This window comes from Mesorhizobium sp. M7A.F.Ca.US.006.01.1.1 (genome assembly GCF_003997935.1).
GTDB lineage: Bacteria > Pseudomonadota > Alphaproteobacteria > Rhizobiales > Rhizobiaceae > Mesorhizobium.
The window spans coordinates 1-55,161 of sequence record NZ_RZQL01000005.1 but is presented as its reverse complement, the minus strand read 5'-3'; the positions used below and the strand labels follow the sequence as shown (position 1 = coordinate 55,161).

Genomic DNA, 55,161 nt, shown 5'->3' with positions numbered 1-55,161 from the left:
AAGCCGGTCGACCTTCACACCCGCCGGGCGGGGCCAGTCGTTTCCCGCGACCTCGTCGAGAAACCGCGCCGCGGCGGTCATCGGCCCCATCGTGTGCGAACTCGAGGGGCCTATGCCGATCTTGAACAGGTCGAAAACCGAAAGGAACACGCGGCGTTGTCTCCTGGAGTCGGGTCGAGGACTACATATAGGAATTCCCACGATGTTTCCGCTCTTTTGGAAATCGCGGCGCTGCACCCGCCGACCTTGTTTGCTCCGGCAGCGACATTGGTGCGATCGCTGTATGCGGACATCGAAGCGATCGCGCTGAATGTGATAAATTCAGGCCATGGGCGATTCCCTCGATCTTTCGACAGCCGATCTCGCGGCGCTGGCCTTCTTCCTCGTCGCGTGGCTGCTGCACACGTTTGCCTCCGATGGCAAGCTGGTCAGCCGCGTGTCGCTGACGACGGCGATGAATGCACAGCGGCAAGCCTGGATGCGGACCATGGCCGAGCGCGAGATCCGCATCGTCGACACCGCCATCATGAGCGGCCTGCAGCAAGGCACCGCCTTCTTCGCCTCCAGCTCGTTGATTGCAATCGGCGGCTGTTTTGCCCTGCTCGGCGCGTCCGACCGGGTTCTTGAAGTGCTCAGCGACCTGCCCCTGGGTGGCGCCCCGTCGCGCGCGGCCTTCCAGATAAAGGTGTTCGGGCTGGTGCTGATCCTGGCGTTTTCGTTCTTCAAATTCGGCTGGGCGTACCGGCTGTTCAACTATTGCACGATCCTGATCGGCGCCGTGCCGATCCCGCATGGCGAAGCCTCGCGCAATCCGGTCACCGAAACGGCGGTGTGGCGTGCGGCGCAAATGAACATGCTGGCCGGAAAGCACTTCAACTCCGGCCTGCGCGGCGTGTTCTTCTCGATCGGTTATCTCGGCTGGTTCGTCGACCCGATGGTGTTCGTGTTGTCGACGCTGTTGCTGCTGGCCGTTCTGGTGCGGCGCCAGTTCTTCTCGGCCGCCAGGCAGGCGGTGATCGGTCAGCCGCCCGGAAAAGGCTGATCGATCCGGCCTGACAGCCAGTAGGCAAAAAGCCCGATCCATTCGCGGATGGCCATGGTGGTGGCTTGCAGCGAATCGGCTGGATTGTCGCGGAACAGGCCGATGCCTTCTTTGCCCGAGGTGCGATAGTCGGCCGGCCAGGGAACGGTTGCAAAGCCGGCCTTGTCGAACAGCGCCTTGGCGCGCGGCATATGGAAGGCCGAGGTCACCAGCAGCCAGGTCTCGCCGGGCTTCGGCGTTACCAACTCCTTGGTGAAGACCGCGTTCTCATAGGTGTTGCGGGACTTGTTCTCCAGGATCAGACGATCGGCGGGCACCCCAAGCGCGGTGAGCAGGCGCGGCGCGGTTGCGGCATCACCCTCGCCATCAAGAAACAACGCGCCGGTGCCGCCGGACACGACCACCTTGGCGGTGGGAAAGCGCCGGGCGAGAATCGCGGTCTCGACCATCCGATCGCCGCTGCTGTTCAGCTCATAGCCGGCGCGCGCCAGATTGATGGCGCCCTCGAAGCCGCCGCCGAGCACGACGATGCCGTCGACCTTTTCCGGCAGCGGCGGGCGCGCGAAGCGCTCTTCCAGCGGATTGAGCATCATGGCGCCGAGCGACGTCCACGCTGACAGCGCAAGGACCAGAAATGCCAGCACGCTGCCGGTGGCCGCCAGCCGCCGGCGCCCGATCATGGCCGCGAGCAGTCCCGCCAGCAGCAGGAAGATCGCCAGGTTGAGCGGCTGGATGAAGAACCAGAAGATCTTGGAAAGGTAGAAGAACATCGCTCACCCCATTGCAGCGCCGCGGGGGCGTGGGCGCTCAAAGGACGCTAACACTTTGATTTTGCGCAGGATCCTTCCGAAAATCGATTCCGACTTTCAGGGCATGCGCTAGACGAGCGACGTCCCTACCACCACTTCTCCGGCTGGAACGTGCCTGCGGCCTGCTCGATGACGGCAGCGGTCTGAAACAGGGTTTCCTCATCGAACGGCCGGCCGATCAGTTGCAGGCCGAGCGGCAGGCCCTTGGCGTCGAGCCCGGCAGGTACGGCGATGCCCGGCAGGCCGGCCATGTTCACGGTGACCGTGAAGATGTCGTTGAGGTACATCTTGACCGGGTCGGCAGCCATGTCCTCGTCGGCGACGCCGAAGGCGGCGGACGGCGTTGCCGGGGTCAGGATGACATCGACACCGGCGGCGAAGACAGTCTCGAAATCCCGCTTGATCAGATTGCGCACCTTCTGCGCCTGCAGATAGTAGGCGTCGTAGTAGCCGGCCGACAGCACATAGGTGCCGATCATGATACGGCGTTTGACCTCGCGGCCGAAACCGGCGGCACGGGTCTTCTCATACATGTCGACGATATCCTTGCCCGGCACGCGCAAGCCGTAGCGGACGCCATCATAGCGGGCGAGGTTGGACGAAGCCTCGGCCGGCGCCACGATGTAATAGGCGGGCAGAGCGTATTTCGTATGCGGCAGGGAAATGTCGACGATCTCGGCGCCGGCGTCCTTCAGCCAGGCAATGCCCTTCTGCCACAGCGCTTCGATCTCTTCGGGCATGCCGTCAACGCGGTACTCCCGGGGAATGCCCACCTTCATGCCCTTGATGGGCTTGCCGATCACCGCCTCATAATCCGGCACCGGCCGGTCGACCGACGTCGTGTCCTTCGGATCGACTGATGCCATCGACTTCAACAGGATCGCGGCATCGCGTACGTCGCGCGCGATCGGTCCGGCCTGGTCGAGCGACGAGGCGAAGGCGACGATGCCCCAACGCGAGCAGCGGCCATAGGTCGGCTTGATGCCCACCGTACCGGTGAAGGCGGCCGGCTGGCGGATCGAACCGCCAGTGTCCGTCGCGGTCGCGCCGGCACACAGGAAGGCGGAGACTGCGGTTGCCGAACCGCCTGAAGAACCGCCCGGCACCAGCTGCGCATTGTCCAGGCTGCGCGCGGTCCTGGTGCCACCGGCCGAGACGAAGCCGCCGTCGCCCTGATGCGTCGTCGGCATCACCACCGTGTCGAGGCGCGAACGCCGCCACGGATTGATGACCGGGCCATAGTAGGACGTCTCGTTGGAAGAGCCCATGGCGAACTCGTCCATGTTGAGCTTACCCAGCATGACGGCGCCGTCGGCCCACAAATTTGACGTAACGGTCGATTCGTAGCGCGGCTTGAACCCGTCGAGAACATGACTGCAGGCCTGCGTATGGACGCCTTCGGTGCCGAACAGGTCCTTGATCCCGAGCGGGATGCCTTCCAGCGCACCGCTCTCGCCCTTGGCCAGCCTTGCGTCGGACGCCTTGGCCATGTCGCGCGCCTTGTCTCCGGTCACCGCGACATAGGCATTGAGCGCAGGATTGGCGCGATCGATGGCCGAGAGATAGGCCTCGGTGATCTCGGTCGCGGTGATTTCCTTGCCGCGCAGCTTGGCGCGGGCCTGTGAAATCGTCAGTTGGGTCAGGTCGCTCATCAAAAGCTCTTTTCGTAAAACACCGACCACTCGGAATCGGGATAATCCAGCACCGGGCCGCAGCGCGAAAACCCGGCGCGTTCGTAGACTGTCCACGCCGCGGGATGACGATCGCCCGTCTCCAGCACCAGGCGCTTCAGCCCCTCATTGCGCGCCAGCGCCTCGACTCGCTCGACGATTTTCGCGCCGATCTTCTGCCCGCGATGCGAAGGCCTGATATACATGCGCTTGACCTCGCCGATGGCGCAGTCATGGCGTTTCAGCGCGCCGCAGCCGATGGCCAGGCCGCTGTCGCGGGCGATGAAGACGGTCGTATCCACACCGGCCATCTGCTCGACCGTCAAATGGTAGCAATGCTCCGGCGGCGTCAGTTCGAGCAAGGTCTCGTTGAGTTCCTCGACCAGACCGCGCACATCGTCCTGCAGTGGCGTTTCAATGGCGATGTCGATTGCCATCGGCCGGTTTACTCCACGACCTTCGGCACGAGGAAGAAATTCTCTTCGGTCGCCGGCGCGTTGGCGACGATGTCGTCTGCCTTGCCGCCGTCGGTGACGACATCGCTGCGCTTCTTCATCTCCATCGGCGTCACCGAGGTCATTGGTTCGACGCCGGAAACATCGACCTCGTTCAGCTGTTCGACGAAGCCAAGGATGGCGTTCAGCTCGCCGGTCATGCGTTCGGCATCTTCTTCGCTCACCGCGATGCGGGCGAGATGCGCGACGCGCTTCACTGTCTGAAGATCTACGGACATGTTTCTGCCTCGGGGAAAACCAGTTCGGGCTATAGCGGCGCCGCGCGCGCTGCGCAACATGCATCGTGCGGCAGACCAGGCTGTGGTGGCGGCCCGTCCGTCGTCGGTCCACAGAATGCGTCTATGGCAGGGCAACGCCCTCGCACAGATAGTAGCTGCCGCTGTTGCCGCTTGCTTCGCTCTCGTCGCCAGCCGGCCGGACCGAAACGAGATCGACTTGTTTGGCGTTCATTTGCGTCACCGAGAGGACGTCCGGGAAGACATAGCCCGGTTCCTGGCAGATGGCCGTCACCGCCCAGCTCGGCGAAGCGGTCGCCTTGCTGATCTGCAGGAACTCGCAATTGTATTCGACGCTCTGCAGGCCGTGCGCCGAAAGCACGATGTTGCCGGCGTCGATCAGTGCTTGCAGCGTGTCCTTTTTGGCCTGCGTGCAAAGCTCTTCGGACTGAAGGTAGACACCTTCGATGAAATCATCCGCGGCGAGCGCGGGCGACGCCGCGACAAACATCGAAACGCAAAGAGATCGCCCCAACACCATGGATTTGTTTCCACTTTAGCTGCGTCTAGATCGTAATCGTCTCACCGATTTTCGGCAACGCCACCCTTACACCGGATCCTTCCAGGCCGGCCTCGAACTTGTCGGCGGTCGGGTCGATCATCGGAAACGTGCCGAAGTGACAGGGAACCACGGTGTCGAATTTGAAGAAGCGCCGACAGGCAAGTGCCGCCACCGCACCGCCCATGGTGAAGCGGTCGCCGATCGGCACGATGCCGATCTTCGGTTCGTGCAACTCGTTGATCAGCGCCATGTCGGAAAAGATGTCGGTGTCGCCCATGTGGTAGAGCGTCTTGTCTTCCGGGAAATGCAGGACGAGGCCGCCGGGGTTGCCGAGATAGGTGTTCTGGCCGCCCTCGCCCGGGAACGAGGATGAGTGCAGCGCCTGGACGAAAGTGGTGGTGAAGCTGCCGCAATCGACGGTGCCGCCGATGTTGCCGGGATTGATCTTCTTGTCGCTGACGCCCTTGCCGACGAGATACATGCAGATCTCGAAATTGGCGACCAGTTGGGCGCCACTTTTGCCGAGCACTTCCACCGCGCCGCTGATGTGGTCGCTGTGGCCATGCGTCAGCAGAACATGCGTGATCCCCTCGGCCGGGCCCTCCCAGCCACCCGTCCAGGACGGATTGCCGATCAGGTAGGGATCGATGAGGATCTTGGCATCAGCAGTTTCGATACGAAAGGCCGAGTGGCCGTACCAGGTCAGTTTCATGAATGCATTCCTCGATTTTTGGCTTGCCAAAGGATAGAACGCCGATGGCCCCGAGATCAAAGGGTTACTTGTCCGCCACGCGTTTGACAAAACACCTGGTGGTGAAAGGCGAAGGACGGCCGGTGGGCATTATCACGATCGAAGAATTGCCGGCGCGGCTGACCGGCGGCAAGACGCTGGCGGGGCTTGACCTCGGCGACAAGACGATCGGCGTCGCGGTCTCGGACCAGAGGTTTTCCTTCGCCCATCCGCGCCCGGTCATCATGCGAAGGAAATTCTCGCTCGATGCGGCGGTGCTGCTCGCCTTGTTGCAGAAGGAGAACGCCGGCGCGGTGGTGATTGGGCTGCCGATCAACATGGACGGCTCGGAAGGTCCGCGTGCGCAGAAATCGCGCGCCTTCGTCCGTAACATGGCACAGATGAGCGACCTGCCCTTCGTGCTCTGGGATGAAAGGCTATCGACGGTCGCAGCCGAAAGGACGCTGATCGAGATGGATTTCTCGCGCCGCAAGCGCGCCGGCAAGATCGATTCGGCGGCAGCCGCGTTTATTCTGCAGGGAGTTTTGGACCGGCTTCAGTCGCTCCACGCATCCGCTCGAAGGGAACCGGACCCGCCCAGCGCTGTCTGACCCAGCCGGCGATTTCGCGGCGACGGCGGAAGGCCCAAAGCGCCATCAGCAGCAACCCGTCGAAGACGCACGTCTTCGCCACCATGCCGGGGATGATCGCCGGATCGATGCCGAGCATCTGACCATAGAGCTGGAAGAAGAAGTCGTGCATCTGTCGGCTGAGCATCGTGTAGCCGAAATTGATGTCATTGGCCGACAGATAGAACCAGCCCCAGAAAATCGCCATCGGCGCCGCCCAGAATCCGAAGATGTAGCGCATCAGCGGCCTCCCCTGGGATGGGAGCCGGTCTTGGACACCGTTCGGCCTGATATGAGTGAAAGCAGTGAATTGTGGGCCGCGGCTTTTGCCATGCCGTGCGCGATGGCATGGATCTCGCCTTCGCCCGGAGCCGCTGCCGCAACCACGGACCGCCGTTCGGCAAGCATGGCGACATAGGACGCCAGAAGTGCTGCCAGTTGCACGGCGACAGCCATGAACAGCCCGTTGATGCCTTGCGCAGCACCTCCGATGACAATCAGCGACAACACGCCGGAGGCGCAGATGAAGGCGATGCGGGCAACGCTGTCGGCGCCCGCGCTGGTCGCGCCGTTGACCAGGGCTTCGACAAAGGCCCAGAAAAACAGAACCGCGACGAAAAGCAATGCGGTGGCTAGCGGCGCCACGACAACGAAATTGTCGAGGTTGACGAAGCGGGTACCCTCGATTGTGGCACCCAGCACGCCGAGCGCCGCCGCCACACCACGGTTTCCGTCGATGCAGACGAGCGCAAGCAGGGCGAAAACAATTGCCCAGTGCAAGGCCAGAAAAGAGGTCAGTACCTGTCGCATCGGTGTTCCTGCTTCGCAAAGCAGAGACGGCCACTCCGAACCATGCCTGCTTGCGCCGGAACAGTGGGCCTTGCCGCTCACCATCGCAACGGAAACCATTTGTTAAGGTTAACAGCAATTAGCAATACGCGTGAGGATACCCACCAACGCCTCAAAACTGTGGATTTGCGATGGTCGCGGGTCAGTTTACCGGCGGATAGAGCGTGTCGATGATCATGCGTGCATCGTGGCGCGAATCGAGCATGCCATAGGTGTTGCGCCATTGGCCGGCCAAACGCGTCTCGACGAAAGCGTCGGCGATCCGCCCTGCCCCCAGACGGCGCAATTCCGCCGCCGCAGCCGACAGTGCCAGCTGCTCGGTCAGCAGCCGGGCCGAACCTTCGTCGGTTGAAGCGACCTGCATCGCCGCCTTCAGCACGCCGATCGTGCCGCGTCCGCCGGCGCCGAGATCACGGTCGATGCCGGCCAGCACATCCTCGAACAGGCCGGGCGCACGGCCAAGAACGCGCAGCACGTCGAGCGCCATGACATTGCCCGAGCCTTCCCAGATCGCGTTGACCGGCGCCTCGCGATAGTAGCGGGCGAGTGGCGCCTCCTCGACATAGCCATTGCCGCCGAGGCACTCCATCGCCTCATAGAGCAGCGGCGGTGCGATCTTGCAGACCCAGTATTTGACGACCGGCGTCATGGCGCGGGCAAACGCCGCCTCGCCGCGGTCGCTCGCCGCCTCGTCGAAGGACCGCGCCAGCCGGAACGACAGCGCGGTGGCGGCGGCGACATCGAGCGCCATGTCGGCCAGCACGCGCTGCATCAACGGCTGCTCGATCAACGTCGAGCCGAACACCTGACGATGGCGCGCGTGATGAACGGCCTCGGCGAGGCCCGCGCGCATGATCGCCGACGATGCGATGGCACAATCGAGCCGGGTCAGGGTGACCATGTCCATGATCGTCTTCACGCCGGCACCCGGTTCGCCGACCATCTCGCCGATGGCATTGACGAATTCGACTTCGGAGGATGCGTTGGAACGGTTGCCGAGCTTGTCCTTCAGTCGCTGGAAGCGGAAGCCGTTGCCCGAGCCGTCACCGAGGACGCGCGGCACGAGGAAGCACGACAGCCCCTCCGGCGCCTGCGCCAGCACCAGGAACGCATCCGACATCGGCGCCGACATGAACCATTTGTGTCCGGTCAGGCGATAAAACCCGCTGCCGGCGCGTTCCGCCCTCGTCACATTGGCACGCACATCGGTGCCGCCCTGTTTCTCGGTCATGCCCATGCCGAGCGTCAGCCCGGTCTTCTCGACCGGCGGCTTCTGGCTCTGGTCATATTTGCGCGTCGTCACGCGCGGCGCCCATTCGCGAAACAGTTTTGGGCTGGCCATCAAGGCCGCCAGCGACGCGTTGGTCATGGTGATGGGGCACAGATGCCCGGTCTCCAGCTCCGCCGTCAGATAAAACCGGGCGGCACGGACCTGATGGCGGCGGCCGATCTCGGTGTCGCCGTTCTCCCACACCGAGGAATGCAGCCCGTTGGCCACCGAGCGTCGCATCAAGGCGTGATAGGCGGGATGGAACTCGACCACGTCGATGCGCCGTCCCTGGCGATCATGCGTCCTGAGCTTCGGCGTCTCGACATTGGCGAGGCGCGCCAGTTCCTGCGCCTCCTGTGTCAGCACGAAACGGCCGAGACCGTCGAGATCCTTGCGCACCGGATCGGAAAAACGCTCCGCGAGCTGGATCAGCAACGGATCGCCCCGCCAGGCGTTGCCGCCTGTCAGCGGCGGCGGCTGGTTCGTCACGTCGTCGGTCACGCCCAATCCTTCTATCGTCAGAAAGCCACGAATCCGAGGCTGTCGGCTAGATATAGCCAAGCCATGCAGCGCGCGCGATGAAAATACCGGCCGACACAATCGGCCATCTACACGAAAAAATTGAGGAGAACGGCTCCAATGCAAAGCTGACGCTTGCAGCCGCAAAGTCTCCACCCTATAGCAGCGCCTTGAGATGACCGACGCTTCGTCCCCCTATCCTCATCGCCATCTTCTGGGCATCCGCGACCTTTCCCCCGCCGACATCGAGCTGTTGCTCGACAGGGCGGACCGGGCGGTCGCGATCTCGCGGCAGTCCGAGAAGAAAACCTCGACGTTGCGCGGCCGCACACAGATCAACCTCTTCTATGAAGCCTCGACGCGCACACAGTCGTCGTTCGAACTGGCCGGAAAGCGACTCGGCGCCGATGTCATGAACATGTCGGTGGCAAGCTCTTCGGTGAAGAAGGGCGAAACGCTCATCGACACGGCGATGACGCTGAATGCGATGCGGCCCGACATATTGATCATCCGCCACCAATCGGCCGGTGCGGCCGCCCTTCTGGCGCAGAAGGTCGGCTGCTCGGTAGTCAACGCCGGCGACGGTGCGCATGAGCACCCGACACAGGCGCTGCTCGACGCGCTGACCATCCGTCGCGCCAAAGGTCCGCTGTCGAAGCTCATCGTCGCCATCTGTGGCGACATCCTGCATTCGCGCGTGGCGCGTTCCAACATCATGCTGCTCAACGCGCTCGGCGCGCAGGTGCGCGTCGTCGCACCGTCGACGCTGCTGCCCACCGGCATCGAGAAGATGGGCGTCATCGTCACCCGTTCGATGGCCGAGGGCCTCAAGGGCGCCGATGTGGTGATGATGCTGCGCCTGCAGCGCGAGCGCATGGAAGGCGCCTTCGTGCCTTCGGTGCGCGAATATTTCCGCTATTTCGGCCTCGATGCGGAGAAACTGAAGGCGGCCAAGGACGACGCGCTGGTGATGCATCCCGGGCCGATGAACCGCGGCGTCGAGATCGCCTCGGAAATCGCCGATGGCCCGCAAAGCGTCATCCAGGAACAGGTCGAGATGGGCGTTGCCGTGCGTATGGCGGTCATGGAAGCGCTGCTTGACCCGCGCCGTAATCAAGAGGGCCGCGGCGCATGAGCATAGCGGTCTTTGAGCGCGCCCGCATCGTCGACCCGTCGCGCGGCATCGACGAAGTCGGCGCCGTCATCGTCGATGGCCGCAAGATCGTTGCCGCCGGCAAGGCGGCGCTTAACCAGGGCGCGCCCGAGGGCGCAACCGTCATCGACTGCGCCGGCAAGGCGATCATTCCAGGCCTGATCGACGGCCGCGTCTTCATCGGCGAGCCGGGCGGCGAGCATCGCGAAACCATCGCGTCGGCAAGTGTCGCGGCGGCGGCCGGCGGTGTCACCTCCATCGTCATGATGCCCGACACCGACCCGGTGATCGACAATGTCGCGCTGGTCGAGTTCGTGCTGCGCACCGCCAAGGACACGGCAAGCGTCAACGTCTTTCCGGCTGCGGCGATCACCAAGGGCCTCGACGGGCGCGAGATGACCGAGTTCGGCCTGCTGCGCGAAGCCGGCGCCGTCGCCTTCACCGATGGCCGCCACACCATATCGAGCGCGCTTGTGATGCGCCGCGCGCTGACCTATGCGCGCGACTTCGGCGCCACCATCGTGCATGAGACGCAGGATGCGGACCTCGGTTCGTCCGGCGTGATGAATGAAGGCCTTTACGCCAGCTGGCTCGGCCTTTCCGGCATTCCGCGCGAAGCCGAATCCATCCCGCTGGAACGCGATCTGGCTTTGGCGCGGCTGACGCGCGGTTCGTACCACGCAGCAAAGATCTCGACGGCGATGGCGGCAAACGCCGTGACGCGTGCGAAAGCCGATGGCGCGGCCGTCACATCAGGCGTTGCGATCCACAATCTGTCGCTCAATGAAAATGACGTCGGCGAATACCGCACCTTCTTCCGTCTGACACCGCCATTGCGTGCCGAGGAAGACCGGCTGGCGATGATCGAGGCGGTCAGGGACGGCACGATCGACATCATCGTCTCCTCGCACGATCCGCAGGACGTCGACACCAAGCGCCTGCCCTTCGCCGATGCGGCGGCTGGCGCCATCGGGTTGGAGACGCTGCTGGGCGCCGCATTGCGGCTCTACCACAATGGCGATGTGCCGTTGCTGAGGCTGATCGAGACCTTGTCCACCGCTCCGGCAAGATTGTTCGGACTGCCCGGCGGCACGCTGAAGCCGGGTGCTGTCGCCGATCTTGCGCTTGTCGATCTCGACGAACCCTGGATCGTCAGTGAGAGCGGCATTCGTTCGCGTTCGAAAAACACCTGTTTCGAAGGTGCGCGGCTGCAAGGCAAGGTCTTGCAAACGCTGGTTGCGGGCCGCACAGTGTTCTCCGTCTGAGCCGGCCACCGCGCATCGCGCCTGACCCGGTCAGCCAGGGGGGAATGCGGGGAAACAATGACTTACAGCCTCATCCCAGCGCTCGTGTTTGGCTATCTCCTGGGCTCGATTCCTTTCGGGCTCCTGCTCACCCGCGCCGCCGGCCTTGGCGATGTGCGCAAGATCGGCTCCGGCAATATCGGCGCCACCAATGTTCTGCGCACCGGCAACAAGGGCCTTGCCGCCGCGACGCTGCTGCTCGATGCGCTGAAGGGCACGGCCGCCGTGCTGATAGCAGGCCATTTCGCGCCTAACCTGGCGATCTGGGCCGGTCTCGGTGCCTTTCTCGGTCATCTCTTCCCGGTCTGGCTCGGTTTCGAGGGCGGCAAGGGCGTCGCCACCTATCTCGGTGTGCTGATCGGCCTTGCCTGGCAGGTGGCCCTGATCTTCGCCGTCGTCTGGCTGGTGATGGCTTTCCTGTTCCGTTATTCCTCGCTGGCAGCGCTTACAGCGGCGGTCATCGTGCCGATCGCCCTCTATGTCCTGGGCACGCCGCAGAATGCGGCCTTGTTCGTGGTGATGAGCATCATCGTTTTCATCAAGCACCGGGAAAACATTTCGCGCCTGCTTGCCGGCACCGAAGGCAAGATCGGAGCCAAGGGTTGAGCGAGCCTGCCGCCGTGGTGAGTGGGCCGACCGCCGGGCCGCGTCTCAGCGACCGGCAGCGGCTGAGCTGGCTGCGGCTGATCCGCACCCAGAATGTCGGCCCCGCATCCTTTCGCGACCTCATCAACCGTTTCGGTTCGGCCGAGGCGGCGCTGGAGGTATTGCCGGAACTGATGATTTCGGGCGGCGCCATCAGGATCGCTCGCATCCCTTCCGTTGCCGAAGCCGAGGCCGAACTGGAACTAGCCGGAAAGGCCGGCGCCCGCTTTGTCGGGATCGGTGAAGCAGACTACCCATCCCTATTGCGCAACATGGACCATCCGCCGCCGCTGCTGGCGGTCAAGGGCAATGCCGCCGTCTTTCGGCTGCCGGGTGTCGCCATCGTCGGGGCACGCAACGCGTCGCTGGCCGGCATCAAGATGGCGCGCATGCTTGCAGCCCACCTCGGCCGCGACGGCTACGCAATCGTCTCCGGCCTGGCGCGCGGCATCGACACCGCGGCGCATCAGGGCAGTCTTGCGACCGGCACGATCGGGGTGCTGGCGGGCGGCCTCGACCTGCCCTACCCGCCTGAAAATGCCGGCCTGTGCGAGGAAATCGCCGAGCGCGGCGCCATTATCTCGGAAATGCCGTTCGGCTGGCAGCCGCGCGCCCAGGATTTCCCGCGCCGCAACCGCCTTGTCGCGGGTGCGGTCCTTGGGCTGGTGGTGGTCGAGGCAGCGCAACGCTCGGGCTCCCTGATCAGCGCCAGGCTTGCCGGCGAAATGGGCCGACTGGTCTTCGCCGTACCGGGCTCGCCGCTCGATCCACGCGCCGCCGGTACCAACGGCCTGCTCAAAGATGGCGCCACCCTGGTCACCGAGGCATCGGATATTTCCAGGGCAATCGCCCCGCTGACCGGCATGCGAGCGCCCGACGTGCCGCCGTTCGAAGAGCCGCCCGACTTCTTGGCCACGCCACCGCCCGGCGAAAACGACCGCGCCCGCGTCATGGAGGCACTCGGCCCGACGCCAGTGTCGGTCGACGAGATCATCCGCCACACCGGCCTGCATCCGGCCCAGGTCTTCATGGTGCTGCTGGAACTCGACCTCGCCGGCCGCCTCGAGCGCCATGCCGGAGGCAATGTTTCGCTGGTGTTCGGGGAGCCTTCCGTCTGACGCTGTTCGCATTTCGCGCCGCCGAACTGCTTCGAGAAGCTCGGTGAGGCTGGCCTTTTCATCCGGCTTTCCGCTTTTTGCCGCGCCTGCGCTCATCTGTTCGACACAAAGACCGGTCGGCGATTGTGGGCAAAGATCTGAGATCCCGACGCAAAGGCCTCAAGTGAAGGTTGGCAATTGCCACTCGCGTCCCTTGGCAGCAATCTCGCCTCAGCGCCGCTCATCGGGTGGATGTCGGCATGATAGGAGTTCGCCATGACACGCGATCAAATGCTCGCCCACCTTCGATCCGCCGACGCGGTCGCGCGCGAGGCGGCGGCGCATGGGCATCATCCGTTCGGTTGCGTTCTGGTCGGACCGGACGACCGCGTGCTGATGCGGCAGGGCAATCTCGACACGGTGCGCCATGCCGAGACGGAGCTCGCCCGGCGCGCGGCGGCTGCCTACGAGCCGGAGTTCCTGTGGCAATGCACGCTGGTCTCAACCTTCGAGCCGTGCGCCATGTGCGCCGGTACGATGTATTGGGCCAATATCGGGCGGCTGGTTTACGGGGTCGAGGAGACCGAGCTCCTGGCGCTCACCAGGGATCACGCGGAGAATCCGACGCTGAGCCTCTCTTCGCGCACCGTCCTCGACTCCGGCCAGAAAAAGATCGAGGTCTTTGGCCCCTTCCCAGAAATCGCCGACGAGATGCTCGCACCGCACCGTGATTTCTGGAAGCGCTGACGGCTTCTCCCCGCAGCTATAGTGGATCTAGAACGATTTTGGTGAGCGCGTCGGGGTTCGAACCCGAGACCTACTGATTAAAAGTCAGTTGCTCTACCGGCTGAGCTACGCGCTCCCGCGGGCGAAAGGCGGCCCTCGAAATTGCGCGGAACATAGGGAGAGTGCCTCGACCGGTCAACCGGAAAAAGAGGGCTCGCAAACAGGGGTGGCTTCGCCCCATTGCGACACTTGTCCGACGCATCGCCGATCGGAGAACAGCCAAGGAACACTGCCATTTCTGGCTGCCTGCGGCATCCGGTCTGGGGAACAATTGTATGCGCCGCTCGTTTTCCCGACACGGGGACGTCCGCCAAACCATCGAGGAGAAGACCAATGAACAGAATCACAACGAGCTTGCTGGCGGCCACTCTCACCGTCACATTCGTTGCGGCGGAGGCCGTGTCGGTGAACGCCCAACCGAATTATGTGCCGCAATCCCAGGTCGCGGTGCCGGATGTGCAGACGGTCCAGTATCGGGAGTGGCGCAAGGACCGCTACAATCGCAATTTTTCGCGTGACCGCAGTTTTTCGCGTGACCGTAATTTTTCCCGCAATCGCGGCGCGTATTGGAACGGCCATCGGGGCTATCGCGAATATCGCCCCGGCTATCGCCGCCATGGCGATTACTGGTTCCCGCTTGCGGCCTTCGCTACCGGCGCCCTGATTACCGGCGCCATCATCAACAACGAAAACAACCGCGTCTATGCAGGCAACGCCCACGTCCAGTGGTGCTACGACCACTATCGCAGCTACCGTGCTTCGGACAACACGTTCCAGCCGAATTACGGCCCTCGCAAGGAGTGCCGTTCGCCCTATTGATTTGCGAGTGAGTGCCAATAGCTGACGAGTAGACCCGTGCCAAAACTTGTCGCGGGTCTATGGGAGCCAGCATCAGCCAGCCCAACTGGTGGTCTTGATGATGTAAAAACGTGCATCGCCTTCCGAAGGTGAGCGATATGCTCCAAGGGCGTCGCAAATTCGAACCGCCGCGGCGCTCAGTTCCCAACCAAGCACTTCCAGGTCGTCATCGACATCCGTCACGTAAGACTGGGCCAGTTCGTCGATGCTATTTGTCTCGCCGAAGGATCGAATCCGCTTTGCGTCGATCATAACGTCTTCGGGCCAATTTGAATTTGCCCAGGCCAGAGCCAACTCTGCGACTTAGCGCTCGTGGACCCGGCAATCTGGACCTCTGCGGTCACTTTGATTTCTCCGCTGTTGGAAACAAAAGCCTTCTGGTCTCGATGTCATAATCGTAGCGAGACCAGTGGCCGAGTTGCAACTCTTTCTCCAAGCGGTCATTCTTGGCCTTCAGCTGTTCGATAGCCTCGTCGCTCCAAGCAGGATACCAGTCTGGCTGCATTGCTCACGCCCCATTAGACAATCGGTTATGACACGCTCAGCGTCCTGCGCACAGCATCGCGCCAACCAGCAAGCTTGGCTACGCGCACGGAGCCATCCATGTCCGGCTTGAAGCGCCGTTCAAGTGCCCAGCTTTTCGCGAACTTCCTGGCTTCCGGCCACACGCCCGCCTTCGAGCCGGCCAGCCATGCGGCACCCAGCGCGGTCGTCTCGAGAATAGTCGGGCGGTCGACCGGGGCATCGAGAATGTCGGCCAGCCGCTGCATGGTCCAGTCCGACGCCACCATGCCGCCGTCAACCCGCAGCACGGTCTTGGCCGAAGCGCCTTTCCAATCCTTGCGCATGGCGTCGAGCAGGTCGCGTGTCTGGTAGGCGACGGATTCGAGCGCGGCGCGGGCAAACTCAGCCGGGCCGGAATTGCGCGTCAGCCCGAAAATGGCACCGCGTGCCTCTGCGTCCCAATGCGGTGCGCCGAGCCCGACAAAGGCCGGCACCAGGTAGACGTTTTGGGTCGGATCGGCTTCATCAGCCAGCTTGCCGCTCTGCTCGGCTTTGCCGATCACCTTGATGCCGTCGCGCAACCATTGCACCGCAGCACCGGCAATGAAGATCGAGCCTTCCAGTGCATAAGTCGTCTTGCCATTCAGCCGGTAGGCGATGGTGGTCAAGAGCCGGTTCTTCGAACGCACCAGGTCGCTGCCGGTGTTGAGCAGCGCAAAGCAGCCGGTGCCGTAGGTCGACTTCATCATGCCTGGCTCGAAACAGGCCTGGCCGATGGTCGCGGCATGCTGGTCGCCGGCAACCCCGAGGATCCTTATCTCGGCGCCAAAGAGATTTTTCTCCGTGATTCCATAGTCATCGGCACAGTCTTTTACCTCGGGAAGCATTTTTGCCGGGATGTTGAGGATCGACAGTAGCTCGTCGTCCCAGGCATTCTCTGCGATGTTGTAGACCAGCGTGCGCGAGGCGTTGGTGGCGTCCGTGGCGTGGATCTTGCCGCCGGTCAGCCGCCAGATCAGAAAGCTGTCGATGGTGCCGGCGAGCAGTTCGCCTTTCTCGGCGCGTTTTCTCGCACCTTTCACCTTGTCCAACATCCAGGCGATCTTGGTGCCGGAGAAATAGGGATCGAGTAGCAGGCCGGTCTTCTTGGTGAATGTCTTTTCCAGATCCTGCTTCTTGAGTTTCTGGCACAGCGGCGCGGTGCGCCGGTCCTGCCAGACAATGGCATTGTGGATCGGCTTGCCGGTCGTCCTGTCCCAGATGACGACGGTTTCGCGCTGGTTGGTGATGCCGAGCGCGGCCACTTCGGATGCACTCCGGCCGGCCTTCTTCAGCGCCACCTTCACGGTCGATACGACGCTCTCCCAGATATCCTCGGGATCGTGCTCGACCCAGCCGGAGGCCGGATAGTGCTGGGCGAATTCCTTTTGCCCGCTGCCGGCGACCTTCATCTCGCCGTCGAACAGGATCGCCCGGGTCGAAGTCGTGCCCTGGTCGATGGCAAGGATGTATCCGGTCATTATGCCTCCCCGCTTAGTCTTTTACACAAACAGGGGAGACGGCAAGATGCCGCCTCCCCCAATGTCACACGGGCGCAGACGCCCGCTTAGAACAGTCTTATTTCTGCCAGCTCTTCACCAGTTCGTCGTAATTGATGGTGATCGGCTTTTCCTTCTCATTCTCGATCTTCAGCTGAGGAGCGAGATTGCCATTCTTGACCGCGTCGGCGTTCCAGTAGGCGAGGTCATGCTCTTCGGCCATCTTCGGGCCGATATCGCCCTGGACGCCCGACTTCTCGATACGGCTCATGACCTTTTCCTGCTCGCCACAGAGCGAATCCATCGCTTCCTGCGCCGTCTTGGCGCCCGACGACGCATCGCCGATCGCCTGCCACCAGAGCTGTGCCAGCTTCGGATAGTCAGGCACGTTGGTGCCGGTAGGCGACCACTGGACGCGGGCCGGTGAACGGTAGAACTCGATCAAGCCGCCGAGCTTCGGAGCCCGCTCGGTGAAGCTCTTGTCGTGGATCGTGCTCTCGCGGATGAAGGTCAAGCCGACATGGCTCTTCTTCACGTCGACGGTCTTCGAGGTGACGAACTGCGCGTAGAGCCAGGCGGCCTTGGCGCGGTCGGTCGGGGTCGACTTCATCAGCGTCCAGGAGCCGACGTCCTGATAGCCGAGCTTCATGCCGTCCTTCCAGTAGACGCCATGCGGCGACGGCGCCATGCGCCACTTGGGCGTACCATCGTCGTTCAGTACCGCCTTGGCGCCGGCATCGACCATCGAGGCGGTGAAGGCGGTGTACCAGAAGATCTGCTGCGCGACCGCGCCCTGAGCCGGAACCGGGCCGGACTCAGAGAAGGTCATGCCCTGGGCTTCCGCCGGAGCGTAGGCCTTCAGCCAGTCGAGATATTTCTGGATCGAGTAGACGGCGGCCGGGCCATTGGTGTCGCCGCCGCGCGCCGTGCAGGAGCCAACCGGACGCGAATTCTCGTCGACCTTGATGCCCCACTCGTCAACCGGCAGGCCGTTCGGCAGGCCCTTGTCGCCATTGCCGGCCATGGACAGCCAGGCGTCGGTGAACCGCCAGCCGAGCGACGGGTCCTTCTTGCCGTAGTCCATGTGGCCATAGACCTTCTTGCCGTCGATCTCGCGGCCGGTGAAGAATTCGGCGATGTCCTCATAGGCCGACCAGTTGACGGGAACGCCGAGGTCGTAGCCGTACTTGGCCTTGAAGTCCGCCTTGTTCTTCTCGTCATTGAACCAGTCGTAACGGAACCAGTAGAGGTTCGCGAACTGCTGGTCGGGAAGCTGGTAGAGCTTCTTGTCCGGAGCCGTCGTGAACGAGGTGCCGATAAAGTCCTTCAAGTCGAGGTTCGGGTTGGTGACGTCCTTGCCCTCACCCGCCATCCAGTCGGTCAGGTTGCGCACCTGCTGGTAGCGCCAGTGGGTGCCGATCAGGTCGGAATCGTTGACCCAGCCGTCATAAAGGTTCTGGCCGGTCTGCATCTGGGTCTGGATCTTCTCGACGACGTCGCCTTCCTGGATGACGTCATGCGTGATCTTGATGCCGGTGATGGCGGTAAAGGCCGGGGCCAGCACCTGCGATTCATACTGGTGCGTGGCGATGGTTTCCGAAACCACCTTGATATCCATGCCGGCGAAAGGCTTCGCGGCATCGATGAACCACTGCATTTCGGCTTCCTGGCCGGCGCGGTCGAGCGTCGAAAGCGGACCGATTTCCTTGTCCAGGAAAGCTTTTGCCTCGTCCATTCCGGCATAGGCATTGCCAACCCCGAGCAACAGGACAAGGGCAGTCGTTGATGTTAAAAATTGCCTTCGCATGTGTTTCCTCCACTGTTTTAAGGTTTCAAGCGCGATCTGGAGCGGTCGCCGGCACGCGGTCGCTCCAACAGTTTCCCCCTCTATACGTAGCGGAACACGCCAACGGCGTAGACCACGGAGAGAGCGAGAGCCCACCACAGGTTGGATCCGACAAGACCCAGCCAAGCGAGATGGATAAAGGCGCTGCCAAGCAGCGACAGGAAAAGACGGTCGCCGCGTGTCGTCTCGAAGCGCAGGACGCCGACGCGTGGATTGCCGCCCGGCGAGGCGTATTCCCACGCCGCCATGCCGCAAAGCAGCAGAAGAATGGTCCCGAAAAAGGCCGCCGTCGGCCACGTCCACGCCATCCAGGTAAGGTCGAAATTCATGGTCACACCCTCCCCAGGGCGAAGCCCTTGGCGATGTAGTTTCGGACGAACCAGATGACGAGCGCGCCAGGAATCAGCGTCAGCACGCCGGCGGCGGCGAGCAGCCCCCAGTCCATGCCGGCGGCCGAAACGGTGCGGGTCATGGTGGCGGCGATCGGTTTGGCGTCGGTGGTGGTCAGCGTGCGGGCAATCAGCAATTCCACCCAGGAGAACATGAAGCAGAAGAAGCAGGCGACGCCGATGCCGCTCGCGATCAGCGGCATGAATATCCTGACGAAGAAGCGCGGGAACGAATAGCCGTCAATATAGGCGGTCTCGTCGATTTCCTTCGGCACGCCCGACATGAAGCCTTCGAGGATCCACACCGCCAGCGGCACGTTGAACAGGCAGTGCGCCAGTGCCACTGCGATATGGGTGTCGATCAGGCCGAAGGCCGAGTAGAGTTGGAAGAACGGCAGAGCGAACACCGCCGGAGGCGCCATGCGGTTGGTCAGCAGCCAGAAAAACAGGTGCTTGTCGCCGAGGAAGCGGTAGCGCGAGAAGGCGTAAGCCGCCGGCAGCGCGGCAGCCACCGAAATCACCATATTCATCACCACATAGGTGATCGAGTTGATGTAGCCCGAATACCAGGAGGCGTCGGTGAAGATGGTGACGTAATTGGCGATCGTAGGCTGGTGCGGATAGAGCGTCAGCGAGGAAACGATCTCGGCATTGGTCTTGAAGCTCATGTTGATGAGCCAGTAGATCGGCAGCAAAAGCACGATGATGTAGACCGTCGGCACGATCCACCACCAGTGCGATTCCTCGCCGCGTTTGCGCATCAGCCGGGCGACCTGATCCTGCGAGAGTGTGCTCGCCAGTTTGCCCGCTGCTGTGGTCTCGCTCACTCTATCGGCTCTCTCGTTGGCGCCGCTCATCTCAGCGCTCCGCGTCGTAGTTGGTCATCACGGTGTAAAACACCCATGACAGCAGAAGGACGATGAGGAAGTAGACCAGCGACATGGCCGCGGCCGGACCGAGGTCGAACTGGCCGAGCGCGGTCTTGACGAGGTCGATCGACAGGAATGTCGTCGAGTTGCCGGGGCCGCCGCCCGTCACCACGAAGGGTTCGGTGTAGATCATGAAGCTGTCCATGAAGCGCAGCAGCACGGCGATCAGCAGCACCCGGTTCATCTTCGGCAGCTGGATGTAGCGGAACACCGCCCAACGCGAGGCGCCATCGATCTTGGCCGCCTGATAGAAGGCGTCCGGTATCGAAACCAGGCCGGCATAGCAGAGCAGCACGACGAGGCTGGTCCAGTGCCAGACATCCATGATGATGACGGTGACCCAGGCGTCGAACGGGTCCTGCACATAGTTGTAGTCGATGCCGAGCGCGTTGACGTAGTAGCCGAACAGACCGATGTCGTTGCGCCCGAAGACCTGCCAGATGGTGCCGACAACGTTCCACGGGATCAGCAGCGGCAGCGCCATCAGAACCAGGCAGACCGGCACGCCCCAGCCCTTTTTCGGCATGTTGAGGGCGATGAAGATGCCGAGCGGCACTTCGATGGCGAGGATGATGAAGGAGAAGATCAGGTTGCGGACCATCGCTTCCCAGAAGCGACTGGAAGAGAGCAGCTCCTCGAACCACTCGGTGCCGGCCCAGAAGAAGACGTTGTTGCCGAAAGTGTCCTGCACCGAATAGTTGACGACGGTCATCAGCGGGATGACCGCCGAGAACGCCACCAGCACCAGCACCGGCAGCACCAGGAACCAGGCCTTGTTGTTCCAGGTCTTTTCCATCTATGCCCCCATCTCGACGCGCCAGGAATCGGCATAGATGTTGATGCCGGCCGGGTCGAACCGCACCTTCGGATCGGCGGGCACGGTCTCGTCCTCGCCGATCACGGCAGCAATATCGCGGCCTTCGAGCTTGGCGCGCACCACCTTGTGGCGGCCGAGATCCTCGACCTTGCTGACCTGCACGGCCATGCCGTCGCGGCCGAGCCGAACATATTCGGGACGGATACCAAGCTCGATGGCACCACTGCCTGCTTTTGGCGCGCCCGGCAGTTCGATGCGCTGCGAGCCGAGCGTCGCCGTCTTGCCGTCGATCGCCACCGGCATGACGTTCATGCCGGGTGAGCCGATGAAATAACCGACAAAAGTGTGGCGTGGCCGTTCGAACAATTCGGCCGGCGTGCCGATCTGCACAATGCCGCCGTCATACATGACCACGACCTGGTCGGCGAAGGTCAGCGCCTCGGTCTGGTCGTGCGTCACATAGACCATGGTGTAGCCGAAGCGGCGGTGCAGTTGCTTCAGCTGCGAACGCAGCACCCATTTCATATGCGGGTCGATGACGGTCAGCGGCTCGTCGAACAGGATGGCGTTGACGTCGGAGCGCACCAGCCCGCGGCCGAGCGATATCTTCTGTTTCTGGTCGGCGGTCAGGCCCCTCGCCTTCTTCTTCGCCCAGGACGCCAGGTCGATCATCTCCAGCGTCTCGCGCACCTTGCGGTCGACATCGGCTTCCGGCACGCCGCGATTGCGCAGCGGGAAGGCCAGATTGTCGTAGACGGTCATGGTGTCGTAGATGACCGGGAACTGGAACACCTGCGCGATATTGCGCTCCTGCGTCGACAAATTGGTCACGTCCTTGCCGTTGAACAGCAACTGGCCGTGCGAGGGATGCAGCAATCCCGAAATGATGTTGAGCAGCGTGGTCTTGCCGCAGCCCGATGGCCCGAGCAGCGCATACGCTCCGCCGTCCTCGAAGGTGTGGTGCACTTCCCTGAGCGCGAAATCGGCGTCCTTCTGCGGGTTGGGCAGATAGGAATGCCTGACATGGTTGACGTCTATGCGCGCCATCTCTTTCCCCTCAAGCCGCCAGCTTCGGCGCGGCCACGGCGCGGCCGTGCTCGTCGAAAACCATGATATGGCGCGGATCGATGAACACCTCGATCTCGGCGTCGGGTTCGAAGTCGCGGATGCCGTGGGTCAGCATCACCCAGCGTGCGTCCGCGAAATCGAGATGGATGAAGCTTTCCGAGCCGGTGATCTCGGTGATCGTCACCTTGGCGCGCACCGGGACAGCGGCGGGATTGGGCAGATCGAGCGACAGGTGATGCGGCTGAAAACCGACCGTGTACATGGCATCGGCAATGCCGGCGAGATCGGCGGGCACCGGCAGTTTGACCCCGCCCTCAAGCAGGAAATCCCCCCCTTTCTTGGCCAGCACGATGGTGTTGAGCGGCGGGTCGGCGAAAGTCTTGGCCGTCACCAGATCAACCGGCTTGCGGAACACGTCGATGGTCGGTCCGAACTGGGTGATCCGCCCTTCGGAAAGCGTCGCCGTGTTGCCGCCGAGCAGCAGCGCTTCGTGCGGCTCGGTCGTGGCATAGACGAAGATTGTGCCGGCGGCGGCGAAGATCCGGGGCAATTCGGCGCGCAGTTCCTCGCGCAATTTGTAGTCGAGATTGGCGAGCGGTTCGTCGAGCAGCACCAGGCTGGCGTTCTTGACGATGGCGCGCGCCAGTGCGGTGCGCTGCTGCTGGCCACCGGACAGGCTGAGCGGCGTGCGGTCGAGATAGGGTGTCAGCTTGAGAAGTGCGGCGGCATGGCGCACTTCCTTGTCTATCTTCGCCTGATCGGTGCCAGCCACCCGGAGCGGCGAAGCGATGTTCTCATAGACGGTCATCGCCGGATAGTTGATGAACTGCTGGTAGACCATGGCGATCTTGCGCTTCTGCACCGGCACGCCGGTGACATTCTGGCCGTCGAACCAGATCGAACCGGAGGTCGGCACGTCCAGGCCGGCCATCAGCCGCATCAAGCTGGTCTTGCCGGAAAGCGTCGGCCCGAGCAGGACGTTGAGCGAGCCGTGCTGGAGCGTTAGCGACACGTCGCTTATATGCTCGACCGCACCGACCGTCTTGGTGACGTTTCTCAGTTCCAGCATGACGCCTCCTCCCAGGCCTTCCGCATCAGCTCAAACCCCTCTTCATTCGGCAGCCGCTTCATGGCGCCGGCTTATGCCGTGCATGAATTCATCGAGAGCCGCCACCTGCTCGCGGCTGAGATGCAGACCGCGCTTGGTCCGGCGCCACAACACATCTTCCGATGTGACAGCCCATTCGTTTTGAACGAGATAGCGCACCTCGGCCTCGTAGAGATCGGCGCCGAAGTTGCGGCCGAGATCGACGTTCGATTTGGCCAGCCCCAACAGCATCCTTGCGCGGGTGCCATAGAGCCGGGTCAGCCGGCGAGCCAGGCGCGCATCGAGGAATGGATAGGCGGTCTTCAGTTTCGCCACTTCGGCATCGAAACCGGTGGCCGGGAAATCGCCGCCCGGCAACGGCGCGTTTGCCGTCCACGGCTTGCCGCGTTTGCCAAGAAAACCCTCGATCTTTTCCAGCATCGATTCCGCCAGCCGGCGATAGGTGGTGATCTTGCCACCAAAGGCGTTGACGATCGGGGCGGCGCCCTCGCCGCCATCGGCCTTGAGCACATAGTCACGCGTCGCTTCCTGCGCCTTGGAGGCTCCGTCATCATAAAGCGGACGGACGGCCGAATAGGTCCAGACGATGTCCGAGCGCTTGACCGGTTGTGCGAAATATTCGCTGGCCGCGGCGCAGAGGTAATCGATCTCGGTGTCGCTGATCTTCACGTCATGCGGATCGCCGGGATAATCCTGGTCGGTGGTGCCGATCAGGGTGAACTCCTCCTCGTAGGGAATGGCGAAGATGATACGGCCATCCCTGTTCTGGAAGAAATAGGCGCGCGGATCGTCGAATTTTTTGGCGATGACGATGTGGCTGCCCTGCACGAGACGGACATTGTGCACATCGTTGAGGCCGACGACGCCGGAAAGCACATGATCGACCCAGGGGCCGGCGGCATTGACCAGCAGTCGCGCCTTGATCTCCTCGGTCTCGCCGGTCTGCAGATCCTCGATCTGGATCGTCCACAAGCCGTTTTCGCGGCGCGCGCCGGTCACTTTCGTGCGGGTGCGGACCGTTGCGCCGCGGTCGGCGGCATCACGTGCGTTCAGCGCCACCAGCCGCGCGTCATTGACCCAGCCATCCGAATATTCGAAGGCCTTCTTGAACAGCGGCTTCAAGGGTTTGCCGGCCGGATCCCTGGCCATGTCCAGCGTCCGGGTCGCGGGCAGCAATTTGCGCCCGCCAATGTGGTCGTAGAGGAAGAGACCGAGCCTGATCAGCCAGGCCGGGCGCAGGCCCTTGGCATAGGGCAGCACGAAGCGCATCGGCCAGATGATGTGCGGCGCGTTCTTCCACAGAACCTCGCGCTCCATCAGCGCCTCGCGCACCAGGCGGAATTCGTAGAATTCGAGGTAGCGCAGGCCGCCATGGATCAACTTGGTCGAGCCCGAGGAGGTCCCGCTGGCGAGGTCGTTCATCTCGGCGAGAAAGACGGAAAAGCCACGCCCAACGGCATCGCGGGCGATACCGCAGCCATTGATGCCGCCACCAATGACGAAAATGTCACGGATCGGAGATGCGTCCACAAATTCCTCCAGCGATTTCGCATTGCACCATTTTTGGGCTGTTACGAAACCGTGTCGGAATTATTTCGAAATGATAACGAATGTCAAACGAAATATCACGGGCGCGTGATATCAGGTGAAAACCGGCTAGGCGAGCGACGTCTCGATCAGCTGAACCTCGGCCTCCTGGCAGATCTTGCGCACTGACGGGATGTCGCAACGGTCGGTGATGAAGGTGTTGACCTGCGACAGATGGCCGATGCGCACCGGTGCGGTTCGCTCGAATTTGGTCTGGTCGGAAACCAGGATGACATGCCTTGCATTGGCGATGATCGCCTGCGCCACCTTGACCTCGCGAAAATCGAAGTCGAGCAAGGCGCCGTCATGGTCGATGGCGGATGCGCCGATCACCGCGTAATCGACCTTGAACTGCCTGATGAAGTCGACCGCCGCCTCGCCGACCACACCGCCATCGGAACCGCGCACGACACCACCGGCGATCACCACTTCGATCGACGGATATATCCGCATCCTATTGGCAACATTGATGTTATTGGTGATGACCATGAGACCGTTGTGATCGAGCAGTGCCTTGCTGACCGACTCGGTCGTGGTGCCGATGTTGATGAACAGCGAGGCGTTGTCGGGGATCAGCCTGGCTGCCGCACGGCCGATCGCCTCCTTCTCGTCGGCGGCGATCTTGCGTCTCGCCTCATACTCCATGTTCTCGATGCCGGAGGGGTACAGCGCGCCGCCATGGATGCGCGAGAGCAGCCGCTGGTCGCACAAATCGTTGAGGTCCTTGCGTATGGTCTGCGGCGTCACATTGAAGTGGGTGGCCAGATCATCGACCAGCACGCGGCCATGATCCTTGGCCATCTGGATAATCTCGGCATGGCGCGGCGACAGATACATGGGCAACCTCCCGTTTTCGTTTTTCTTGTCTATAGTCGAAAACGAAACCGATGAAAAGGCATAAGCCGGCTAATGAAATTAGCGATCCAAGCTACGTGCGATTTCAGTAACCACCACAAAAGCCGTCTCGACATCGGCGGCGGTCGCCTCGAACTGTCCGACTTGGAACCGAATTGCGATCAGTCCATCAACCTTCGTCTGCGTCAGGTAGATGCGGCCATCGTCGTTGATCGCATTGACAAGGCGCAGATTGTGCTCGTCCGCGTCGGTTACGGTCTTGTGCCGGAACGAGAACAACGACAGCATCGGTTCGCTGACGATCTCGAAATCCGGCTCCCTCGCCAGCCGCGCTGCCAGTCCTTCGCTCCACGCGACATGATTGCGGATCATCGCGCGCAGGCGCTCCAGGCCATGGGCGCGCAGCAGGAACCATAATTTCAGCGCGCGAAATCGCCTGCCAAGCGGCACCGACCATTCGGAATAGTTGATGATGCCGTCATGACCGTGCGTCTTCAGATAATCCGGCTTGATGGCCAGCGTCCTCACATGGCTTTCGGGGTCGCGTAGGAACTGGATCGAGCAGTCGAACTGGGCGCCCAGCCATTTGTGCGGATTGAAGACGATCGAATCGGCGCCTTCGACGCCTGTCCAGAAATGCCGATATTCCGGACAGATCATCGCTGATCCCGCCCAGGCGGCATCGACATGGAGATAAAGCCCATGCCGCCGCGCCACCTCTGCCACCGCCGCGATGTCGTCGGTGCCGCCGGTGCTGGTGCCGCCGACGCAAGCGATTATGCCCGCCGGCAGCATGCCGGCTTCCCGGTCGGCGACGATTGCCGCCTCGAGCGCTGCCGTGTCCATTGAGCGAAAGCGGCCGCCGACAGGAATGCGCACGAGATTGTCCTCGCCGATGCCGGACACCCAGATCGCCCGGTCGATCGAAGTATGCACCTGGTCGGAGGAATAGATGCGCAGCCGCGCCTGCCCTGCCAGGCCCTGTTTGTTGCCTTGCCAGTCAAGCGCCCGTTCGCGCATGGTCAGCACCGCGGCCAGTGTCGCCGACGAGGCCGAATCCTGGATTACCCCGGCGAAGCCTTCGGGCAGACCGAGCGCCTGGCGCATCCAGTCGACGGTGCGGGTTTCGAGTTCGGTCGCCGCCGGCGACGTCTGCCACAGCATGCATTGCGCGGCCATCGCCGAAACCAGATATTCCGCCACCACCGAGACCGGCGCCGCATTGGCCGGGAAATAGGCGAAGAAGCGCGGATGCTGCCAATGCGTCATTCCCGGCAGGATCTTCTCTTCGAAATCGGCGAAGATCCGGTCCATCGGTTCGGCGTCTTCGGGCGGCGAAACCTCTATGCTTCTAGAAATGGCGCCGGGTTCTACCAGCGGCCGCACGGGGCGGTCGCGCAGAGTGTTGCGATAGTCAGCGCCCCAGTCGGCGGCGCGCCGCGACCATTGCCGGAAATCATCATTGTTCATCCTGTCCTCCCGACATGATCCATCGCTACCATCCTTCGCGGCTGGTCTCTTTTATTAATTAACGCGTGAAATATATGCAACCGCCAGCGAATGGCGGGCGCGCCCTAGCCAGGGAAATCCGGCAGGCTGGCAAAGGCCGTCTTCAGCGCATTTGACCAGCCGTCCGAGATCGTGCGGTAATACTGGTCGTCCTGGCCGATCCGCTTCTTCAATCCGACCTTGAAGGCGTCCTTCTCCAGGAAGAGCAGGTCGAGCGGCAAGCCGACGGACAGGTTCGACTTCAACGTCGAATCGAACGACACCAAAAGCAGCTTCACCGTCTCGGCCAGGCTCATCGTCCTTTCGTAGGCGCGGATGATGATCGGCTTGCCGTATTTGGTCTCGCCGATCTGGAAGAACGGCGTGTCATCGGTCGATTCGATGAAATTGCCTTCGGGATAGATCATGAACAGACGCGGCTCGCTGCCCTTGATCTGGCCGCCGAGGATGAAGGACGCATTGAAATAGGAATCCGCCTTCTCGCCAGCGGGTGACGAATTGGCGATGACCTCCTTGACCGTGTCGCCAACAATGCGGACCGTTTGGTACATCGACGGCGTTTCAAGCAGCGTGGAATGTCTTTCGGAAATCGCCTTGGTGCGCTCGTCAAGTAGGCTAACCACGGCCTGCGTCGTCGCCAGATTGCCCGCCGACATCAAAACGATGACGCGCTCGCCCGGCTCTTCCCAGACATGCATCTTGCGAAAGGTGGAGATCGAATCCATGCCTGCATTGGTACGCGTGTCCGACATGAACACGAGCCCGCGGTCGATCTTCAGGCCAACGCAATAGGTCATGGGATCTCTTCTAGAGCAATTCCAGGAAAAGTGTGAAGCGGTTTTCCGTCCGGAATTGCGTTAAAACAAGGGGATAGAGCGGTTCGGCGTTTCCTTGAAACGATGAATCGCTCGGCAGCAATCTTGCGAGGATTACTGCTCCACGGTGACGGTGACCGCAAGCTGTTCTTCCGCCTGTCCCAGCCGAATTCCCGACACCGGCGTCGCGTCGCGGTAATCGCGGCCCGTCGCCACCTTTACATAACGCTCGTCGGGCGAGATGCCATTGGCGGCATCGAAGGCAACCCAGCCGAGTCCAGAAACATGCGCTTCGGCCCAGGCATGGCTTGCGGCCTGCTCGACCGTCGCATCCAGCATCAGATAGCCGCTGACATAGCGGGCCGGAAAGCCCATGGCGCGGGCGGCGGCGGCAAAGATATGGGTATGATCCTGGCAGACCCCGGTCTTGAGCGTCAAGGCTTCCTCTGCCGGCGTCGTCGCATTGGTGGTGCCGGGCGTGTATACAACGCGCTCGCCGATGACAGCCATCAGCCGGTGCAGCCTTTCAATGTCGCTGCCCTTGCCGACCGATGTGGCGAGATCGCGAACACCGCTGCCGATCGTCGTCAATGGTGTCTCATGGCTGTACAGCCAGAGCGGCGTAAAGCCCTGGTGTGGTCCCGAGACACCCGCGGTGTCGCGCGTCACCACTTCGCCTGATGCTTCCACAGTGATGAAGTCGCGCTCACCCTCGACGCTCAACAGCCTTGTGTCGTTGCCGAAATGGTCGACGAAGCGAACCTCTTCGCGCGCGCCTTCGATCGCCAGAGCCCAGGACAGAACGGTCTGCGTCGACCCGCTAACCGGAAGCAACCGCAGCCGCTGCAACAGATAGTGCACCGGCGCATCGTAGCGGTATTCGGTCCGATGGGTGATCTTCAGCCGCATGCTTCTATTCCGTTTGTGAGCACGATCTCCGGACAAACGGTTTCGTTTGTCTGAGAAAACCGGCTCCCACCTTTCGGGACCATGCTCAATTGAACCGATAATCTTGTGCGATCTCTTCGCCCAGCTTGGTGTTGTCGCGAATGAAATTGGCTAGGAATTCATGCAGCCCGGCGTCGAATATGCCCTTGATCGACCCGGCTCTCAGCATTGTCTGCGTCTTCTCGGCTGTTGCGTGGCAGGCATGGCGTTCGCCGTAATCGTCGCCGAGGAATTTCAGATGCTCCGACAGGAAGCGATAGCAGAACATCAGCGAACGCGGCATGCGGACATTGAGGATCAGATAGTCGGCAATGTTGGTCGGCTTGTAATCAGCGTCGTAGACCCAGCGATAGGAGCGATGCGCCGAGACCGAACGCAGGATCGATTCCCACTGATAATTGTCGAGCGTCGAGCCGACCCAGGAGATCGACGGCAGCAGCACATAATATTTCACGTCGAGGATGCGCGCCGTGTTGTCGGCGCGCTCGACATAAGTGCCGAGCTGCGAGAAGTCGAAGATCTCGTTGCGCAGCATGGTGCCGTAGAATGAGCCGCGGATCAGCGCCGTCTCGCGCTTGATCGCGTCGAGTACGCTGGGCAGGTCACGCTCGTCGATCGGCCTGGCCAGCATCCGCTTCAGCGACATCCAGGCTTCGTTGATGCTTTCCCAGGTTTCGCGCGTCAGCGCGGTACGCACCATGCGGGCATTGTTGCGGGCCGTCTCGATCGACGCCATCGTGCTCGACGGGTTCGATGTGTCGCGCAACAGGAAGTCGGCGACATTGGCGGCGGTATAGTCAGAATATTTCTGGCTGAAGGTGACGTCGGACCCAGCGCTGAGCAGCACCGAATTCCACTCTTCCGAGGCGCTTTGGGTGCGGGTCAGCGCCATGCGCAGGCCGGCATCGACCAAGCGCGCCATGTTTTCCGCCCGCTCGATATAGCGATTCATCCAATAGAGCCCGTTGGCGGTGCGGCCTAAAAGCATACAAAAACCTTCAAACGAAAATCAGTCATCCAGCACCCATGTGTCCTTGGTGCCGCCGCCCTGCGACGAGTTCACCACCAGCGAGCCTTCCTTGAGCGCGACGCGGGTCAGGCCGCCGGGCACGATCTGGATGCGGTCGGAGACCAGCACATAGGGCCTGAGATCGACATGGCGCGGCGCCAGCCCCTTTTCCGTCAGGATCGGGCACGTCGACAGCGCCAGCGTCGGCTGGGCGATATAATTCGAGGGTTTTGCCTGGAGTTTCTTGGCAAACGTCTCGCATTCCTTCTTGGTTGCCGCAGGCCCGACCAGCATGCCGTAGCCGCCGGAACCGTGGACTTCCTTGATCACCAGCTCGTCGATGTGTTCGAGCACGTATTTCAGACTGTCCGGCTCCGAGCAGCGCCAGGTCGGAATGTTGCCGAGGATCGCCTTGCGTCCGGTGTAGAATTCGATGATCTCGGGCATGTAGGAATAGATCGCCTTGTCGTCGGCAATGCCGGTGCCCGGCGCATTGGCGATGGTGATGTTGCCGGCGCGATAGACATCCATGATGCCGGGTATGCCAAGAGCGGAGTCCGGACGGAACGTCAGCGGGTCGAGGAAGGAATCATCGACGCGGCGGTAAAGCACATCGATCTGCTTGTAGCCTTCGGTCGTGCGCATGGCGACATGGCCATCGACCACGCGCAGGTCCTGGCCTTCGACCAACTGCACGCCCATCTGGTCGGCGAGGAAAGCGTGTTCAAAATAGGCGGAGTTGAAACTACCGGGCGTCAGCACCGCAATGGTCGGCGCACCCTTGGTGCTTTGCGGCCGCACCGCCGCCAGCGACTGGCGCAGAAGCTGCGGGTAATTCTCCACCGGCCGTACCTTGATCTTCTGGAACAGCTCGGGGAACAGCTGCATCATCGTCTCGCGGTTCTCCAGCATGTAGGAAACGCCCGACGGTGTGCGCGCATTGTCCTCCAGCACGTAGAATTCGTCCTCCGAGATGCGGACGATGTCGACGCCGATGATGTGGGTGTAGACGCCGGCCGGCGGCCTGACCCCTATCATTTCCGGCAGGAACGCCTCGTTCCTGGCGATCAATTCCCTGGGAACGCGGCCTGCGCGCAGGATTTCCTGGCGATGGTAGATGTCGTCGAGGAAGGCGTTCAGCGCCTGCACGCGCTGCTCGATGCCCTGCGTGAGGCGCCGCCATTCATTGCCTGAAATGATGCGGGGAACGATGTCGAACGGGATCAGCCGCTCGGAGGCTTCCTGCTCGCCATAAACGGCGAAGGTGATACCGGTCTTGCGGAAGACGCGCTCGGCGTCCTGCATCTTCTCGGTCAACCTGGCTGGATCCTGCTCCTTCAGCCAGCGATCATAAGCCGAATACGGTCTTCTCAATCCGGAGACTTCCGGAAGCATTTCATCGAACGCTGCCAATCGCATACTCCCCTGTGACGCCATTTCACTGGCGTCGCCGGAGAAAATCAAGCGTAATCGGTGATTTGGGAGATACGGGCGATCAGTATGTTGCGCCTGCCTAAAATTGAGGCAGCTGAAATATCACCTTGATCAGCCTTTGCCTCGTGCCCGGGCACACGCGCTCGGTGGCTAAAATGCGCGGAACGTGACGACGGTGAACGTGTCCTTGATGCCGGGGAGAATCTGCACCTTTTCGTTGACGAAATGGCCCACGTCTTCCTCGTCATCGACATAGAATTTGGCGAGCAGATCGTAGTTGCCGGCGGTGGAGTAGATTTCCGAGGCGATCTCGGCATCGGCAAGCGCGCTGGCAACCTCATAGGATTTGCCCAACTCACATTTGATCTGCACGAAAAACGCCTTCATGGCTTCGTCCCGCTAAACGTCCAAGTCCAGCGGCCCTTCTGGCAGACTGGAGGCGGGCTTTCAAGCGCTGGAATCCGTACTCAGCCGGCCCAGGCCTGGGCGGCGATCTTCCGCAGCTCTACACCAGCATGCAACCTGCCGCCGATCGCCATCGATTATTCGCGATCGCTGAAACCGCGATGCGCTGCCAAGCGTATGTTATGATGCGCCTTCGGACAGCGCCATTTCGAGGGAAGATATTTCGCGGGATAACGGAGACAGGCCATGCGCCGCGCATTTTTCGCAATCGCAGTCGTTCCATTCCTCTTCGCGTCGTCGGCATTGGCCGGCGATGCCGAGATCAAGGCAGGCCAGTCCGTCATCGACGGTCAGCTAAAGGCCCTCATCGCCAATGACGGCGCCACCGCCTACAGCTTCGCCGCCCCGAATGTGAAGCGGATCTTCCCGACCGTCGATGCCTTCATGAACATGGTGACCAACGGCTATCCGCCGGTGCGCAAGCCGCAGACCTATTCCTTCGGCAAGGTCGAAGAGACCGCTCCGGGTTCGATCGTCCAGCAGGTGCTGATCGTCGGCCCCGATGGCAAGGATTACGAAGCCGTCTACACGTTGCAGCAACAGCCCGACGGCACGTTCCAGATCACCGGCTGCAGCCTTCGCGCCTCGAATTCGCTCAGCACTTAAGGCCTCACAGCAACGGGATATCGCCCCTCGCCCAGCCCTCGGTGATTTCCGCGCCGCGTGCTTGGAAGGTGCCGGCCTCGATCGCAGCGCGGATGTCCTGCATCAGTTTCTGGTAGTAGGACAGGTTGTTCCACGTCAAAAGCATGGCGCCGAGCGCTTCTTGCGAGCGCACCAGATGATGCAGGTAGGCGCGTGAGTAATCCCGGGCGGCCGGGCAGTCGCTTTCCTCGTCTAATGGGCGCGGATCGTCGGCATGGCGAGCGTTGCGCAGATTGACCTTGCCGCGCCTTGTATAGGCAAGGCCGTGCCGGCCGGCCCGTGTCGGCATCACGCAGTCGAACATGTCGATGCCGCGCGCCACCGATCTCAGGATATCGTCAGGCGTGCCGACGCCCATCAGATAGCGCGGCTTATCCGCTGGCAGTTCCGGACAGGTGATGTCGAGCATCTCGAGCATCACCGCTTGCGGCTCGCCGACGGCCAGGCCGCCGACCGCATAGCCCTTCAACTCCATAGCGCTCAGCGCCTGCGCCGACCGCACCCGCAGCGCCGCATTGTCGCCGCCTTGTACGATGCCGAACATCGCCTTGCCCGGCTGGTCGCCGAACGCCGTCTTGCAGCGCTCGGCCCAACGCAGCGACAGCTCCATGGCGCGCTCGATCTCCTTCATCTCGGCCGGCAGCGCCGTGCATTCGTCGAGCTGCATCTGGATGTCGGAATCGAGCAATCCCTGGATCTCGATCGACCGCTCCGGCGACATCTCGTAGGCGGCGCCATCGATATGCGAGCGGAATGTGACACCCTTTTCCGTCAGCTTTCTCAGCTTCGACAGCGACATCACCTGGAAACCGCCACTGTCGGTCAGGATCGGATGCGGCCAGCGCGCGAATTCATGCAAGCCGCCGAGCCGCGCCACACGCTCGGCGCCGGGTCGCAGCATCAGATGATAGGTGTTGCCCAGGATGATGTCGGCGCCGACACCGCGCACCTGGTCCATATACATCGCCTTGACGGTGCCGCCAGTGCCGACCGGCATGAAGGCCGGCGTGCGGATTTCGCCGCGCGGCATGTCGATCACACCGCGCCGCGCCTTGCCGTCGGTTGCCAGAACCTTGAAGCTGAACGGCTTAGCCATTGAATTCCTTGTCGTGGATCGGGGCGTCCGGCGCCTGATTGTCGAGCGACTGGCGGTCGCTTGTCTCCGCTCGGAAAAGCAGGCTTGCGTCGCCATAGGAATAGAACCTGTAACGGTTCTCTATGGCATGGGCATAGGCCGCGCGCATCGTGTCGAGGCCGCTGAAGGCCGAAACCAGCATGAACAGCGTCGAGCGCGGCAGATGGAAATTGGTCATCAGCACGTCGGCGGTGCGAAAACGGTAGCCGGGCGTGATGAAGATATCGGTCGGACCGGACCACGCAGCCAGAGTACCGTCCTCACGCGCCGCACTCTCCAGCAGACGCAGCGAGGTCGTGCCGACGGCGACAATGCGCCCACCCCTCGCCTTGGCCGCATTCAGCGCGCCGGCTGTTTCCGCGCTGACCGAACCGGTCTCGGCATGCATCTTGTGGTCGGCGGTGTCGTCCGCCTTCACCGGCAGGAACGTGCCGGCGCCGACATGCAAGGTGACGAAGCGGCGTTCGATGCCCTTGGCGTCAAGCGCTGCAAAAAGCTCCGGGGTGAAATGCAGGCCCGCTGTCGGAGCCGCGACGGCCCCTTCCTCGCGGGCATAGATGGTCTGGTAGTCGGCCCGGTCGCGTTCGTCATCGTCACGCTTCGAGGCGATATAGGGTGGCAGCGGAATGTGGCCGACCGCGTGCAGCGCCTCGTCGAGGAAAGGTCCCGACAGGTCGAAGCCAAGCAGTGCTTCGCCGCCCTCGCCTTTCTCGATCACCGTGGCGTCGAGCTGACCGAGGAAACAGGAATTGCCGTCATGGCCGAAATGGATGCGGTCGCCGGCGGCAATGCGCTTGCCCGGCCGCATGAAGGCCAGCCAGCGGTCCGGTGCCATGCGCATATGCAGCGTGGCTTCGACCTGCGCCGTCGCCTCGCCCCGCCGCCGGATGCCTTTGAGCTGCGCTGGAATGACCTTGGTGTCGTTGAACACCAGTACGTCGCCGGCCCTGAGCATGGACGGCAGATCGCCAACCCTGCGGTCGTCGAACCCTTCGCCTGATTTGACCACCAGCATCTTGGCGCTGTCGCGCGGCTCCGCCGGGCGAAGCGCGATGCGCTCCTCCGGCAGATCGAAGTCAAAGAGGTCGACGCGCATCAGTAGAGCCGGACGAGCAGCGCTCCGGCCAGCAGCAGCACCGCGCCGGCGATGCGGCCGAGCGAGATTTCACGCACCGCGACGCCGAGGAAGCCGATGCGGTCAATGAGCATGCCGGCCAGCAACTGGCCGGCGACCAGAAATGCCATCAGCGCAGCGGCACCGATGCGTGGCGTGAGGATAGTCGACAGCGTGACATAGAAACCGCCGAGCATGCCGCCGGCCACGAACAGCCAGGGTGCCGGCGCTTTCCAGTCGAGCGAGATGCCTTGCAGCTTCACCACCGTAACGGAGATGATGCCGAGCACGATCGCGCCCGACAGGAACGAAAACGCAGCCGCCGCGACCGGGAGGCCCAGGCCGCGCGCCAGCTGCGAATTGATCGGCGCCTGAATGGCAATGAAGGCGCCGGACAGGATGCCGAGAAGCGACCAGACGACGCCCATCATTGTCGTTTGCCCTTACTTGACGTCGGCCGCGACCTTCAGCGACACGATCTTGTCGGGATCCTGCACCGGCTCGCCGCGCTTGATCTTGTCGACATTGTCCATGCCTTCGATGACTTGGCCCCAGACCGTGTACTGGCGGTTGAGGAAGGCGGCATCGTCGAAGCAGATGAAGAACTGCGAATTGGCCGAGTTCGGGTTCTGCGAGCGGGCCATCGAGCAGGTGCCGCGAGCATGGTTGGCGTTGGAAAATTCGGCCTTTAAATCCGGCTTTTCAGAGCCGCCCATGCCCGCGCGGGACGGCGCGAAGGAAGGCTTGCTGGAATTGCCGAACTTGACGTCGCCGGTCTGCGCCATGAAGCCTTCGATGACGCGGTGGAAAACCACGCCGTCATAGGCGCCTTCCCTGGCCAGTTCCTTGATGCGGGCGACATGGCCGGGCGCCAGCTCGGGGAAAAGTTCGATGACGACCTTGCCCTTGGTCGTTTCCATGATGAGCGCGTTCTCGCGGTCCTTGATTTCGGCCATGTCAGATATCCTTTTGAGAAAACAGAGTTATTTGACAATTTTACTTGTCTGCGGCGATGCGCACCTTGATCATCTGGTCGGGATCGGAGACCGTGCCATTGTCCGCCTGGTCGCCCTTCTTGATGTGATCCACCAGTTCCATGCCGCTGACGACATTGCCGACGATGGTGTACTGGCCATCGAGCGGCGGCGCCGGCGCGAACATGATGAAGAACTGCGAATTGGCGGAGTTGGGGTCCTGCGAGCGGGCCATGCCGACCACGCCGCGCTTGTAGTGTTCGGTCTGCGAGAATTCGGCCGGCAGGTCGGGCAGATCGGAACCGCCGGTGCCGACGGCCTGAGCGCTAAAACCCTTCTTGATGTTGCCGAACTTGACGTCGCCGGTCTGCGCCATGAAGCCGTCTATGACGCGGTGGAAGGCGACGTTGTCATAGGCGCCCTGGCGCACCAGCTTCTTGATCTGCTCGACATGCTTTGGCGCCAAATCGGGCCTCAGCGCAATGGTGACGTCGCCGTCCTTCAGCGTGACGATCATGGTGTTTTCCGGGTCGGCGGCGAAGGCCGAAACAGACGAGGTCACGAGACCCGCAAGCACAATGAGGAACGAGGCAAGCTTTTTCAGCTGCATATCTATCTCCCGGATCTTATTTCGCGAATTTTGCGGTGAGCGCACCGGCAACCGCCGCCGGCACGAAGGGGCGGATGTCGCCTCCCATCGAGGCAATCTGGCGAACAAGTGTGGCGGTAATGGTGCGTACCGAAGGACTGGCGGGCAGAAAAACCGTCTGCAGCTCAGGCGCCATGGTCTCGTTCATGCCGGCCATCTGCATCTCATAGTCGAGGTCGGTGCCGTCGCGCAGGCCGCGGATCATGATCGAGGCGCCGTGCTTCCTGGCCGCGTCGATGACCAGCCCGTCGAAGGCGACGACCTTGATACGGGCGCCGTCGCTGCCAAATTCCGCCTTCGTCGCCGTCTCGATCAGCTTCACCCGCTCCTCGAAGGAAAACAGCGGTTGCTTGCCCGGATGGATGCCGATCGCCGCATAGACGATGTCGGCCACGGCCAGCGAGGCCTTCAGCACATCGAGATGGCCGTTGGTCAGCGGGTCGAAAGAGCCGGCATAGAGGGCGATGCGTTCAGTCATGGCAGGTGCTTCTAACGAGCCTCTCACGCAAAGGCAAATCCGATCGGCGCGCCGGCCGTGAACCTTTTCCGGCACATGAACGACAGATGAACACGCTGATCACGAAGCCTTCACTCAGCGTTCACTAGGTTGCACCTTAATAAGATGAAACCAAAACCCCATCTAACCGTTGTTAGGCGCAGGAGAACACGCACATGCTGATCTACATGCTCGCCACCGCAATGACCGTCGCCATGCTGATCGCCACCGTATTTGGGTTGCATCAGGAGGCACAACGCATCCGCGTCAAGGCAAACACCAAGCGCTTCGAAGGCTTCGGCCCGCGCAAGCCATATCGCCACTACTGATAAAGCCTGAACTTGCTGCCGCGCCGGCCAACTGGCCGGCGTTGCTATGTCAAAACCTGGGTGCCGGACTTAATCCGCACCCTCCGGACCGGCGTCAGGCCCCGCAGCGGCATCGACCCCGCCCTCGACCGTCTCTTCGCTTTCCTCGTCCGCTTGCGGTTCAGAGATCCGCTCGACCGAAACCACCTTTTCGCCTTCAGCCGTGTTGAAGATGGTCACGCCCTTGGTGGCGCGGCTGGCGAAACGAATGCCGTTGACCGGCACCCGGATGACGGTGCCGCCGTCCGACACCAGCATGATCTGGTCGTCATTGCCGACCGGGAACGTCGCCACCAGCCTGCCAATCTCGGCTGCCTTCGACACGTCGGTGGCGCGGATGCCTTTGCCGCCGCGTCCAGTCAGCCGGAAATCATAGGACGACGAACGCTTGCCGTAGCCGAATTCAGTCACCGTCAGCACGTATTGTTCGTGCGCCTTGAGCTCTTCGTATCGGCTGTCGGAAAGCTCCGTCTCCTCGCCGATCTCCTCATTGGTCAGCGCGATCTCTTCCTCTTCGCCGGCCGTTTCCGTGGCAAGACGCCGCTCTGCTGCCGCGCGCTTCAGGTAAGCGGCGCGTTCCGCCGGCGAAGCATCGACATGCTCTATCACCGACATCGAGATGATGCGGTCGGTCTCGGCCATGGTTATGCCGCGCACACCGACCGAATTGCGGCTCTGGAAGACGCGCACGTCGCCGACGGAGAAGCGTATGCACTGGCCGGAACTGGCGGTCAGCAGCACGTCGTCCTTGTCGGTGCAGGTCTCGACGCCGAGGATCTCGTCGCCTTCTTCCTCCAGCTTCATGGCGATCTTGCCGTTGCGGTTGACCTGAACGAAGTCGGATAGATCGTTGCGGCGCACGGTGCCGCGCGTGGTGGCGAACATCACGTAGAGTTCGCCCCAACTGGCCTCGTCCTCCGGCAGCGGCATGATGGTGGTGATGCGCTCGCCCTGCTCCAGCGGCAGCATGTTGATCAGCGCCTTGCCGCGTGACTGCGGATTGCCGATCGGCAGCCGCCAGACCTTTTCCTTGTAGACGATGCCGCGCGAGGAGAAGAACAGCACCGGCGTATGGGTGTTGGCCACGAACAGCCGGGTGACGAAATCCTCTTCCTTGGTCGACATGCCGGAACGGCCCTTGCCGCCGCGACGCTGCGCCCGGTAGAGCGACAGCGGCACGCGCTTGATGTAGCCGGAATGGCTCACCGTCACGACCATGTCTTCGCGCTGGATCAGATCCTCGTCTTCCATGTCCGAGCCACCGTCGGTAAGCTCGGTGCGGCGCGGCGTGCCGAACTCGTCGCGCACGGCGGCAAGCTCGTCCTTGACGATCTGCTGGACGCGCGCGCGGGACGACAAAATGTCCAGATAATCGATGATTTCGGCGCCGATCGTGTTCAACTCGTCGGCGATCTCGTCGCGGCCGAGCGCGGTCAGGCGCTGCAGGCGCAGCTCGAGGATGGCGCGCGCCTGTTCCTCGGACAGATTGTAGGTGCCGTCTTCATTGATCCGGTGACGCGGGTCATCGATCAGGAGGATCAGAGATTCCACGTCGCCAGAGGGCCAGCGCCGCTCCATCAACTGCTCACGCGCCGTCTGCGGATCCGGCGCGGTGCGGATCAGCTTGATGACCTCGTCGATATTGGCGACGGCGATGGCGAGACCGACCAGCACATGGGCGCGGTCGCGCGCCTTGCGCAGCAGGAATTTCGTCCGCCTTGTGATCACCTCCTCGCGGAAGGCGACGAACGCCTTCAGCATATCGGTCAGGTTCATCACTTCCGGCTTGCCACCATTCAGTGCCACCATATTGGCGCCGAAAGAGGTCTGCAGCGGCGTGAAGCGATAAAGCTGGTTGAGGATGACGTCGGCAACGGCGTCGCGCTTCAACTCGATAACGACGCGGTAGCCCTGGCGGTCGCTCTCGTCGCGGATATCGGAAATGCCCTCGATGCGCTTGTCGCGCACCAGTTCAGCCATCTTCTCGATCATCGACGACTTGTTCACCTGGTAGGGAACCTCGGTGATGATGATCGACTCGCGGTCGTTGCCGCGCTGTTCGATGTTGACCTTGCCGCGCATGACGATGGAGCCGCGGCCGGTCGAATAGGCGTTGTAGATGCCCGAACGGCCAAGCACGATGCCGCCGGTCGGGAAATCCGGTCCCGGAATGATCTCCATCAACGCCGGCAGGTCGATCGCCGGATTGTCGATGAGGGCGATGGCGCCGTTGCAGATTTCGCTGAGATTGTGCGGCGGGATGTTGGTCGCCATGCCGACGGCGATGCCGCCCGAGCCGTTGACCAGAAGGTTGGGAAACCGTGCGGGCAGAACCTTCGGTTCGCTGCCCGACGCATCGTACGTGTCCTGGAAATCGACAGTGTCCTTGTCGATATCCTCCAAAAGCTCGTGCGCGACCTTGGTCAGCCGCGCTTCCGTATAGCGCATCGCCGCCGGCGGATCGCCGTCGATGGAGCCGAAATTGCCCTGTCCGTCGATCAACGGAACGCGCAGCGACCAGTCCTGTGCCATGCGCACTAAGGCGTCATAGATGGAGGCGTCGCCATGCGGATGGTACTTACCCATCACGTCGGCGACAGGACGCGCCGACTTCACATATTTGCGGTTCCAGTGGTAGCCGCTCTCATGGGCGGCGAAGAGAATGCGGCGATGCACCGGCTTCAGGCCGTCGCGCACGTCCGGCAGCGCACGGCTGACGATCACGCTCATGGCGTAATCGAGATAGGAGCGCTGCATCTCCTCGACGATGGATATCGGCTCAATGCCGGTGGGGCCGCCATCGGCGCCGCGCGGTGTCTTCTGGTCGGTCAAATCGGATCACAATCTAATCAGGAATCACTTGAGGCTTATATAGGAAGCAAGCCCGAAACTCCAACCTTCACGGCACTTTTCCAGTGTCATTTCGGTGGTAATTTCAAATGGATACCAGTGATTGCGACGATATGGCCAAGGCGGTTTTCGCCGCCCCGACGCAAAAGCCTGCGTGTCTGCCTTTGCGGGCACGGGGCCGATTCACGAAGCAGAAACGGCCCATGCCCCACGGCGGCTGCGATACTGGCCCGGCGTCTCCCCCATGATCCGTCGAAAACGACGATTGAAGGTCGACAGATCGTTGAAGCCAGCGTCGAAAGCGATAGCCGAGACCGCATCGTTGGACATGCGCAGCCGCACCGCGGCCCTGTGCAGCCGGGTCTTGAGCAGGAATTGGTAGGGCGTCATGCCCGCGACTTGTCGGAAGATACGCAGGAAATGATACGGGCTGGTCGCTGTTTCACTGGCAAGCTCTGTGAACGAGACCGGTCCGTCGGCGTCCAATTCGATCCGCCGCACTGCCTCAGCCACCCGCTTCTGATCGCGGCGGCTTGGTGCGCGCCTGACACGCGTAGCGCCAGAGGCTGTAGCCACGGCTGCACCGGCCATGCGCAGGGAAAGTTCCTCGAAGGCGTCGATGTCGGCCGTCTCGCGCGCGGTTTCCGCCTCGGCCAGGAGTGGCGCCAGGACCGGCGAAGGCGGCAGGCGCGCCGTCTCGAAGGCCAGTTTCCTGGCGCCCGGCACGCCAGCCGCGATCCGTTCCATGTAGGACGGCCTGAAATGGAACGAAAGGCAACGGTCGCCGCTGCCATGCTCGTGCCCGCATTCGTAACATGTGCCGGGATTGCCGAGCAGGAGCGCGCCGGGCGCCAGCATCGCCGTGCCTTGTTGGGCGCAGTAGCGAAACGTGCCGCTGGTGACCGCAGCGACGCAGAAATCCTGATGCGCTTCCTCGAACGGCCGGTCGCCGGCGCTAGCCGTGCAGATCACATCCGTCACATGCCAGCCGGCTCCGGATGCGAGTGTATGCGTGGTCGCTGTCATGACCGGAATATAGCAATTTTTCCCAAGCCCAGAACCCCGTCTGGGCCTACTCCTCCCAGTCTCCTGACAAGAAGAGGCCACAACCATGTTCGATCAATCTTCGTTTGCCGAAGCCCTGCATAACCCCGGACCGATCGAAGGGCTTGCCGAAAAACTGGGCCTTTACGGCCGCTTCGTCGGCGCCTGGATGTTTGACGCCTCGCGCCACCTCGAGGACGGCACGGTGCTGACCGGGCGTGGCGAGGTGCATTTCGGCTGGGTGCTGGAAGGCCGGGCGATCCAGGACGTCTGGATCCTGCCCGCGCGGGACACTGGCTCCCAGCCTTCGCTCGGCAAATGGACTTTTTATGGCACGACGCTGCGCGTCTATGATCCCGGCGCGGATGCCTGGCACATCTTCTGGAGCGACCCGCGCAACCAGTATTTCAGCCGCCAGCTCGGCCGCGCCGAGGGTGACACGATCGTGCAAGTGGGCGCCGACGGCACCGGTTCATCGGTGCGCTGGAGTTTTTCCCGCATCACCGAAAACTCCTTCCGATGGCTGGGTGAGCGCTCGCACGACAATGGCGCGACATGGCGGCTGGAAGTCGAGTTCCTGGCGCGCCGCCGAGTGGTTTGATACCGAGGATTGCAGCAGCACGGAATAAAAGCGTCGCGATCCTTCGCGCCCCCCTCTGTCCCGCATCAACCACTTTCTCACGAACGGTTCCCACCGAACGGGCTTTGCTCTACCAATATTCTGGTACGGGCACGGCCCGGTGGGAGGGTCAGAGATGCCGAGTTTCGACAGCCTGTTCAACGCCTTCGTCACCATTCTCGTGACCATCGATCCGCCCGGCCTGGCGCCGCTGTTCCTCGCCGTCACACGCGGCATGAACCGCGAGGAGCGCCAGCAGGTTTCCGTCCGCGCCTCGATCATCGGCTTCCTTGTGATGGCGCTGTTTGCGGTTGCCGGCGCCTCGATCCTGTCGGTGTTCGGCATCACGCTGCCGGCTTTCCGCGTCGCCGGCGGCTTCCTGCTGTTCTTCATCGCCTTCGAAATGGTGTTTGAGCGCCGGCAGGACCGCAAGGAAAAGATCGGCGACGTCGCCATCACCAAGGACATGATCCACAACATCGCCGCCTTCCCGCTGGCGATCCCGCTGATCGCCGGCCCCGGTGCCATTTCGGCAACAGTGCTGCTTTCCGGCTCGTTTCAAGGCTTTGCCGCGCAGGCGGCACTGGTCGGCATCATCTTCGTCTGCCTCGCCATCACCTATCTGGTGTTCGTCCTGTCGGAACGCATAGACCGCATTCTCGGCCAGACCGGCCGCTCGATCCTGACTCGTCTGCTCGGCGTCATCCTGGCGGCACTGGCCGTGCAGTTCGTCGCCGACGGCATCAAGGCGCTGATGGCGGGCTGAACGGCCGACGCGACGAGAATCCCGAAGGCGGTCCTATTTCGCCGTCGTGTCGATGACCTCGAAATCGTGGGTAATCGTGGCGGTCTTGGCAAGCATCGCTGAGGCCGAGCAATATTTTTCTATCGAGAGGTCGATTGCCCGTTTCACCTTGTCGCTGGAGAGTGCCCGGCCCTTGGTTCCGAGCACGACATTGTGGCCGCTGCCGGATTCACCGACGAAGGTGCGTTCCTCGACCCATTTTACGCGTGCTTTCATCGAACTCGTCCTTCGCCATATTTCGTTGATCGCCATGTCAGCGTTCAGTTCGACAATGCAAAACCCCGAAAGTCCATGAAGGACTCTCGGGGCGCAATGTTTGACTTAAGCCAAAAATAACATCTGCTGTTGCGATCAGAACGGAATCTCGTCGTCCAGTTCGCGCGACGAACCGCCACCGCCGCCGCTCTTGGCACCGCCACCACCGCGATTGAAGCCTTCGCTTGGGCTGGACTGGCCAAAATCGGAACCACGGCTGCTGCCGCCGCCGGCGTAGCCGCCAACCTGGCCGCCTTCACCCTGTCCGCGCGCGTCGAGCATCTGCAGCTCACCGCGGAATTTCTGCAGAACGACTTCCGTCGTGTACTTGTCGGCGCCGGTCTGGTCCTGCCATTTGCGCGTCTGCAACTGGCCCTCGACATAGACCTTCATGCCCTTCTTCAGATACTGCTCCGCCACCTTGGCGATGCCCTCATTGAAGATGACGACGTTGTGCCACTCGGTTTTTTCCTTGCGCTCGCCGGAATTCTTGTCGCGCCAGCTTTCCGATGTGGCGATGCGGATGTTGACGACCGGCTCACCAGAATTCAGGCGACGGATTTCGGGATCCGCGCCGAGATTGCCGACCAGAATGACCTTGTTGACGCTACCCGCCATGATATTTCTCCGCGCTCATCCGAAACAAATTTTTGTCGCAGCACCTTACAGGCTGCAGGCGATCGCCGCTTGCCATGGCTGCCTTTACCCACAAGGTTTTTGTTCCCTTTTCGTTCTTATCCGCATCGCTACTTATTGTCAAGGAATGGCAGCAATGCCGGAGCCGTTCATATGGGTTTGAAAAGACCGCTTGCCAAATCAATAAGTATGCACTTATGCTTTTGGCATGATCGAAGCAGAGATTTTTCGCGCACTGGCCGACCCGACGCGCCGTGCCGTCTTTGAGCGGCTGGCCGCCGGCGAGATGAGCGTGTCGGAATTGCGCACCGGCATGACGGTGTCGCAACCGGCGGTGTCGCAGCATCTGGCGGTGCTGCGTGGCGCAGGCCTGGTGGTCGAGCGGCGTGCGGGCCGTAACGCGTTCTACCGCGCCGATCCGCAGGGGCTCGCCCCCTTGCTCTCCTGGATCGAACGCTACCGGACCTTCTGGCCGGAGCGCATCGAAAGGCTGAAGGCGGTTTTGAAGGACATGGATCAATGAAGAAGGCGGGATCGACGACCAACGAGAGCCAAAGCGACGCCACGGATGCGCTCGAGTTCGAGTACGACCTTGCCGAGCCGCCGGAAAAGGTGTGGCGGGCCCTGACCGTACCGGAGCTGCTCGCCGCCTGGATGATGCCGAACGACATGAGACCCGAGATCGGCAACCGTTTTGCCTTCGCCGGGACGGGCGCGCCGATCGAATGCGAAATCCTCGACGCCGAACCCGAGAAGCTGCTGCGCTATTCCTGGCGGGAGCAGCCGGGCGACGCAGTCAGGCAGGATCCGCTCGACAGTACCGTCACCTTCACACTTGCCCGAACCGTTTCCGGCGGCACGCATCTGCGTGTCGTCCATGACGGCTTTGCCCGCAAGGCCATGCCTGCTGTCGCCATGGCAGGCGCCGGCTGCCGGCTTTCGCTCGGTTTGCGCGCAGGCGGAAAGCCCATCGCCGCGAACGCACCGCGCCTTCTGCGCGCGGCATAATACGAAAATCGGAGAAGAAAAATGAGCGGTGTTGCCAGTCTGGTGCCCATGGTCATCGAGCAATCGAGCCGCGGCGAACGCGCCTTCGACATCTTTTCGCGGCTGCTGCGTGAGCGTATCATCTTCATCAACGGCGAGATCAACGATGACATCTCGGCGCTGGTCTGCGCGCAGCTGCTATCGCTGGAATCGGACAATCCCGATAAGGAGGTCTCGCTCTACATCAACTCGCCGGGCGGAGTGGTGACCAGCGGCTTCGCCATCTACGACACGATGCAGTATATCAGCTGCCCGGTGTCGACCGTATGCATGGGTTTTGCCGCATCGATGGGCTCGTTCCTGCTGATGGCAGGCACACCGGGACGTCGGATTTCCCTGCCGAACGCCACCATCCTGCTGCATCAACCGCTGGGCGGGTTCCAGGGCCAGGCCTCCGACATCCAGCGTCATGCCGAGCGCATCGGCAGGACGAAACGGCACATGGCCGAACTCTACGCGCAGCATTGCGGCCGCAGCTATGAAGAGGTCGAGCGCACGCTGGACCGCGACCACTTCATGACCGCCCGCGAGGCCCAGGCATGGGGCATCGTCGACCATGTTTTCGACACGCGAAAAAAGGCGGCTTGAAGCCAGGGCCGGATTGGAGTCCGGCCGGCTGTCGAAGATTTGACGATGCCGGTCTGGTTCCATCGGCGGCGCGCCACTATAGTCTTGGGATGACCGACACTCATTCGTCCAGATCATTGCACCGCATCATCGCCGTTGCTGCGCTCGCCATTGCGGGCTTCATCAGCGGCGCGGCGCTTGCCGAGAACAGTTCGCCGTCGACGCAAAAAAGCGCCCTGCCCGGCGTGTCCGGTGGCTACCGCATCGCCACGCCGGCTCCCAAGCCCGAACCCGATGACGCGTTTCCCGGCAACGGCTACGGTCAGTTCAAGATCGGCGATACGGATGTCAGGATTTCCGGCAGCATCACCGTCGATGTCGGTGCCGGCTCGATCGGGCCGCCGCGTCACTGACAATGCGTGCTGCGTTGCGCCTATCGTCAACGAGACAGTCCCCAAATAAAACGGCCCCGCCGTGCCTTGGGCAAACGGACGGGGCCTTTTTGGATCTCAAATCCAATTTTACCGGGAGTGTACTGCCGGCGTTTGATTTCGGATGCACCGCGGCATTCAGCCGACGATCCGACTAGCAGTCTCTGATTTTTACGAGAGATGGCAGGTCACGGTTTGCCGGCTGGCGAAAACGCTGAACCCTGGCACTTATGCCTGCCTCGGCTCCAGTGACAACTGGAACCCTGGGGGACGATCCGGTGGCGTCATAGCTCCGCTCCTCTGTCCGTTGCGATTGTTGTCAATTCGAAGCACAAATCGCAAATGCCTGCGGCGTCTCGCAGGCCGCCTCTGGGCGGCGAGGCCATCGAAAGACGGCCGGCTTCGTTGACTGCTGGAGACTGCGCCCCTGGGTCCGTCGCGTCAACCGTCAATAGCCGGTTACCGAAAAATGTGATCGCTAGGAGGTTACGTGCAGGTCAGTTTTTGCACAGCTTTGTCAGGAGCATGTTCGGCCTTTGTTCTTTCCGCTTGCCCGTTCACGCGAAAGACGGTTAAACGCTTTGGTCGGGAATTGTGGCGTCTCTCGACGTGGCGGCAAAACTACCTACATAGGGGATGGCCGGGAAAACCTGCCATTCCAGGAAATTCCAGATTCTGAGGCGGCGACCGGCTATGGCCGACCATAAATATCTTTCCATTCGCGGGGCGCGCGAACACAATCTGAAGAATGTCGATCTCGACCTGCCGCGTGACAGCCTGATTGTCATGACCGGCCTGTCGGGGTCCGGCAAGTCGTCGCTTGCCTTCGACACGATCTATGCCGAGGGCCAGCGCCGCTACGTCGAAAGCCTGTCGGCCTATGCGCGGCAATTCCTCGAAATGATGCAGAAGCCTGACGTCGACCAGATCGACGGCCTGTCGCCCGCCATCTCCATCGAGCAGAAGACCACCTCGAAGAACCCGCGTTCGACGGTCGGCACCGTCACCGAGATCTACGACTATATGCGCCTGCTTTTTGCGCGCGTCGGCATCCCCTATTCGCCGGCCACCGGCCTGCCGATCGAAAGCCAGACGGTTTCGCAGATGGTCGACCGCGTGCTGGCAGTCGAGGAAGGCACGCGCCTGTTCATCCTGGCGCCGATGGTGCGCGGCCGCAAAGGCGAGTACCGCAAGGAACTCTTGGAACTGCAGAAGAAGGGCTTTCAGCGCGTCAAGGTTGATGGCGTCTTCTACGAAATCGCCGACGTGCCGGCGTTGGACAAGAAGTACAAGCATGACCTCGATGTCGTCGTCGACCGCATTGTCGTGCGCGGCGATCTGGCAACACGGCTTGCCGATTCCATCGAAACGGCGCTGAAGCTGGCCGATGGGCTTGCCGTGGCCGAATTCGCCGACAAGCCGCTGGATTCCAGCCAGACCGGCGAGGATTCCGTCAACAAATCGAAGAACGAGACGCATGAGCGCATCCTGTTCTCGGAAAAGTTCGCTTGCCCGGTGTCCGGCTTCACCATTCCGGAAATCGAACCGCGGCTGTTCTCGTTCAACAACCCGTTCGGCGCCTGCCCGACCTGCGACGGTCTCGGCAGCCAGCGCGCCATCGACGGCAATCTGATTGTGCCGGACGAAAACATCTCGCTGCGCGACGGCGCCGTCAGCCCGTGGGCGAAGTCGACCTCGCCCTATTACGCGCAGACGCTTGAAGCGCTGGGCAAGGCCTATGGCTTCAAGCTCGGCGACAAGTTCAAGGATTTGTCCGAAGAGGCCAAGGAAGCCATCCTGCGCGGCACCGGCGAGCGCGAGATCACCTTCCAGTATGATGACGGCCTGCGCTCCTACAAGACCACCAAGACCTTTGAAGGCGTCATTCCCAATCTGGAGCGGCGCTGGAAAGAGACCGAATCCGCCTGGATGCGTGAAGAGATCGAGCGCTTCATGTCGGCGACGCCCTGCCCGGCCTGCAAGGGCTATCGGCTGAAGCCCGAGTCGCTGGCGGTGAAGATTGCCGGCAGGCACATCGGCGAAGTCACCGAGCTTTCCATTCGCAAGGCCGACCAGTGGTTCACTGACCTGCCGGCGTCGCTCAACGACAAGCAGAACGAGATCGCGGTGCGGGTGCTCAAGGAGATCCGCGAGCGGCTGCGCTTCCTCAACGATGTCGGGCTCGACTACCTGACGCTGTCGCGCAATTCCGGCACGCTGTCGGGCGGCGAGAGCCAGCGCATCCGGCTGGCGTCGCAGATCGGCTCCGGCCTCACCGGCGTGCTCTATGTGCTGGACGAGCCGTCGATCGGCCTGCATCAGCGCGACAATGCGCGCCTGCTCGATACGCTGAAGCACCTGCGCGACATCGGCAACACGGTGATCGTCGTCGAGCATGACGAAGACGCAATCCTGCATGCCGACTATGTCGTCGACATGGGCCCGGCCGCCGGCATCCATGGCGGCGAGATCATCGCCCAGGGCACGCCGCAGCAGGTCATGGCCAATCCCAATTCGATCACCGGCAAATATCTGTCGGGCGCGCTCGAAGTGGCGACGCCCGGCGTGCGGCGCGAGGCGAAGAAGAACCGCCGCCTCAAGATCGTCGGAGCGCGCGGCAATAATCTGAAGAACGTCACCGCCGAAATACCGCTCGGCACCTTCACCGCCGTCACCGGCGTGTCCGGCGGCGGCAAATCGACCTTCCTCATCGAGACGCTGTTCAAGGCCGCCTCGCGGCGCATCATGGGCTCGCGCGAACATCCGGCCGACCACGACCGCATCGAGGGCCTCGAATTCCTCGACAAGGTCATCGACATCGACCAGTCGCCGATCGGTCGCACGCCGCGTTCGAATCCCGCCACCTATACCGGCGCCTTCACGCCGATCCGCGACTGGTTCGCCGGCCTGCCGGAAGCCAAGGCGCGCGGCTACCAGCCGGGACGCTTCTCCTTCAACGTCAAGGGCGGCCGCTGTGAGGCCTGCCAGGGCGACGGCGTCATCAAGATCGAGATGCACTTTTTGCCCGACGTCTACGTCACTTGCGACGTCTGTCACGGAAAACGCTATAACAGAGAGACGCTCGACGTCGTGTTCAAGGGCAAGTCGATCGCCGACGTGCTCGACATGACGGTCGAGGAAGGTGTCGACTTCTTCGCCGCCGTGCCCGGCGTGCGCGACAAGCTCGATACGCTGAAGCAGGTCGGCCTCGGCTACATCCATATCGGCCAGCAGGCGACGACGCTGTCCGGCGGCGAGGCGCAGCGCATCAAGCTGGCCAAGGAGCTGTCGCGCAAGGCGACCGGCAAGACGCTCTACATCCTCGACGAGCCGACCACCGGCCTGCATTTCCACGACGTTGCCAAGCTGTTGGAAGTGCTGCACGAACTGGTCGACCAAGGCAACACGGTGGTGGTCATCGAGCACAATCTCGAGGTGATCAAGACCGCCGACTGGGTGCTCGATCTCGGCCCCGAAGGCGGCGACGGCGGCGGCGAACTGGTCGCCTCCGGCACGCCGGAAGCGATCGTGCGCGAAAAGCGCAGCTACACCGGCCAGTTCCTCAAGGAACTGCTGGAGCGCCGCCCCGGAGGCAAGCGCGAAGCGGCGGAGTGATCGGACCGGTTGGCGCCTGGAGAGCTTTTGAATGACAGTCAGAAGAGCGCTTGCCGGTGATCTCCAAACCGTCGTCTCGCTGACGGAAACAGCCTATGCGCCTTACACTGCAATGTTAGGCGCACCGCCGATCCCCGTCACCGAGGACTATGCGCCGCGTATTGAGGGCGGCGAGGTGTGGGTGTTGGAGAGCGGCGGCGAAATTGCCGGAGTGCTCACACTGGAACGGCACGACGATCACGCGATGATCTTCTCCGTCGCGGTCTCCCCTGATTTTCAGGGAAAGGGCTTCGGGATCACCTTGCTCAAACACGCCGACAAACAGACACGCCTGTGGGGCCTGCCCGAGGTCCGGCTCTACACCAACGCCAGGATGGAGCGGAACATCGCGCTCTATCTGGCCTATGGTTTCCACGAAACGGGTCGCCGGCCCAATCCCGACCGGCCAGGATGGGTGCTCGTCGACATGGCAAAAGTCGTCGACAAGGCTTCGCCGGCCTGATCCACTGTGAATTCGGGAGGACGATTGTGAGCAATCCGCAACGAATTCACTTCGGCACCGGCAACCGGACGTTGGAGCCCTTGGCCCTTGGGGAACAGCGTGACCGCACGGATTCTCATGGTGGCACTCGACGGTGCGGACGGGAGTCTGGTCGACAGGTTGAGCCAAAACGGCCTGCTCCCCAACCTCACATCGCTGCGCGCACGTGGGAGGGTCAAATATCTCACCGCGCATGCGGGAGCCACGGATGACACCCTGTGGGCCTCATTCCAATACGCGGCCGGTATGGGTGAACATGGACGCTATCACTATCTGCAGCGGCTTCGCAGCGGCAGGTTCGGCATGATCTGCACCGATGAGGTTGACCGCGAAACGTTTTGGGAGACAGCGCCGAGCCTTAGAATCGGCGTGTTCGACATTCCGAAATGCCGCCTCCCAAGGCAGCTCAACGGCATCCATTTGGCCGACTGGCTTGTGCATGGACGTTATTTCCAGGAGCCAAAGAGCTATCCGGCGGCCCTTGCAGGCGAGGTTGTTGCGCGCTTTGGCGCAGCGCCGCCGAGCCAATGTGATCATGACGGCCCATTGGACGACGCAGAGGCGGCCGACGTCCTTGCCAATTTGCGCGTTGCAGTCGCCAAGAAACGTGCCGCCGCTCTGCACTATCTTGGCAGCGATGCATGGGATCTGTTTATCGTCGGGTTCAAGGAAGCGCACTGCGCCGGCCATTCGCTTTGGGACCTCGTCAACGAGGTTGATCCGGAGTTCGATCCGAGCCGCAACGAACGGCTCGGCACACCAATCGAGACGATTCTAGGCGACATTGACGGAGCTATCGGTGATCTCGCGGCGGCGGCCGGCTCCGGCACTCAGATCATTGTCTTCTCGACGACCGCGATGCAGCCGAACGCTTCCCTTGCTCACCTGATGCCGGAGGTCGTCAACCGGGCAAATCGGATACTTGGCGAGTCGCGCTGGACGCGGTTTGTGCGGCATGTCGTGAAGCTTGAAGACCGGCGCTGGTGGCCGCTTTGCGAAATGCTGCCCTACAACGAGAACTGCACCGCTTTTCGTATCAATCCGGCTGTGGCTTTCAAGGACGGTCAAGTCGACGCGGAACGGTCAAGAATACTCGATCTGGTAGAAACCCTGCTGATGGAACTGAGGGACGATCAGACCGGACAACCCGTTGTCGCAATGATTGACAGGGCGGCTAGCCAGCATGCAGGCTCACGGGCCGCGGATCTGCCTGATCTCCTGGTGCATTATCGCGCCGGCTTGTGCCCTGGCTCCGTGAGCTCTCTCCGCCTCGGGCGCATCGAAGCGATCCCGCCGATACTGAGACCCGGCAATCATGCCCCGGGCGGCTTCCTGATCGTTTCCGGAGATAGGCTCGATGTCTCCGACGTTACTGGTATGCAAAACCTGGGGACGATGGCGATAAATGTCCTGCACGGGTCCGGCGATTGGCCAGCCGATAGTGCGGTTTAGCCGGAGACCGGTTTCAAAGACCCCACACAAGCTAACAACCGAAACCATTGGCAAGCGACACGGAGAAAAATGGTGACCAAATCATCGGGAACAATCCGCGCCGGCATGGGCGGCTGGACCTTCGAGCCTTGGGACAAGTCCTTCTATCCCGATAAGCTTTCCAAGGCCAAGCAGCTGAACTACGCCACTCGGCAGGTGCCGAGCATCGAGGTCAACGGCACTTACTATTCCAGCTTCAAGGAGCCGACCTTCGTCAAATGGGCCAGCGAGGCGCCGGAGGGCTTTGTCTATTCGCTGAAGGGCAACCGCTTCGTCACCAACCGGCGCGTGCTGGGCGAGGCCGGTGAATCGATGATGCGTTTCCTTGGCTCGGGCGTTGCGGCACTTGGTGAAAAGCTCGGGCCGATCCTGTGGCAGTTCGCGCCGACCAAGAAATTCGATCCGGACGATTTCGAAGCCTTCCTGAAACTGCTGCCGGAAAAGCAGGACGGCGTTGCGCTGCGCCATGCGCTCGAAGTCCGCAACGACAGTTTTGTCGTGCCGGAGTTCGCAGCACTTGCCCGAAAATACAAGGCCGCGATCGTCTACGCCGACCATGCCAAATATCCAGATATCGCCGACGTCACCGCCGATTTCGTCTATGCCCGGCTGCAGACCGGTAGCGACGACAATCCCGACTGTTACACGCAGAAGGGCCTCGATGAATGGGCCGCGCGGGTAAAGACCTGGGCGGAAGGTAAGGTGCCGGGCGATCTCCGACGTGCTGATCCTTCGACCGATGCGCCGGTCAAGCCGCGCGACGTGTTCGTCTACTTCATCACCGAGGGCAAGGTGCGCGCGCCCTTCGGCGCCATGGCACTGATGAAGCGGGTGGGCCAAGGTCAGCCGGTGCCCTGACGCAGCGGAATCATGGCATCTTCGCTACCGTCGTAACCTTATCGATACCTCCTTGCTGCATGAATCCAGCTAAACCAGTCGCAGATCTGGGCCGCCGCGGGCAAGGACGAGGGGCATGTCGCTCGACTACACTTCACTTCTGTTGGCTGTCGGTTTTTCCGCTGCCTGCCTGAGCCTGACATTGTTTGGCATGTGGCTGACCGCTCGCTCGGAAAAGTTCCTGCTGACATGGGCGACCAGCCTGGTGTTCGTGGTCGGCGATATTTTCGTCTATGACGCCTATATCGAAATGCCCGGGCGCCTGCTCGGCATCGCCACGCTGGCTTTCCTCCTGCTCGGTTTCTCGACAATGCTGGGCGCGGCCTACCAGTTCAGAACCGGCGGCTCGCCAGTGCCGCGAACGGTGCTTGGCAGCGCCATTTCGCTGGCCGTGACGTTGCCTCCCATGGCTCTGGGCTATGACGGGCTGGGCTTCATGTTCGAAAATGCCTTCGCCGCCTTGCTTCTGTTCGCAACGGCGGTCGAATACTGGAAAGGCCGCGACGAAGCCCCTGCCCTGACGATCGGTATCACCGCGCTCTATTCTGCCACGGCCGCATCCTTCGCTCTCTGCGCCATGGTTTTAGCCCTGGATGGAAAGCTGGTCCTTGGACATGCGCCAAGCAACTGGGCCGAGGAACTGAGCCTCATCATCGTCATCGCCAGCATGACCGGGATCGGGGCGCTTTCCCTGGCCCTGAACCAGGGACGCCTGGCCCGGCACCACCGCCACAATGCCCTGACTGACCCGCTGACCGGCCTGCTCAACCGCCGCGCCCTGTTCGACCTGCACGGCGATGCGCCGGTCGGCGCCTTCACAGCGGTGGTCGTCTTCGATCTCGACAACTTCAAGGCCATCAACGACGAATTCGGCCACGCCGCCGGCGATGAGGTGCTGAAGGTGTTCGCACGGGAACTCGCCGGCAATCTCCGCCCGGCCGACGTCGCCGCGCGTATGGGCGGCGAGGAATTCGCGCTGGTGCTGAAGCGGACCTTGCCCGAAACGGTGGAGGCCACCGCCGAGGCCATACGGGCAGCTTTCGCCGCGCAGTGCATAGAAACCGAGACGGGTTCGCTGATATGCACGGTCAGTGCCGGATTTGCTTTCGGCACCAAGGAAGGCCTCGGCTTCGACAAGGTGCTCAACGCCGCCGACAAGGCGCTCTACGACGCCAAGCGCAGTGGCCGCAACCGCGTCACCGCCTCTCCGTTCAGGCGCGCAGGCTGATCGCGCATTTGTGCCAGCACGATCACGACGAGCGATGCGACTTCCAGAGCGTTTCACCGTTTCAAGAAACGGCGAGCTGTCTGATGCAATTCTCCGGGGAAAGCGCCTCACACTTTTCCCCGTATTGCTTTAGGCCGCCATCACGATTTCATTGAATGCATCCAGATCCACATAGAAGACCTTGGTGATCTCCTCGATCAGATCGTCGTAGTCGCAGCCCTGTGATCTCAAGATGTTGATGGCAGCGATGATATCGACACGTTCGATAAGCCGCCGCTTCTGGTAATCCTCGACGTAACGTTCCATGGCTGTCCCTTAGCCTGTGTGCCCAAACGCGTTTGAACGACAGAGATCGCAGGAGGGAAGCTAGGCAGCCTTGCTTGCGTGAAACTTGCCCGGCATTGGCCGTGCTCCTCGATCTGCGATAACCAGACTGATACGGAAGCGGCCGACTCACAAAGCCAAGGAAAAGACTAGCACGCGATGCTCGGCGTGCCAGAGACGCAGATGATCGGATGGAGAAATATTGAACTTGCCAAGAACTTCGGATCGCCAACTAAAGTTCACCGCCGATTCTAGACGGTAAGGAACTTCCGCACATCAGCCCGGTCCAGATCTTCAGCCGGGCCTGTATGGACGATCACGCCACGATCCATGATGTTGACCTCGTCGGCGAGCTCGCGGCAGAAATCGAGGTATTGTTCGACCAAAAGCACGGCGATGCCGGCCTGGTCGCGCAGATAGCGGATGGCGCGGCCGATGTCCTTGATGATCGACGGCTGTATGCCCTCGGTCGGCTCGTCGAGCACCAGCAGCTTCGGCCGCATCACCAATGCCCTGCCGATAGCGAGCTGCTGCTGCTGGCCGCCGGAAAGATCGCCGCCGCGACGGCCGAGCATCTGCTTCAGCACCGGGAACAATTCGAAGACATGCGCCGGAATGTTGCGGTCGGCCCGTTTCAGCGGCGCGAAGCCTGATTCCAGGTTCTCCCGCACGGTGAGCAGCGGAAAGACCTCCCTGCCCTGCGGCACGAATGCGATGCCCGACCGGGCGCGGTCATACGCCGCGCTCCGGTCGAGCGCCTTCCCCTCGAAGGCAACGCTTCCGCTCGTCAGCCGATGGTGGCCGACGATCGATCTCATCAAACTGGTCTTGCCGACGCCGTTGCGGCCGAGCACGCAGGTGATCTTGCCAGCGCCCGCCTTCAGCGACACGCCGCGCAGCGCCTGGGCGGCGCCGTAGTGCAGCGTGGCATTGGAAACTTCGAGCATGTCAGCGCCTTTTCCAGAACCGCAGGAACGACAGATCGAAGTGATGGAATTGCACCCGCCAGACCATGCTCATCTCCCCAGGTAGACTTCGACGACACGCTCGTCCGCCGACACGAAATCGAGTGTGCCTTCGCTCAGCACCGAGCCTTCATGCAGACAGGTGACCTTGACGCCGAGCTCGCGCACAAAATGCATGTCGTGCTCGACGACGATGACCGAATGGTCGCGGGCGATATCCTTGAGCAGCCGCGCGGTTTCCTCGGTCTCGGCATCGGTCATGCCGGCGACGGGCTCATCGACCAGAAGCAGTTTCGGGTCCTGCGCCAGGAGCATGCCGATCTCGAGCCACTGCTTTTGCCCATGGCTGAGATTGGCCGCCAGTTCGTCACGCTTGTCGCCAAGCCGGATGATGCCGAGGATGTCATCGATCTGCCGCGTCTCGGCGACCGAGCGGCGATGGAACAGCGCCGGGAAGATCGAGCGCGGTCCCTTCAGCGCCAGCATCAGGTTTTCCTCGATCGTGTGGCTTTCGAACACGGTCGGCTTCTGAAACTTGCGGCCGATGCCCATCATGGCGATCTCGGCCTCATCATGCTTGGTCAGATCGACTTGGCCGTCGAAGAACACTTCGCCTTCATCGGGCCGCGTCTTGCCGGTGACGATGTCCATCATCGTCGTCTTGCCCGCGCCGTTAGGGCCGATGATGGCGCGCATCTCGCCCTTGTCGAGCACCAGCGACAGATTGTTGATGGCGCGAAAGCCATCGAAGGAGACCGAGACGCCGTCGAGATAAAGGATCGTGTTCGACTTTGACATGGTCGCTCACTCCGCCGGCTGCGGTTCGGGGTTGCTGGCGGACCAGTCGCCAGGCTTTCTCGCCTCGCCGCGAACGATTTTCGCCGGCGGCGGGACGTCGGGGTCGCTGCCGGCTTCCTCGGCAATCGAAGCTGCTCGCAACGCCCTGGCGTTGCCGCGCCAACTGTCCCACATGCCGACGATGCCCTTGGGC

General features: G+C 62.1%; 61 protein-coding genes, 1 tRNA gene and 1 pseudogene (1 of these 63 only partly in view). 21 read left to right on the top strand and 42 right to left on the bottom strand.

The annotated features are described in order from the left end of the window. Positions 1–150, bottom strand: partial view of an L-serine ammonia-lyase gene (locus tag EN943_RS02080; RefSeq protein WP_127411318.1) — the start only. 1,254 nt of this gene lie to the left of the window's left edge; the window shows 150 of its 1,404 coding nt (coding positions 1–150); its start codon is at positions 148–150; its stop codon lies beyond the left edge, outside the window. A gap of 178 nt (positions 151–328) precedes the next feature. On the opposite strand from EN943_RS02080, the gene EN943_RS02075 reads away from it, so the two are divergent. Next, positions 329–1,042: a DUF599 domain-containing protein gene (locus EN943_RS02075; protein ID WP_013531782.1), complete on the top strand. Its 714-nt coding sequence runs from the start codon at positions 329–331 to the stop codon at positions 1,040–1,042. Here the strand turns inward: EN943_RS02075 and EN943_RS02070 are convergent. From EN943_RS02070 to EN943_RS02045, 6 genes are all read right to left on the bottom strand, one after another. Continuing rightward, positions 1,021–1,812 (bottom strand): YdcF family protein, encoded by a 792-nt coding sequence (locus EN943_RS02070; protein ID WP_127411317.1) that lies wholly within the window; start codon positions 1,810–1,812, stop codon positions 1,021–1,023. The two genes, EN943_RS02075 and EN943_RS02070, sit on opposite strands and share 22 nt — an antisense overlap. Before the next feature lie 125 nt (positions 1,813–1,937). Beyond that, a complete protein-coding gene (locus EN943_RS02065) occupies positions 1,938–3,503 on the bottom strand; it encodes an amidase family protein (protein ID WP_127411316.1) in 1,566 nt (521 codons plus the stop codon). Beyond that, entirely contained in the window at positions 3,503–3,958 is a 456-nt protein-coding gene (locus tag EN943_RS02060; RefSeq protein ID WP_127411315.1) for a GNAT family N-acetyltransferase, read from the bottom strand. The genes EN943_RS02065 and EN943_RS02060 overlap by 1 nt, the downstream gene beginning before the upstream one ends. An 8-nt stretch (positions 3,959–3,966) precedes the next feature. Beyond that, positions 3,967–4,254: an Asp-tRNA(Asn)/Glu-tRNA(Gln) amidotransferase subunit GatC gene (gene gatC / locus EN943_RS02055; RefSeq protein WP_127411314.1), complete on the bottom strand. Its 288-nt coding sequence runs from the start codon at positions 4,252–4,254 to the stop codon at positions 3,967–3,969. A gap of 121 nt (positions 4,255–4,375) precedes the next feature. Beyond that, positions 4,376–4,792 carry a hypothetical protein gene (locus EN943_RS02050; RefSeq protein WP_127411313.1) on the bottom strand — a complete coding sequence of 139 codons (417 nt, stop codon included), beginning with the start codon at positions 4,790–4,792 and terminating at the stop codon, positions 4,376–4,378. Between the two features lie 25 nt (positions 4,793–4,817). Then, a complete protein-coding gene (locus tag EN943_RS02045) occupies positions 4,818–5,525 on the bottom strand; it encodes a metal-dependent hydrolase (RefSeq protein WP_127411312.1) in 708 nt (235 codons plus the stop codon). Between the two features lie 122 nt (positions 5,526–5,647). Here EN943_RS02045 and ruvX point away from each other — a divergent pair, with 122 nt between their 5' ends. Continuing rightward, entirely contained in the window at positions 5,648–6,154 is a 507-nt protein-coding gene (ruvX, locus tag EN943_RS02040; protein WP_127411311.1) for a Holliday junction resolvase RuvX, read from the top strand. Here ruvX and EN943_RS02035 read toward each other — a convergent pair. The 3 genes from EN943_RS02035 to EN943_RS02025 form a co-directional block, all read right to left on the bottom strand. Beyond that, the gene (locus EN943_RS02035) at positions 6,072–6,413 is read right to left on the bottom strand and encodes a DUF6105 family protein (protein WP_023812962.1); all 342 of its coding nucleotides are present in this window, start codon (positions 6,411–6,413) and stop codon (positions 6,072–6,074) included. The two genes, ruvX and EN943_RS02035, sit on opposite strands and share 83 nt — an antisense overlap. Continuing rightward, positions 6,413–6,982, bottom strand: coding sequence for a hypothetical protein (locus EN943_RS02030; RefSeq protein WP_127411310.1), 570 nt, complete (start codon positions 6,980–6,982; stop codon positions 6,413–6,415). Before EN943_RS02030 ends, EN943_RS02035 begins: the two co-directional genes overlap by 1 nt. Before the next feature lie 181 nt (positions 6,983–7,163). Beyond that, positions 7,164–8,792 (bottom strand): DNA alkylation response protein, encoded by a 1,629-nt coding sequence (locus EN943_RS02025; protein WP_127411309.1) that lies wholly within the window; start codon positions 8,790–8,792, stop codon positions 7,164–7,166. Positions 8,793–8,985: 193 nt separating this feature from the next. Between EN943_RS02025 and EN943_RS02020 the strand changes: the two genes are divergently transcribed. The 5 genes from EN943_RS02020 to EN943_RS02000 all read left to right on the top strand — a co-directional run bounded on the left by EN943_RS02020 (position 8,986) and on the right by EN943_RS02000 (position 13,756). After that, positions 8,986–9,945: an aspartate carbamoyltransferase catalytic subunit gene (locus EN943_RS02020; protein WP_127411308.1), complete on the top strand. Its 960-nt coding sequence runs from the start codon at positions 8,986–8,988 to the stop codon at positions 9,943–9,945. After that, complete coding sequence (locus EN943_RS02015; protein WP_127411307.1) at positions 9,942–11,228, top strand: dihydroorotase; 1,287 nt, start codon at positions 9,942–9,944, stop codon at positions 11,226–11,228. The genes EN943_RS02020 and EN943_RS02015 overlap by 4 nt, the downstream gene beginning before the upstream one ends. Before the next feature lie 57 nt (positions 11,229–11,285). Then, positions 11,286–11,873, top strand: a complete 588-nt coding sequence (gene plsY / locus EN943_RS02010) for a glycerol-3-phosphate 1-O-acyltransferase PlsY (RefSeq protein ID WP_127411306.1) — start codon at positions 11,286–11,288, stop codon at positions 11,871–11,873. A 17-nt stretch (positions 11,874–11,890) separates the two neighbouring features. Further along, positions 11,891–13,030 carry a DNA-processing protein DprA gene (gene dprA, locus EN943_RS02005; protein WP_127411334.1) on the top strand — a complete coding sequence of 380 codons (1,140 nt, stop codon included), beginning with the start codon at positions 11,891–11,893 and terminating at the stop codon, positions 13,028–13,030. A 255-nt stretch (positions 13,031–13,285) separates the two neighbouring features. Then, a complete protein-coding gene (locus EN943_RS02000; protein WP_127411305.1) occupies positions 13,286–13,756 on the top strand; it encodes a nucleoside deaminase in 471 nt (156 codons plus the stop codon). 39 nt (positions 13,757–13,795) lie between these two features. On the opposite strand, the gene EN943_RS01995 is transcribed toward EN943_RS02000, so the two are convergent. Beyond that, positions 13,796–13,871: transfer RNA gene (locus tag EN943_RS01995), tRNA-Lys, on the bottom strand. Positions 13,872–14,128: 257 nt separating this feature from the next. Here EN943_RS01995 and EN943_RS01990 point away from each other — a divergent pair. Beyond that, complete coding sequence (locus tag EN943_RS01990) at positions 14,129–14,614, top strand: BA14K family protein (RefSeq protein ID WP_127411304.1); 486 nt, start codon at positions 14,129–14,131, stop codon at positions 14,612–14,614. A 72-nt stretch (positions 14,615–14,686) separates the two neighbouring features. Here EN943_RS01990 and EN943_RS38180 read toward each other — a convergent pair whose 3' ends face one another. From EN943_RS38180 to EN943_RS01910, 17 genes are all read right to left on the bottom strand, one after another. Then, positions 14,687–14,905 carry a DUF6882 domain-containing protein gene (locus EN943_RS38180; RefSeq protein ID WP_245475563.1) on the bottom strand — a complete coding sequence of 73 codons (219 nt, stop codon included), beginning with the start codon at positions 14,903–14,905 and terminating at the stop codon, positions 14,687–14,689. Between the two features lie 88 nt (positions 14,906–14,993). After that, positions 14,994–15,158, bottom strand: a complete 165-nt coding sequence (locus EN943_RS38175) for a hypothetical protein (RefSeq protein WP_245475562.1) — start codon at positions 15,156–15,158, stop codon at positions 14,994–14,996. A 25-nt stretch (positions 15,159–15,183) separates the two neighbouring features. Then, positions 15,184–16,677, bottom strand: coding sequence for a glycerol kinase GlpK (glpK, locus tag EN943_RS01980; RefSeq protein WP_127411303.1), 1,494 nt, complete (start codon positions 16,675–16,677; stop codon positions 15,184–15,186). Positions 16,678–16,774: 97 nt separating this feature from the next. Further along, positions 16,775–18,502: an ABC transporter substrate-binding protein gene (locus EN943_RS01975; RefSeq protein WP_127411302.1), complete on the bottom strand. Its 1,728-nt coding sequence runs from the start codon at positions 18,500–18,502 to the stop codon at positions 16,775–16,777. Between the two features lie 80 nt (positions 18,503–18,582). Continuing rightward, a complete protein-coding gene (locus EN943_RS01970; RefSeq protein ID WP_127258932.1) occupies positions 18,583–18,870 on the bottom strand; it encodes a DUF2160 domain-containing protein in 288 nt (95 codons plus the stop codon). Between the two features lie 2 nt (positions 18,871–18,872). After that, entirely contained in the window at positions 18,873–19,787 is a 915-nt protein-coding gene (locus EN943_RS01965) for a carbohydrate ABC transporter permease (protein WP_127411301.1), read from the bottom strand. A gap of 1 nt (position 19,788) precedes the next feature. Then, positions 19,789–20,655, bottom strand: coding sequence for a sugar ABC transporter permease (locus tag EN943_RS01960; protein ID WP_127411300.1), 867 nt, complete (start codon positions 20,653–20,655; stop codon positions 19,789–19,791). After that, positions 20,656–21,723, bottom strand: a complete 1,068-nt coding sequence (locus EN943_RS01955; protein ID WP_127411299.1) for an ABC transporter ATP-binding protein — start codon at positions 21,721–21,723, stop codon at positions 20,656–20,658. A gap of 10 nt (positions 21,724–21,733) precedes the next feature. Continuing rightward, on the bottom strand, positions 21,734–22,813 hold the full coding sequence (locus EN943_RS01950; RefSeq protein WP_127411298.1) for an ABC transporter ATP-binding protein: 1,080 nt from the start codon (positions 22,811–22,813) through the stop codon (positions 21,734–21,736). Between the two features lie 42 nt (positions 22,814–22,855). Continuing rightward, positions 22,856–24,382, bottom strand: coding sequence for a glycerol-3-phosphate dehydrogenase (gene glpD / locus EN943_RS01945; RefSeq protein WP_127411297.1), 1,527 nt, complete (start codon positions 24,380–24,382; stop codon positions 22,856–22,858). A gap of 126 nt (positions 24,383–24,508) precedes the next feature. Beyond that, entirely contained in the window at positions 24,509–25,276 is a 768-nt protein-coding gene (locus tag EN943_RS01940) for a DeoR/GlpR family DNA-binding transcription regulator (protein ID WP_127258922.1), read from the bottom strand. A 78-nt stretch (positions 25,277–25,354) separates the two neighbouring features. Next, positions 25,355–26,764, bottom strand: coding sequence for an aspartate aminotransferase family protein (locus tag EN943_RS01935; RefSeq protein ID WP_127411296.1), 1,410 nt, complete (start codon positions 26,762–26,764; stop codon positions 25,355–25,357). A gap of 104 nt (positions 26,765–26,868) precedes the next feature. Continuing rightward, a complete protein-coding gene (locus EN943_RS01930) occupies positions 26,869–27,600 on the bottom strand; it encodes a peptidase (protein ID WP_027036708.1) in 732 nt (243 codons plus the stop codon). 132 nt (positions 27,601–27,732) lie between these two features. Then, positions 27,733–28,527 carry a transglutaminase family protein gene (locus EN943_RS01925; RefSeq protein ID WP_127411295.1) on the bottom strand — a complete coding sequence of 265 codons (795 nt, stop codon included), beginning with the start codon at positions 28,525–28,527 and terminating at the stop codon, positions 27,733–27,735. 85 nt (positions 28,528–28,612) lie between these two features. Next, positions 28,613–29,554, bottom strand: coding sequence for an alpha-E domain-containing protein (locus EN943_RS01920; protein ID WP_127411294.1), 942 nt, complete (start codon positions 29,552–29,554; stop codon positions 28,613–28,615). Positions 29,555–29,575: 21 nt separating this feature from the next. Further along, positions 29,576–30,988, bottom strand: a complete 1,413-nt coding sequence (locus EN943_RS01915; RefSeq protein WP_023812984.1) for a circularly permuted type 2 ATP-grasp protein — start codon at positions 30,986–30,988, stop codon at positions 29,576–29,578. Between the two features lie 171 nt (positions 30,989–31,159). Next, on the bottom strand, positions 31,160–31,396 hold the full coding sequence (locus tag EN943_RS01910; protein WP_010909609.1) for an Lrp/AsnC family transcriptional regulator: 237 nt from the start codon (positions 31,394–31,396) through the stop codon (positions 31,160–31,162). A gap of 264 nt (positions 31,397–31,660) precedes the next feature. Between EN943_RS01910 and EN943_RS01905 the strand changes: the two genes are divergently transcribed. Beyond that, positions 31,661–32,080: a DUF4864 domain-containing protein gene (locus EN943_RS01905; protein WP_127411293.1), complete on the top strand. Its 420-nt coding sequence runs from the start codon at positions 31,661–31,663 to the stop codon at positions 32,078–32,080. A gap of 4 nt (positions 32,081–32,084) precedes the next feature. Here EN943_RS01905 and tgt read toward each other — a convergent pair whose 3' ends face one another. The 6 genes from tgt to coaD are packed head-to-tail and all read right to left on the bottom strand — an operon-like array spanning position 32,085 to position 36,469. Next, on the bottom strand, positions 32,085–33,215 hold the full coding sequence (gene tgt / locus EN943_RS01900; RefSeq protein WP_127411292.1) for a tRNA guanosine(34) transglycosylase Tgt: 1,131 nt from the start codon (positions 33,213–33,215) through the stop codon (positions 32,085–32,087). Further along, positions 33,208–34,350 (bottom strand): tRNA preQ1(34) S-adenosylmethionine ribosyltransferase-isomerase QueA, encoded by a 1,143-nt coding sequence (gene queA, locus EN943_RS01895; RefSeq protein WP_127411291.1) that lies wholly within the window; start codon positions 34,348–34,350, stop codon positions 33,208–33,210. Before queA ends, tgt begins: the two co-directional genes overlap by 8 nt. Continuing rightward, on the bottom strand, positions 34,350–34,799 hold the full coding sequence (locus EN943_RS01890; protein ID WP_027036714.1) for a DMT family transporter: 450 nt from the start codon (positions 34,797–34,799) through the stop codon (positions 34,350–34,352). Before EN943_RS01890 ends, queA begins: the two co-directional genes overlap by 1 nt. Positions 34,800–34,811: 12 nt before the next feature. Then, a complete protein-coding gene (locus EN943_RS01885) occupies positions 34,812–35,324 on the bottom strand; it encodes a peptidylprolyl isomerase (RefSeq protein ID WP_127411290.1) in 513 nt (170 codons plus the stop codon). Positions 35,325–35,364: 40 nt separating this feature from the next. Then, positions 35,365–35,952 (bottom strand): peptidylprolyl isomerase, encoded by a 588-nt coding sequence (locus tag EN943_RS01880; protein ID WP_127411289.1) that lies wholly within the window; start codon positions 35,950–35,952, stop codon positions 35,365–35,367. Between the two features lie 16 nt (positions 35,953–35,968). Continuing rightward, a complete protein-coding gene (gene coaD, locus EN943_RS01875) occupies positions 35,969–36,469 on the bottom strand; it encodes a pantetheine-phosphate adenylyltransferase (protein WP_127411288.1) in 501 nt (166 codons plus the stop codon). Between the two features lie 194 nt (positions 36,470–36,663). Here coaD and EN943_RS01870 point away from each other — a divergent pair, with 194 nt between their 5' ends. Continuing rightward, a complete protein-coding gene (locus tag EN943_RS01870; protein WP_081714296.1) occupies positions 36,664–36,816 on the top strand; it encodes a hypothetical protein in 153 nt (50 codons plus the stop codon). 69 nt (positions 36,817–36,885) lie between these two features. Here EN943_RS01870 and gyrA read toward each other — a convergent pair whose 3' ends face one another. Both gyrA and EN943_RS01860 read right to left on the bottom strand, forming a co-directional pair. Continuing rightward, entirely contained in the window at positions 36,886–39,687 is a 2,802-nt protein-coding gene (gene gyrA, locus EN943_RS01865) for a DNA gyrase subunit A (RefSeq protein ID WP_127411287.1), read from the bottom strand. Positions 39,688–39,888: 201 nt separating this feature from the next. Further along, entirely contained in the window at positions 39,889–40,731 is an 843-nt protein-coding gene (locus EN943_RS01860; RefSeq protein ID WP_127411286.1) for an AraC family transcriptional regulator, read from the bottom strand. An 85-nt stretch (positions 40,732–40,816) separates the two neighbouring features. On the opposite strand from EN943_RS01860, the gene EN943_RS01855 reads away from it, so the two are divergent. Continuing rightward, positions 40,817–41,350, top strand: coding sequence for a hypothetical protein (locus EN943_RS01855; protein ID WP_127411285.1), 534 nt, complete (start codon positions 40,817–40,819; stop codon positions 41,348–41,350). Between the two features lie 154 nt (positions 41,351–41,504). Further along, the gene (locus EN943_RS01850) at positions 41,505–42,134 is read left to right on the top strand and encodes a MarC family protein (protein WP_023670949.1); all 630 of its coding nucleotides are present in this window, start codon (positions 41,505–41,507) and stop codon (positions 42,132–42,134) included. 33 nt (positions 42,135–42,167) lie between these two features. Here EN943_RS01850 and EN943_RS01845 read toward each other — a convergent pair whose 3' ends face one another. Both EN943_RS01845 and EN943_RS01840 read right to left on the bottom strand, forming a co-directional pair. Continuing rightward, complete coding sequence (locus EN943_RS01845; protein ID WP_127411284.1) at positions 42,168–42,389, bottom strand: hypothetical protein; 222 nt, start codon at positions 42,387–42,389, stop codon at positions 42,168–42,170. A gap of 135 nt (positions 42,390–42,524) precedes the next feature. Then, positions 42,525–43,046, bottom strand: a complete 522-nt coding sequence (locus tag EN943_RS01840; protein WP_024503512.1) for a single-stranded DNA-binding protein — start codon at positions 43,044–43,046, stop codon at positions 42,525–42,527. 226 nt (positions 43,047–43,272) lie between these two features. Here EN943_RS01840 and EN943_RS01835 point away from each other — a divergent pair, with 226 nt between their 5' ends. From EN943_RS01835 to EN943_RS01795, 9 genes are all read left to right on the top strand, one after another. Then, positions 43,273–43,587: a metalloregulator ArsR/SmtB family transcription factor gene (locus EN943_RS01835; RefSeq protein ID WP_056582312.1), complete on the top strand. Its 315-nt coding sequence runs from the start codon at positions 43,273–43,275 to the stop codon at positions 43,585–43,587. Further along, positions 43,584–44,072: an SRPBCC domain-containing protein gene (locus EN943_RS01830; protein WP_127411283.1), complete on the top strand. Its 489-nt coding sequence runs from the start codon at positions 43,584–43,586 to the stop codon at positions 44,070–44,072. Before EN943_RS01835 ends, EN943_RS01830 begins: the two co-directional genes overlap by 4 nt. Before the next feature lie 21 nt (positions 44,073–44,093). Beyond that, complete coding sequence (locus EN943_RS01825) at positions 44,094–44,699, top strand: ATP-dependent Clp protease proteolytic subunit (protein ID WP_127411282.1); 606 nt, start codon at positions 44,094–44,096, stop codon at positions 44,697–44,699. An 89-nt stretch (positions 44,700–44,788) separates the two neighbouring features. Further along, positions 44,789–45,091, top strand: a complete 303-nt coding sequence (locus EN943_RS01820; protein WP_127411281.1) for a hypothetical protein — start codon at positions 44,789–44,791, stop codon at positions 45,089–45,091. 711 nt (positions 45,092–45,802) lie between these two features. Continuing rightward, positions 45,803–48,724 carry an excinuclease ABC subunit UvrA gene (uvrA, locus tag EN943_RS01815; protein ID WP_127411280.1) on the top strand — a complete coding sequence of 974 codons (2,922 nt, stop codon included), beginning with the start codon at positions 45,803–45,805 and terminating at the stop codon, positions 48,722–48,724. A 31-nt stretch (positions 48,725–48,755) separates the two neighbouring features. Then, a complete protein-coding gene (locus EN943_RS01810) occupies positions 48,756–49,226 on the top strand; it encodes a GNAT family N-acetyltransferase (protein WP_127411279.1) in 471 nt (156 codons plus the stop codon). A 99-nt stretch (positions 49,227–49,325) separates the two neighbouring features. Continuing rightward, positions 49,326–50,717 carry a glycosyl hydrolase family 79 C-terminal domain-containing protein gene (locus EN943_RS01805; protein WP_127411278.1) on the top strand — a complete coding sequence of 464 codons (1,392 nt, stop codon included), beginning with the start codon at positions 49,326–49,328 and terminating at the stop codon, positions 50,715–50,717. Between the two features lie 105 nt (positions 50,718–50,822). After that, complete coding sequence (locus tag EN943_RS01800; protein WP_245475564.1) at positions 50,823–51,614, top strand: DUF72 domain-containing protein; 792 nt, start codon at positions 50,823–50,825, stop codon at positions 51,612–51,614. A gap of 115 nt (positions 51,615–51,729) precedes the next feature. Beyond that, the gene (locus EN943_RS01795) at positions 51,730–52,881 is read left to right on the top strand and encodes a GGDEF domain-containing protein (protein ID WP_127411276.1); all 1,152 of its coding nucleotides are present in this window, start codon (positions 51,730–51,732) and stop codon (positions 52,879–52,881) included. A 129-nt stretch (positions 52,882–53,010) separates the two neighbouring features. Here the strand turns inward: EN943_RS01795 and EN943_RS01790 are convergent, their stop codons facing one another. The 4 genes and pseudogenes from EN943_RS01790 to EN943_RS01775 all read right to left on the bottom strand — a co-directional run. Continuing rightward, entirely contained in the window at positions 53,011–53,187 is a 177-nt protein-coding gene (locus EN943_RS01790) for a hypothetical protein (RefSeq protein WP_127411275.1), read from the bottom strand. A 269-nt stretch (positions 53,188–53,456) separates the two neighbouring features. Continuing rightward, positions 53,457–54,152: an urea ABC transporter ATP-binding subunit UrtE gene (gene urtE / locus EN943_RS01785; RefSeq protein ID WP_023813006.1), complete on the bottom strand. Its 696-nt coding sequence runs from the start codon at positions 54,150–54,152 to the stop codon at positions 53,457–53,459. 69 nt (positions 54,153–54,221) lie between these two features. Then, entirely contained in the window at positions 54,222–54,968 is a 747-nt protein-coding gene (gene urtD, locus EN943_RS01780; RefSeq protein WP_127411274.1) for an urea ABC transporter ATP-binding protein UrtD, read from the bottom strand. A gap of 6 nt (positions 54,969–54,974) precedes the next feature. Beyond that, a pseudogene (locus EN943_RS01775) lies at positions 54,975–55,161 on the bottom strand (urea ABC transporter permease subunit UrtC); the annotation flags it as partial.

Excerpts from the sequence above, each read along its gene's own strand:
- EN943_RS02075 (WP_013531782.1), top strand. The coding sequence starts at position 329 with ATGGGCGATTCCCTCGATCTTTCGACAGCCGATCTCGCGGCGCTGGCC.
- EN943_RS02070 (WP_127411317.1), bottom strand. The coding sequence starts at position 1,812 with ATGTTCTTCTACCTTTCCAAGATCTTCTGGTTCTTCATCCAGCCGCTC.
- EN943_RS02065 (WP_127411316.1), bottom strand. The coding sequence starts at position 3,503 with ATGAGCGACCTGACCCAACTGACGATTTCACAGGCCCGCGCCAAGCTG.
- EN943_RS02060 (WP_127411315.1), bottom strand. The coding sequence starts at position 3,958 with ATGGCAATCGACATCGCCATTGAAACGCCACTGCAGGACGATGTGCGC.
- gatC (WP_127411314.1), bottom strand. The coding sequence starts at position 4,254 with ATGTCCGTAGATCTTCAGACAGTGAAGCGCGTCGCGCATCTCGCCCGC.
- EN943_RS02050 (WP_127411313.1), bottom strand. The coding sequence starts at position 4,792 with ATGGTGTTGGGGCGATCTCTTTGCGTTTCGATGTTTGTCGCGGCGTCG.
- EN943_RS02045 (WP_127411312.1), bottom strand. The coding sequence starts at position 5,525 with ATGAAACTGACCTGGTACGGCCACTCGGCCTTTCGTATCGAAACTGCT.
- EN943_RS02035 (WP_023812962.1), bottom strand. The coding sequence starts at position 6,413 with ATGCGCTACATCTTCGGATTCTGGGCGGCGCCGATGGCGATTTTCTGG.
- EN943_RS02030 (WP_127411310.1), bottom strand. The coding sequence starts at position 6,982 with ATGCGACAGGTACTGACCTCTTTTCTGGCCTTGCACTGGGCAATTGTT.
- EN943_RS02020 (WP_127411308.1), top strand. The coding sequence starts at position 8,986 with ATGACCGACGCTTCGTCCCCCTATCCTCATCGCCATCTTCTGGGCATC.
- EN943_RS02015 (WP_127411307.1), top strand. The coding sequence starts at position 9,942 with ATGAGCATAGCGGTCTTTGAGCGCGCCCGCATCGTCGACCCGTCGCGC.
- plsY (WP_127411306.1), top strand. The coding sequence starts at position 11,286 with ATGACTTACAGCCTCATCCCAGCGCTCGTGTTTGGCTATCTCCTGGGC.
- EN943_RS02000 (WP_127411305.1), top strand. The coding sequence starts at position 13,286 with ATGACACGCGATCAAATGCTCGCCCACCTTCGATCCGCCGACGCGGTC.
- EN943_RS01990 (WP_127411304.1), top strand. The coding sequence starts at position 14,129 with ATGAACAGAATCACAACGAGCTTGCTGGCGGCCACTCTCACCGTCACA.
- EN943_RS38180 (WP_245475563.1), bottom strand. The coding sequence starts at position 14,905 with ATGATCGACGCAAAGCGGATTCGATCCTTCGGCGAGACAAATAGCATC.
- EN943_RS38175 (WP_245475562.1), bottom strand. The coding sequence starts at position 15,158 with ATGCAGCCAGACTGGTATCCTGCTTGGAGCGACGAGGCTATCGAACAG.
- glpK (WP_127411303.1), bottom strand. The coding sequence starts at position 16,677 with ATGACCGGATACATCCTTGCCATCGACCAGGGCACGACTTCGACCCGG.
- EN943_RS01975 (WP_127411302.1), bottom strand. The coding sequence starts at position 18,502 with ATGCGAAGGCAATTTTTAACATCAACGACTGCCCTTGTCCTGTTGCTC.
- EN943_RS01970 (WP_127258932.1), bottom strand. The coding sequence starts at position 18,870 with ATGAATTTCGACCTTACCTGGATGGCGTGGACGTGGCCGACGGCGGCC.
- EN943_RS01965 (WP_127411301.1), bottom strand. The coding sequence starts at position 19,787 with ATGAGCGGCGCCAACGAGAGAGCCGATAGAGTGAGCGAGACCACAGCA.
- EN943_RS01960 (WP_127411300.1), bottom strand. The coding sequence starts at position 20,655 with ATGGAAAAGACCTGGAACAACAAGGCCTGGTTCCTGGTGCTGCCGGTG.
- EN943_RS01955 (WP_127411299.1), bottom strand. The coding sequence starts at position 21,723 with ATGGCGCGCATAGACGTCAACCATGTCAGGCATTCCTATCTGCCCAAC.
- EN943_RS01950 (WP_127411298.1), bottom strand. The coding sequence starts at position 22,813 with ATGCTGGAACTGAGAAACGTCACCAAGACGGTCGGTGCGGTCGAGCAT.
- EN943_RS01940 (WP_127258922.1), bottom strand. The coding sequence starts at position 25,276 with ATGTATCTGTCGCCGCGCCATGCCGAGATTATCCAGATGGCCAAGGAT.
- EN943_RS01935 (WP_127411296.1), bottom strand. The coding sequence starts at position 26,764 with ATGAACAATGATGATTTCCGGCAATGGTCGCGGCGCGCCGCCGACTGG.
- EN943_RS01930 (WP_027036708.1), bottom strand. The coding sequence starts at position 27,600 with ATGACCTATTGCGTTGGCCTGAAGATCGACCGCGGGCTCGTGTTCATG.
- EN943_RS01925 (WP_127411295.1), bottom strand. The coding sequence starts at position 28,527 with ATGCGGCTGAAGATCACCCATCGGACCGAATACCGCTACGATGCGCCG.
- EN943_RS01920 (WP_127411294.1), bottom strand. The coding sequence starts at position 29,554 with ATGCTTTTAGGCCGCACCGCCAACGGGCTCTATTGGATGAATCGCTAT.
- EN943_RS01910 (WP_010909609.1), bottom strand. The coding sequence starts at position 31,396 with ATGAAGGCGTTTTTCGTGCAGATCAAATGTGAGTTGGGCAAATCCTAT.
- EN943_RS01905 (WP_127411293.1), top strand. The coding sequence starts at position 31,661 with ATGCGCCGCGCATTTTTCGCAATCGCAGTCGTTCCATTCCTCTTCGCG.
- tgt (WP_127411292.1), bottom strand. The coding sequence starts at position 33,215 with ATGGCTAAGCCGTTCAGCTTCAAGGTTCTGGCAACCGACGGCAAGGCG.
- queA (WP_127411291.1), bottom strand. The coding sequence starts at position 34,350 with ATGCGCGTCGACCTCTTTGACTTCGATCTGCCGGAGGAGCGCATCGCG.
- EN943_RS01890 (WP_027036714.1), bottom strand. The coding sequence starts at position 34,799 with ATGATGGGCGTCGTCTGGTCGCTTCTCGGCATCCTGTCCGGCGCCTTC.
- EN943_RS01885 (WP_127411290.1), bottom strand. The coding sequence starts at position 35,324 with ATGGCCGAAATCAAGGACCGCGAGAACGCGCTCATCATGGAAACGACC.
- EN943_RS01880 (WP_127411289.1), bottom strand. The coding sequence starts at position 35,952 with ATGCAGCTGAAAAAGCTTGCCTCGTTCCTCATTGTGCTTGCGGGTCTC.
- coaD (WP_127411288.1), bottom strand. The coding sequence starts at position 36,469 with ATGACTGAACGCATCGCCCTCTATGCCGGCTCTTTCGACCCGCTGACC.
- EN943_RS01870 (WP_081714296.1), top strand. The coding sequence starts at position 36,664 with ATGCTGATCTACATGCTCGCCACCGCAATGACCGTCGCCATGCTGATC.
- EN943_RS01860 (WP_127411286.1), bottom strand. The coding sequence starts at position 40,731 with ATGACAGCGACCACGCATACACTCGCATCCGGAGCCGGCTGGCATGTG.
- EN943_RS01855 (WP_127411285.1), top strand. The coding sequence starts at position 40,817 with ATGTTCGATCAATCTTCGTTTGCCGAAGCCCTGCATAACCCCGGACCG.
- EN943_RS01850 (WP_023670949.1), top strand. The coding sequence starts at position 41,505 with ATGCCGAGTTTCGACAGCCTGTTCAACGCCTTCGTCACCATTCTCGTG.
- EN943_RS01845 (WP_127411284.1), bottom strand. The coding sequence starts at position 42,389 with ATGAAAGCACGCGTAAAATGGGTCGAGGAACGCACCTTCGTCGGTGAA.
- EN943_RS01840 (WP_024503512.1), bottom strand. The coding sequence starts at position 43,046 with ATGGCGGGTAGCGTCAACAAGGTCATTCTGGTCGGCAATCTCGGCGCG.
- EN943_RS01835 (WP_056582312.1), top strand. The coding sequence starts at position 43,273 with ATGATCGAAGCAGAGATTTTTCGCGCACTGGCCGACCCGACGCGCCGT.
- EN943_RS01830 (WP_127411283.1), top strand. The coding sequence starts at position 43,584 with ATGAAGAAGGCGGGATCGACGACCAACGAGAGCCAAAGCGACGCCACG.
- EN943_RS01825 (WP_127411282.1), top strand. The coding sequence starts at position 44,094 with ATGAGCGGTGTTGCCAGTCTGGTGCCCATGGTCATCGAGCAATCGAGC.
- EN943_RS01820 (WP_127411281.1), top strand. The coding sequence starts at position 44,789 with ATGACCGACACTCATTCGTCCAGATCATTGCACCGCATCATCGCCGTT.
- uvrA (WP_127411280.1), top strand. The coding sequence starts at position 45,803 with ATGGCCGACCATAAATATCTTTCCATTCGCGGGGCGCGCGAACACAAT.
- EN943_RS01810 (WP_127411279.1), top strand. The coding sequence starts at position 48,756 with ATGACAGTCAGAAGAGCGCTTGCCGGTGATCTCCAAACCGTCGTCTCG.
- EN943_RS01800 (WP_245475564.1), top strand. The coding sequence starts at position 50,823 with ATGGGCGGCTGGACCTTCGAGCCTTGGGACAAGTCCTTCTATCCCGAT.
- EN943_RS01795 (WP_127411276.1), top strand. The coding sequence starts at position 51,730 with ATGTCGCTCGACTACACTTCACTTCTGTTGGCTGTCGGTTTTTCCGCT.
- EN943_RS01790 (WP_127411275.1), bottom strand. The coding sequence starts at position 53,187 with ATGGAACGTTACGTCGAGGATTACCAGAAGCGGCGGCTTATCGAACGT.
- urtE (WP_023813006.1), bottom strand. The coding sequence starts at position 54,152 with ATGCTCGAAGTTTCCAATGCCACGCTGCACTACGGCGCCGCCCAGGCG.
- urtD (WP_127411274.1), bottom strand. The coding sequence starts at position 54,968 with ATGTCAAAGTCGAACACGATCCTTTATCTCGACGGCGTCTCGGTCTCC.